The organism is Nocardioides sp. Z21_20 (assembly GCF_059766585.1).
Genome location: NZ_JCBAJX010000004.1, coordinates 1 through 54,716 on the forward strand (window position 1 = coordinate 1; position 54,716 = coordinate 54,716).

Below are 54,716 nucleotides of genomic sequence, written 5' to 3' on the forward strand. Positions count from 1 at the left end.
GGTCAACTGCGGCAGCCGGTGCCCGCTGCGCCTGGTCGTCGAGGACGGCCGGATCGTCCGGGTGCTGTCCGACGACACCGGCGACGACGAGATGGGCAGCCAGCAGATCCGGGCCTGCGTGCGCGGCCGCTCCATCCGGCACCGCATCTACAACCCCGACCGCCTCAAGTACCCGATGCGTCGAGTCGGGAAGCGCGGCGAGGGCAAGTTCGAGCGGATCTCCTGGGAGGAGGCCTTCGACGAGATCGCCTCGCGGCTCAAGGGCACCATCGACAAGCACGGCAACGAGTCGGTGTACATCAACTACGGCACCGGCACCCTCGGGGCGACCATCGCGAAGAGCTGGCCGCCCGGCAGCACCCCCATCGCGCGGCTGATGAACTGCCTGGGTGGCTACCTCAACCACTACGGCGACTACAGCACCGCGCAGATCTCGGCCGCCTACCCGTACTTCTACGGCGAGTGGACCGCCTCGAACAGCTTCGACGACGCGGTGAACTCCAAGCTCGTCGTGATGTGGGGCAACAACCCGCACGAGACCCGGATGAGCGGCGGCGGCGAGCTGTTCGTGACCCAGCGCGCCAAGCAGCTCAGCGGCGTGAAGGTCATCGTCATCGACCCGCGCTACACCGACACCGCCGTCACCATCGCCGACGAGTGGGTGCCGATGCGGCCCGGCACCGACCCGGCCCTGGTCGCCGGCATGGCGCACGTGATCCTCAGCGAGAACCTCCAGGACCAGAAGTTCATGGACACCTACTGCGTCGGGTTCGACGAGAAGACGCTGCCGAAGTCGGCCAAGCCGGGCAGCTCCTACCGCTCGTACGTGATGGGCCAGGGCCCCGACCAGATCGCGAAGACGCCCGAGTGGGCGGCGACGATCACCGGCGTCCCGGCCGACACCATCACCCGCCTGGCCCGCGAGATCGCGCTGGCGAAGCCGTGCAGCATCACCCAGGGCTGGGGCCCGCAGCGCCACGCCAACGGGGAGAACACCGCGCGGGCGATCTTCACCCTTGCCTGCCTCACCGGCAACATCGGCATCCCCGGCGGCGGCACCGGTGGCCGCGAGGGCGCCTACAAGCTCGCGATGTCGTCGTTCCCCACCCTGACCAACCCGGTGGAGACCGCGATCCCGTTCTACCTGTGGACCGACGCCATCACCCGCGGCACCGAGATGACCGCCCTGGCCGACGGCGTGACGGGCAAGGACAAGCTCGACGCGCCGATCAAGTTCATCTGGCAGTACGCCGGCAACGCGCTGGTCAACCAGCACGGTGACATCAACCGGACCGCGGAGATCCTGGCCGACGACTCCCAGTGCGAGACGATCGTGGTGATCGAGCACCAGATGACGGTCTCGGCCAGGTACGCCGACATCCTGCTGCCCGACACCTCCACCGCCGAGCAGGCCGACCTGGCCAGCCAGGGCAGCTCGGGCAACCTCGGCTACGCGATCTTCGCCGACCAGGCGATCGAGCCGATGTGGGAGTGCCGCCCGGTCTACGACATGTGCACCGAGCTGGCACGCCGCCTCGGCGTGGAGGAGCAGTTCACCGAGGGCAAGACCCAGGAGCAGTGGCTGCGCCAGATCGTCAAGGAGAGCCAGGCGACGGTCCCGGGGCTGCCCGGCTTCGACGAGCTGCGGGAGAAGGGCATCTGGAAGCAGGCCAGCCCGGACGGGGCGGTGATCCCGCTCGCGGAGTTCCGCGCGGACCCGAAGAAGAACCCGCTGCCGACCCCCTCGGGCCTCATCGAGGTGTACTCCGAGGGGCTCCAGGAGCTCTCCGAGACCTGGGAGCTGCGTGCGGGCGACCAGATCACCGCGATCCCGGCGTACGTCCCCACCTGGGAGGGCGCCGAGGCCGCGGCCGAGGACGCCAAGCACCCGCTGCAGCTGATCGGTCACCACTACAAGCAGCGCACCCACTCCACCTACGGCAACGTCGACTGGATGCAGGAGGCCCACCCGCAGATGGCGTGGATCAACACTCGCGACGCCCAGGAGCGTGGCATCGAGCAGAACGACAAGGTGCAGGTCTTCAACGAGCGCGGGCGCATCGAGATCGTCGCGCACGTGACCCCGCGGATCGCACCCGGCGTGGTCTCCGTCCCGCAGGGCGCGTGGTACGCGCCGCGCGCCGACGGCGTCGACGCCGGCGGGTGCACCAACACCCTGACCAGCCACCGTCCGTCCCCGCTCGCCAAGGGCAACGCCCAGCACACCACCCTGGTCCAGATCGAGAAGGCGTAATCATGACAAAGCAACTTGGGTTCTACGTCGACCAGCAGTACTGCACCGGGTGCAAGGCCTGCCAGGTCGCGTGCAAGGACAAGAACGACCTGCCGCTGGGCATCAGCTGGCGCCGGGTCGTGGAGTACACCGGCGGCTCCTGGAGCGGTGACGACCAGGCCCGGACGTTCGAGTCGAACGTCTTCACCTACTACACCTCGATCTCGTGCAACCACTGCGAGGACCCGATCTGCGTGAAGGTGTGCCCGACCACCGCCATGCACAAGGGCGACGACGGGCTGGTGACCGTGGACGCGGACAAGTGCGTGGGCTGCCGCTACTGCGAGTGGGCCTGCCCCTACTCGGCCCCCCAGTTCGACGCCGAGGCCGGGGTGATGACCAAGTGCGACTTCTGCGCCGACTACCTGGCCGAGGGCAAAGAGCCCGCCTGCGTGGCCTCCTGCCCCTCGCGGGTGCTGAAGTTCGGTGACATCGACGAGCTGCGCGCCGAGTACGGCGACGTGGCCGACGTCGAGCCGCTGCCGGACTCCGGCATCACCAAGCCCAACCTGGTCGTCCGCCCGCACCGCAACGCCCAGCGCACCGGCGAGGGCAACGGCGCGATCGCCAACCCCGAGGAGATCTGACATGCACACCGACGAGCTCCCGCTGGTCACCTTCACGATCCTGGCGCAGCTGGCCGTGGGCTCCTTCGTGATCCTCGGGGTGGTCCACCTGATCGCCCGCCTGCGCGGGGTCTCCGAGGAGCGGGTCGACAAGCTCTCCGATCCCGCGCTCTACGTCATCGGCCCGGTGATGGTGCTCGGGCTGGCGGCGAGCATGCTGCACCTGGGCAACCCGATGAACGCGCTCAACGCCGTGCGCCACGTCGACTCCAGCTGGCTGTCTCGCGAGATCCTGATGGGCTCGGCCTTCGCGGGGCTCGGCGCGACCTTCGCCGCCACCCAGTGGTTCCGGTGGCTGACCCCGCGGCTGCGCCAGCTGCTCGCCGCGCTCACCGCGCTGGTCGGGCTGGGGCTGGTGTACGCGATGTCGATGGTCTACATGCTGCCGACCGTGCCCGCGTGGGACAGCTGGACCACCCCGGTCTCGTTCTTCACCACCACCTTCCTGCTGGGCGCGCTCAACATCGGCGCCGCGTTCGTCGGCGTGCTCGCCTGGCACCACCGGCGCGGCACCGAGACGGACGCCGTCGAGGCCACGCTCGTGTCGGCGACCCTGCGCGGCGTCGCCGCTGCCGCCATCGTGCTGGTCGGCGTCGAGTTCGTGGTGCTGCCCCTGCACGCCATGGACCTGGCGACCGCGGGCGGGGCCTCGGCCACCTCCGCGGAGGCGATGATGGCCGGCGGCGGAGCGCCCTTCGCGCTCCGGTTGGCCCTGGTCTTCCTCGGCGCCGGCCTGCTCGGGCTGCTGCTGCAGAAGGCCGCGCAGGCCGGGCGGGAGCGGATGATGCTGTGGACCGCGACCACCGCGTTCGCGCTGGTGATCGCCTCGGAGACGATCGGCCGGGTGCTGTTCTACGACGGCATGGTCCGGATCGGGATGTGAGTCGACGATGACGAAAACCGCTGACGCGGCCCGGCTCGACGACCTCGCCGGTGCCTACACCTTCCTCGCCAGGCTGCTGCTCGAACCGCCCGACGCCGGGCTGCTGGACCGCGTGGGCGGCTCGACGCTGATGCAGGAGTGGCCGGTGCGCGACGACGCGTCGCTGGCCGGGGCGCAGCGGCTGCGCGCCGCCGCGGCGCAGGGGCTCGAGCCGCTCGTAGCGGACTTCCACCAGCTGTTCGTCGGGCCCGGCCCGCTGGCCGCGCCGCCGTACGAGTCGGCCTATCGCAGTCGCGACGGGCTGGTCTTCGACGAGGCGACGATGCAGGTACGCCGCGCCTACGAGGAGTCCGGTCTGGTCGCCCCCGCCCTGAACCGCGAGCCCGACGACCACGTGGGCCTGGAGCTGCAGCTGCTCGGGTTCCTGTGCCTGCAGGCGCTCGATGCGCTCGCCGACTCCGACGACGAGCTGCTCGCGGTGGCGCTGCGCAGGCACGACGAGTTCGTGCAGGCGCACCTGGCGGTGTGGGCCGACGAGCTCTTCGCCCGGGTCCGCGACGGAGCCCAGACCGCGTTCTACCGTGCGGTGGCCGAGCTCGGGTCGGGCCTGGTCGCCCAGGCCAGGCTTCCGCTGGCAGCGTGATCCGGTGACTGCGCAGGCTGCCTCGGACCTGCTGGCGCCGCTGCTGCGCTGGCTGTGGCTGCACCCCGACCCGGTCGACCTGCACCTGGTCTGCCCGGGTTGGGAGCGGCCGCTGCCGGTGCCGCGCCATGCGGTGGTGGTGCGCACCGAGACGTGCGCCGGGCGGCTCCCGCTGTCGGCGTACCTGGAGATCGTGCTGGCCGGCGCCGGGACGGTGACCCTCCACGGGGCCACCTGTGCCTGTGCCGACCCGGCCTCCGGAGGCTCGCAGCCGGCCTCGGCCTCGGCCTCTGCCTTGGCCGACGCCGCGCGTCTGCTGCGTGCCGCCCGCCGGCCGGAGACGCTCGTCGAGGACCGCGCCGCACCCGTCGAGCCGTCCGGACCGCGTCGGCTCCGTCGCGCCCTTGGGTCGCCGCCCCTGGGGGCGGCCGAGCTGCCGACCCCGCGACGGGCGCTGCTGACCACGGCCGGGGTCCGCAGCAAGGTCGCCGCGGCCGGGCGGCCCGCAGCGGAGCGGGACCGGCTCCGGGAGGCGCTCGCCGAGCTGGCCCTCCCCACCTGGGGGCTGGAGGCCGACTTCGTCTCCGAGCCGCCGGCCAGCGCGGTGCTCGACGTCGAGGGCTGCACCGCCTGCGGCGTCTGCGTGCGGGGTTGCCCGACCGGGGCGCTGACCCTGTCGCACCTGATCGGGGAGGGCGCCGCCTCCACCCGGGTGCTGCGCCAGGACGTCTTCGGCTGCGACGCCTGCGGACGCTGCGTCGAGCTGTGTCCCGCGAGCGCGATGACCGATGCCGGGCGCCACGGCTGGGACGCGCTGATGAACGGTGCCGCCCCCCAGCTGGCGCGCTGCACGACCACGCGCTGCCAGCGGTGCCGGGTGGCGTTCGTCCCCTCCGGCGGGGAGGGTCTGTGTCCGGTGTGCACCTACCGACGTGAGAGCCCCTTCGGGACCGTGAGCGCCCCCCAGCGGGCCGAAGCCACCAGGAGCCTGTGAGATGACCCTGCTAGCCGAGCCGCCGGCCCTCTTCGAGAGCCCGGGGACCACGGTGGGTGACGTGGTCGTCCACCGTCCCCAGACGTTGCCCGCGCACGTCCGGATGGGCGCCGTCCGGGCCGCGTTCGCCGACGACCACGTGCACATGCTGCTGCTCACCGAGCAGGACACCCTCGTGGGCACGCTGCTGCGCGAGGACTGCGACGCGTCGGTGAGCGACGAGACCCCGGCCCTGGCCCTGGCCACCCTCGTGGACCGGACCATCACGCCCGACGTGCCCGCCGAGTGGGCCCGTCAGTGGCTGGTGGCGCACGGGCGGCGCCGGCTCGCCGTCGTCGACGACGAGGGGACCCTCCTGGGGCTGCTGTGCCTCAAGCGCCGCCTCACCGGCTTCTGCTCCGACGCGAACGTCGCGGCCCGGGCCGCCGATCGCTAGGGGCGCTGCGGAGCGCTGCGGGGCGTCGTCCGCGGGGCTGCGTGCTAGGTTCCCGGCATGCAACCGTCCGATTCAGACCATTCGCTTCGGCCGGTCTCCTACGTCGTTCTCGGGCTGCTGGCGACCGCCGGGCCGCAGACCTCCTACGAGCTGGACCGCAACGTCGAGGCGTCGGTGTCGTTCTTCTGGCAGGTGCCCAGATCCCAGCTGTACGCCGAGCCGCAGCGACTGACCGACCTGGGCCTGGTCTCGGCCAGCCAGGAGGAGACCGGCCGCCGGCGCCGTACCTTCACCCTCACCGAGGGCGGCCGCGACGTGCTCCTCGCCTGGCTGGGGCAGATGCCGGAGCCCGCTCAGTACCGTGACCCCGCGATGCTGCGGCTGTTCTTCATGGACGCCGCCCCCGGGCTCGTCGAGCCCCTCGCGCGTCGGCGCGTGGACGAGCTGGCCGAGACGCTGCGGTTCCTCGAGCAACCGGGCCTGGGCGGCGACCAGCCGAGCCACCTGCGCGTCCTGTCCTGGGGGCGGATGACCGCGCGCGCCGACCTGGCCTTCTGGCAGTCGGTGCTCGAGGACGTGGAGGGCCGGTGACCGCGCTGATCCGACGTCACCCCCTGGCGGCGTTCGTCATCCTCGCCTACCTCGGGTCCTGGGTGGCGTGGAGTCCCTGGTGGCTCTCGCGCAGCGGGATCGGCCTGCTGCCGTTCGAGCCGCCGTTCTCGGCGATCGCCGGGATCAACCAGCTGGGCCTCTTCGCCGGCCCGTTCGCCGCCGCCCTGCTGGTCAGCCGCCTCAGCGAGGGCCCGGCGGGGCCCCGACGGCTCCTGGACCGGATGCTGCAGTGGCGGGCGCACCCGGTCTGGTACCTGCTCGCCCTCGTCGTCGTCCCGCTGGCCGCCGGCCTCGGCTACCTGCTGGTCCCGGGAGTCGCGCTGGCGCCGGAGGACGGCGTGGTCGTCACGCTGGCTCTGTTGACCACCACCTACCTGACCTACCTGCTCGGGGGGCCGCTCCAGGAGGAGCCGGGCTGGCGTGGCTTCGCGCTCCCTCGGCTGCAGCAGCGCCTGCACCCGATGACGGCCGCGCTGGTGCTCGGGGTGATCCACTGCTTCTGGCATGCGCCCCTGTTCCTCACCGAGGAGTGGGACACCGCCCGGCAGGACCCGAGCCAGCTCCTGGCCTACCTGGTCCTCGTGGTCGCCATGTCCTTCGTGATGTCCTGGCTGGCCAACGGCACGGGCGGCTCGCTGCTGTTCGTCGTCCTGGGGCACAACGCCATCAACTGGGCGCTGTTCGGCGCCGGCACCCTCACCGGCCGGCCCGTCGCGAGCAACTGGCCCGCAGCGCTGGGCGTCGCGCTGCTCGCCGTCGTCGTGGTGCTCGCGACCCGCGGACGACTCGGCCTCGAGCACCCCGCGCAGCCCGAGCACCCCGCGCAGCCCGGGGGATGGGGGAGACTGGCCGCTCGGACCTCGGAGGTGTCGTGACGGCGGATGCTGCGGTGGTGCTCGGCGAGGTACGCCGCCTGGTCGCGGCGTCCCCGCGCGCCGTACTGCTCGGGATCACCGGCCCGCCCGGGGTCGGCAAGACCTACGTCGCGGCACGCGTCCGCGCCTACCTGGAGGCGGCCGGGCTGCGCTGCGAGACGGTGGCGATGGACGGCTTCCACCTCTCGAACCTGCAGCTGGAGCAGCGCGGGCTGCGCCAGCGCAAGGGCGCGCCCGAGACCTTCGACGTACCCGGTCTCCTGGCGCTGCTGGCGCGGGTCCGCGCCGGGGGACCCGAGCCGGTCTTCGCCCCCGACTACGACCGCGGGCTGCACGAGCCGGTGGCGGCGCGGTGCTGCATCGAGCCCGGGACCCGGGTGGTGGTCCTCGAGGGCAGCTACCTGCTGCTCGACGTCCCGGGCTGGTCGTCGGTGCGCGGACTGCTCGACGTGGCGTGGTACCTCCAGGCGCCGGCGGCGCTGCGGGCCGAGCGGCTCGTCGAGCGTCACGTCGCCGGTGGCCGGACCCGGGAGCAGGCGCGGGCCTGGTTGGAGCAGGTCGACCACGCCAACGCCGCCCTGGTCGAGGCGTGCCGGGACCGCGCCGACTTCGTCAGCGACGCGGGCCTGGTCGGCTCAGAGCTCGCCCAGCCTGGCTAGCCAGGACCTGCTGCCGAAGGACTGCACCGACAGCGCCGCCACCTGCGCGGCTCGGCGCAGCGAGTCGGGGTACGTCGCGGGGTCGAGCCCGTCGCGCGCCACGAAGTAGGCCAGCGCCCCGTGGAAGAAGTCGCCGGCCCCGAGCGTGTCGACCGCGTCCACCGCCGGCACCGCGAGGGTCTCCGGGGCCGCGTCGCCGGTCCAGTGGGTGACGGCGCCGGCCCCGGCGGTGATCGCGCCGTAGGGCACGCCGTGCGCACGCAGGTCGCCCGCGATCGCCTCCGTCCCGCCGGGCAGGTAGCGCTCGGAGACCACCGCCGCCGTCACCTCGGCCAGCTGCCGGTCGGTGTAGGGCTTCTTGGCGCCGCAGTCGAGGATCACCGGCACCGAGAGCTCCCGGGCCTGCCGGGTCAGCGGGATCGAGAGATCCGCCTCGTAGGAGTCGACCAGCACCACGTCGGGCCGGACCCGCGCCAGCAGGTCGCCGTGCGCGCCCGCGCCGGCCTGTTCACGCGAGCGCCCGCGGTCGGTGGCCGAGACCACGGCGCGCTCCCCGGTGGCGCGCGTGACGAGGATGCTGGCGACCGTGGTGGCGGCGTCGGTGCCGGCCTCCGCGTCGACGACCTCCACCTGGTGCGCGGCGAGGTCGGCGAGGACCAGCGCGCTCGCCGGGTCGCGCCCGAGGCGGGTCAGCAGGGTGGCCCGGCCGCCGAGCGCCGCGAACGCCACCGCCGCGTTCGTGGCCGGGCCGCCCGCGGCCACGCCGACGTCCAGGGCGACGACCTTCTCGTCAGGGTCCGGCAGCCGCTCGACGAGCTGGATGACGTCGAGGACGCTGAGCCCGACGAAGAGGCCGGAGACCGGGTTCGCCTGGATGGGGGGCACGGGCGTCCTCTCGACGGTGGAGCGCGACGTTACCGGACCACTGCCGCGGAGCCCGGCGAGGTGGGAGGCTGGGGAGCACCCCGATCGTGCCCGGCCGACAGGAGGAGCCCCGTGAGTGGACCAGTGACCGAGGCCGACGCGCCCTCCCAGGTGGCCGAGGCGAGCCACCCCGAGCACGCCTGCATGGAGATCAGCGAGAGCCACGAGGCCCAGGTGGGCAAGACCCGGGTACGGCGAGCGCTGCCGCGCCGCGGGCGTCGTACGGTCGGGGCGTGGTGCTTCGCCGACCACATGGGGCCGGCCGACGTGACCGAGAACAGCGGGCTCGACGTCGGTCCCCATCCGCACATCGGGCTGCAGACCGTCACCTGGCTCACCGACGGCGAGGTCCTGCACAAGGACAGCCTCGGCTCCGAGCAGGTGATCCAGCCCGGTCAGCTCAACCTGATGACCGCCGGCGACGGCATCACGCACTCCGAGGAGGCGACCGGCCACTACCGGGGCACCCTGGAGGGCATCCAGCTGTGGGTGGCGCTGCCGGAGGGGACCCGGGCCGGTGGCGGCGGGTTCGAGCACCACACCGAGCTGCCGGTGGGCGAGGTCGACGGCGGCCTCGCCACGGTGCTGTTGGGCGACTTCGCCGGACTGCGCAGCCCGGCCCGACACGACACGCCGCTGCTCGGTGTCGACCTGAGCCTGCACGGCCCCACGACCCTGCCGCTGCGACCCGACTGGGAGCACGCCCTGGTGGTGCTGGACGGAGCGGTCGCGGTCAACGGTCAGCCGCTGGGCCCGGGCAAGTTGGGCTATCTGGGGGAGGACCGCGACGAGCTCCTCCTCGAGGTCCGCGAGCCGACCCGGGTGATGCTGCTGGGCGGCGAGCCGTTCCCCGACCCGATCCTGATGTGGTGGAACTTCGTGGCCCGCTCGCGCGACGAGATCGAGCGTGCCTACCGCTCCTGGGCCGAGCAGGACGACCGGTTCGGCCGGGTCTCGTCCGCCCTGCCCCGGATCCCCACCGCGCCACCGTGGTGGCTCAAGGACGCCTGAGCCCCTCAACGACGTAGGCCTCCGCCCGTCGCCGCCCGTCGCCGGTCCGTCCGCTGGCGGGTCGTGTGTCCGAGCGCGCGCTATGACGCGGCCTCAGGCACACAACCCGTACGAGCGGGGCGCGCCAGGGGGGGCGTCGTACGGCGGAGCCTGGCGAGGGAGTGGGTCGTGTGTCCGAGCACGCGCTATGACGCGGCCTCAGGCACACAACCCGGGCGGAGCGCCCGTACGGGGCGGGCGGGGGCGGGCGGAGCGGGGCGGTGCTGGGCGGAGCTGGGCGTCGTACGGCGTCGTGGGCGGGCCGGTCTGACTAGACCGCCGGGGGGTTCGGTCAGGCATTTCTCGGCTCTGGATGAGTGAGCGCTCACATCCGCCACGTGACGCGCGTGTGAGCCTCGAACTCGGGTCGCAAAGACCCTTGACGGACCCAATGTTAACGCTCACACTCGAAGCAGGGTGACATCGGTCACAACGGGTCTCGAGCCCGGGACACGAAGGAGACAGTGGTGAAGAAGACCTTGGTCGCGACCCTCGCGATCGCCATGGGCGCGCTCACTGCGTGCGGAGGCGACGACGACTCCGCAAGCGCTGGCGACGACGACAAGATCACGTTGGGCTTCGCACAGGTGGGCGCCGAGAGCGGCTGGCGCACCGCCAACACGAAGTCGATCCAGGAAGCGGCCAAGGCCGAGGGCATCGACCTGAAGTTCTCCGACGCCCAGCAGAAGCAGGAGAACCAGATCAAGGCGATCCGCTCCTACATCCAGCAGAAGGTCGACGTGATCGCCTTCAGCCCGGTCGTCGAGACCGGGTGGGACACGGTGCTCCTCGAGGCGAAGCGGGCCAAGATCCCGGTGATCCTCACCGACCGCGCCGTCGACTCCGACGACACCTCGCTCTACGAGACCTTCCTCGGCTCCGACTTCGTCGAGGAGGGGGAGAAGGCCGGGCAGTGGCTCGTCGACAACGTCGGCGACGCCGACGGGGACGGCGACGGCGACATCGACGTCGTCGAGCTGCAGGGCACCACCGGCGCGGCCCCGGCCATCGACCGCAAGGAGGGCTTCGAGGACACCATCGGCTCGGACGACTCGATCAGCATCGTGGCCTCCCAGACCGGCGACTTCACCCGGGACGGCGGCAAGAAGGTGATGGAGTCCTTCCTCCAGTCCGAGAAGGGCATCGACGTCGTCTACGCCCACAACGACGACATGGGCCTGGGCGCCATCGAGGCCATCGAGGCGGCCGGCATGGTGCCCGGCAAGGACATCAAGATCATCACCGTCGACGCGGTCAAGGACGGGATGACGGCGCTGTCCCAGGGCAAGATCAACTTCATCGTCGAGTGCAACCCGTTGCTCGGGCCGCAGCTGATGGAGCTGGCCAAGCAGGTCATCGACGGCGAGGACGTGCCCGAGCGCGTCGTCACCGAGGAGACCACCTTCACCCAGGAGCAGGCCACCGACGCCCTGCCGGAGCGCCAGTACTGAGCCGTGCCGCCGGTGATCCGGCGATGGCGGGGCCACTCCCGGCCCCGCCATCCCGGGCCGCCTCCTGACACCCGACGAGGAAGCAGATGACCGAGATGGCCACACAGCCGCGGGCGGTGACCGCGCAGCCAGCCCCGCCCGTCGGGGCCACCGGGAACCCCCTGATCGAGATGCAGGGCATCTCGGTCTCCTTCGCGGGCGTGCGCGCCCTCGACGACGTCAGCGTGCGGCTCCTCCCCGGCGAGGTGCACGCCTTCATGGGCGAGAACGGGGCCGGGAAGTCGACGCTGATCAAGGCTCTCACCGGGGTCTACGACATCGACGAGGGCACGGTGATCGTGAACGGCGCCCCGACCCGGTTCCGCAGCCCCGCAGAGGCGCAGGACGCGGGGATCAGCACGGTGTACCAGGAGGTCAACCTGTGCCCCAACCTCAGCGTCGCCGAGAACATGCTGCTCGGGCGCGAACCGCGGCGGCTCGGGGCGATCGACGGCCGGGCCATGAGCCGGCGAGCCCAGCAGACGCTGGACCGGCTGGGCCTGGACATCGATCCGCGCTCGCTGCTGGGCGACCACCCCATCGCGGTGCAGCAGCTGGTGGCGATCGCCCGCGCCGTGGACATCGACGCGCGGGTGCTGATCCTCGACGAGCCCACCTCCAGCCTCGACGCCGATGAGGTCGCCAAGCTGTTCGCGGTGATGCGCACGCTGCGTGAGCAGGGGGTGGCCATCGTCTTCGTCTCGCACTTCCTCGACCAGGTGTTCGAGATCAGCGACCGGATGACCGTCCTGCGCAACGGCCGGCTGGTGGGGGAGCGGCTCACCGCCGAGATCACCCACCTGGAGCTGGTGCAGCTGATGATCGGACGCGATCTGGAGGTCCTCGAGCAGCTGGACCGCGAGGCCGGCCGTGCCGAGGACGCGGAGGCCCGCACCCCGGTGCTGAAGGCGCTCGGCCTGAGCCGCAAGGGCTCGCTGCACACCATGGACCTCACCGTCTTCGAGGGCGAGGTGGTCGGTGTCGCCGGCCTGCTCGGCTCCGGGCGCACCGAGCTGGCCCGCCTGCTCTTCGGCGCGGACACCGCCGACACCGGGACGATCGAGATCCGCTCCACGCGCCGGCGGCTGCGCAGCCCCCGGCAGGCGATCGACCGCAAGGTGGCCTACTCCAGCGAGGACCGTGGAGCCGAGGGCGTGATCGCGGACCTCTCGGTCGCCGACAACATGATGCTCGCGCTGCAGGCCTCCCGCGGTTGGCTGCGGCCGGTGCCGCGCCGTACCCGGGACAAGCTGGTGCGCCAGTACATCGAGGCCCTCGACATCCGGCCCACCGACCCCGACGCGCGGATGGGCAACCTCAGCGGCGGCAACCAGCAGAAGGTGCTGCTGGCGCGCTGGCTGATCACCCAGCCCGACCTGCTGATCCTCGACGAGCCCACGCGCGGCATCGACATCGGCGCCAAGACCCAGATCCAGCAGCTCGTCGCCGAGCTCGCCGCCAAGGGCATGTCGGTGGTGTTCATCTCCGCCGAGCTCGAGGAGGTGCTCCGGCTCAGCGACCGGCTCGTGGTGATGCGCGAGCACCGCAAGATCGCGGACCAGCCGAACGACGGGACGACCGTCAGCGACCTCCTGGAGATCATCGCGGCGCAGGCCGTCGGGCCCGAGGAGGACGCCGGGGGCGCGCCCGCCGACTCGCCGGCCACCGAGGAGGCGTCACATGCCTAGGATCCTCGGCCACCGACTCTTCTGGCCGCTCTTCGCGCTGGCGCTGCTGGTGGCGGTCAACGTCGTGGCCACGCCGTCGTTCCTGGAGATCAGGCTGCAGGACGGGCACCTCTACGGCAGCGTGATCGACATCCTGCGCAACTCCGCCCCGGTCCTGCTGGTGGCGTTGGGGATGACCCTGGTCATCGCCACCCGCGGGATCGACCTCTCGGTGGGAGCCATCGCGGCCATCGCCGGCGCGGTCTCCTGCGTCTACATCGCCGGCTCACCCGAGCAGAGCGCCGCGGCCACCGCGCTCGTCGCGATCTCCATGGCCCTGGGGGTGGCGGTGCTGCTGGGACTGTGGAACGGCTTCCTGGTCAGCGTGCTCGGGATCCAGCCGATCATCGCGACGCTGGTGCTGATGACCGCGGGCCGCGGCCTGGCGATGCTGATCACCGACGGCCAGATCACCACGATCAACAACCCGACGTTCAAGAAGCTCGGCACCGGGTTCATCGCCACGCTGCCGGTCGCCATCCTGGTCGCGCTCGCCATCTTCGCGGTGGTCGCGGTACTGACCCGGTACACGGCGCTGGGGCTGCTGATCGAGGCGGTCGGGATCAACCCGGGCGCGAGCCGGCTCGCGGGGGTGCGCGCACGCACGATCATCTGGACCGTCTACGTGTTCGCCGGCTTCTGCGCCGGCCTGGCCGGGCTGATGATCGCGGCCAACACGAGCGCGGCGGACGCCAACAACGCCGGCCTGTGGATCGAGCTCGACGCGATCCTGGCCGTCGTCATCGGCGGCACCTCGCTGGCCGGCGGCCGGTTCTCGCTCGCCGGCACCCTGATCGGCGCGATGTTCATCCAGACCCTCGCCACCACGATCACCACGATCGGCATCCCGGTCGAGACCAACTACGTGTTCAAGGCGGTCGTCGTCATCGCGGTGTGCCTGCTGCAATCGCCCAAGGCACGCGCATCGCTGAGCCTCGGCCGACGCGGCGCCCCCGCTCTCGCAAAGGCAGGCCAGGCATGAGCACCACCACCGCCCCCGCCGGCACCACCCCCCGCCCGACCGGCCCGGGCACCGCGCCGAGCTCGGCGTGGAGCCGGGTACGCCGCTACAGCCCGCCCTCGCGCTACTACCCGGTGCTCGCCACCCTGGCCCTGCTCTTCGGGCTGTTCGGCAGCGGCGCGGCACGCTACGAGGGGTTCTCCTCCCCGCAGGTCGTGATCAACCTCTTCATCGACAACGCGTTCCTGATCGTCCTCGCCGTCGGGATGACCTTCGTGATCCTCACCGGGGGCATCGACCTCAGCGTCGGCTCGATGATGGCGCTGTCCACGATGATCGCGGCCTCGACGCTCGAGGCCGGCTGGCCGCCGCTGCTGGTGATCGCGGCGGTGCTGCTCAGCGGCACCGTGCTGGGCCTGCTGATGGGGCTGATCATCCACTTCTTCGACATCCAGCCGTTCATCGCGACCCTCGCCGGGATGTTCCTGGCCCGCGGCCTGTGCTACCTGATCAGCGTCGAGTCGATCGCGATCCGCGACGACACCTTCCGCGAGATCGCGACGTACTCGCTGGTGATCGGGGACTACTACATCACCGCGCCGGTGATCATCTCGCTGATCGTGCTCGCGGTGGGGCTCTGGGTCCTGCACCTGACCCGGTTCGGGCGCACCGTCTACGCGGTCGGCGGCAACGAGGGCTCGGCGATGCTGATGGGGCTCGGGGTCGGGCGGGTCAAGGTCGGGGTCTACGCGATCAGCGGCTTCTGCTCCGCACTCGCCGGACTGCTCTTCGCCCTCTACATGCTCTCCGGCTACAGCCTGCACGCGATGGGCATGGAGCTCGACGCGATCGCGGCGGTCGTGATCGGCGGGACCCTGCTCACCGGTGGCCGCGGCTTCCTGATCGGGTCGCTGCTGGGGGTCCTGGTGCTCGGCACCATCCAGACGTTCATCTCCTTCGACGGCACGCTGAGCTCGTGGTGGACCAAGATCACCATCGGCGCCCTGCTCCTGCTGTTCGTGATCCTGCAGCGGGTGCTCACCCGGCGGCAGCCGTGAGCACCGCGAGCCGGGGCCGAGCACGCGAGCCCGCCAAGGCCCCGGTGATGGCGGACGTCGCCCGACTGGCCGGGGTGTCACACCAGACGGTCTCCCGGGTGGTCAACGGCCGCAACAACCTGCGTCCCGCCACCCGCGAGCGGGTCGAGCAGGCGATCGACCAGCTCGGCTACCGCCCCAACACGCTGGCCCGGGCACTGGTCACCCGACGCTCGGGGACCATCGGGGTGATCGGCACCAAGAGCGGCTTCTGGGGCCCGGCCAGCGTGCACCGCTCGGTGCAGGCCGCGGCCCGGGAGGCGGGGTTCTTCGTCAGCTCGGTGAACCTGCCCAGCGTCAGCCGCGAGGACTTCGCCGGGGCGGTGGACCACCTGCGGGCCCAGCCCGTGGAGGGCATCATCCTGATCGCCGCCCAGGACGAGGCGCTGGAAGTGGCGCGGGCCCAGGAGATCGGTGACTTCCCGCTGGTGGTGGTCGAGGGTGACCTCGCCGAGGCCCGGCGCACCGTCGGGGTGGACCAGGTCAAGGGCGCCGAGCTCGCGGTCCGGCACCTGGTCGATCTCGGGCATCGCGAGATCGTGCACGTCGCCGGGCCCCAGGACTGGACCGAGGGCAAGGCGCGACTGCGCGGGTACCGCGAGGAGATGGCTCGCGCCGGACTGCGTGCCTCGCGGCCCTACACCGGCGACTGGTCCCCCGAGAGCGGCTACCGCGCCGGACTCCGGCTGGTCGAGCGCCCCGGCGTCACCGGGGTCTTCGTCGCCAACGACCACATGGCCATCGGGCTGCTGCGGGCGCTGCACGAGGCCGGGATCGCCGTCCCGGACGACGTCAGCGTGGTCGGCTTCGACGACCTCCCCGAGTCGGCCTACCTGATCCCGCCGCTGAGCACCGTCCGCCAGGACTTCACCGCCGTCGGGCGCCGCGCCATCGAGGTGCTCGGCTCCGCGATCAACGACGCCGTGACGGGTGCGGCGCCGGGCGCCGAGGGCCTGCACCAGCTGATCGACCCCGAGCTGGTGGTCCGCGCCAGCACCGCACCGGCACCGGCACCGGGAAGGAACCCATGATGGACCAGGCTCAGTACGTCGTCGGCGTCGACTTCGGCACGCTCTCGGGGCGGGCCCTGGTGGTCCGGGTCGGCGACGGCGCGGAGCTGGGCACCGCGACCCACGAGTACCGCCACGGCGTGCTCGAGGAGCGCCTGCCGGGCACGCAGCGGCGGCTGCCGCCGGACTGGGCGCTGCAGGTGCCCGACGACTACCGGGAGGTGCTGCGCACGGCGGTCCCCGAGGCGGTGGCCGCGGCCGGGATCGACCCGGGCGACGTGATCGGCATCGCCACCGACTTCACCGCCTGCACGATGGTGCCCGCGCTCGCCGACGGCACCCCGCTGTGCGAGCTCCCCGAGCTGGCGCAGCGCCCGCACGCCTACGTCAAGCTGTGGAAGCACCACGCCGCGCAACCCCAGGCCGACCGGATCAATCGGCTCGCCCGCGAGCGCGAGGAGGCCTGGCTGCCCCGCTACGGCGGACTGATCTCCTCGGAGTGGGAGTTCGCCAAGGCACTGGAGCTCTTCGAGGAGGACCGCGAGGTCTACGACCGCATGGAGCGCTGGGTGGAGGCGGCCGACTGGATCGTGTGGCAGCTGTGCGGGCGCTACCTGCGCAACGCCTGCACCGCCGGCTACAAGGGGATCCGCCAGGACGGCCGCTACCCGTCGCCGGACTACCTGGCGGCGCTGTCGCCGGGCTTCGAGACCTTCGTCGAGGACAAGCTCGACCAGGTCATCGGCCAGCTGGGGGAGCGCGCCGGCGGGCTGAGCGCGCAGGCGGCCGCCTGGACCGGGCTGCCCGAGGGCATCGCGGTGGCGGTCGGCAACGTGGACGCGCACGTGACCGCGCCGGCCGCCCAGGCGGTCGGGCCGGGGCAGATGGTCGCGATCATGGGCACCTCGACCTGTCACGTGATGAGCGCCGACGTGCTGCGCGAGGTGCCCGGCATGTGCGGGGTCGTGGACGGCGGCATCGTCGCCGGCAGCTGGGGCTACGAGGCCGGGCAGAGCGGCGTGGGAGACATCTTCGGCTGGTTCACCCGGACCTCGGTCCCCGCGCCGTACGCCGCCCGGGCCGAGGCCCGCGGGGAGTCGGTGCACGAGCTGCTGACCCGGCTCGCGGCCGAGCAGGAGGTGGGCGAGCACGGCCTGGTGGCCCTGGACTGGCACAGCGGGAACCGCTCGGTCCTCGTCGACCACGAGCTGTCCGGGCTGGTGGTGGGTCAGACCCTCGCGACCCGTCCCGAGGACGTCTACCGCGCCCTGCTCGAGGCGACCGCGTTCGGGACCCGCGTCATCGTGGAGACCTTCGGGCGGGCCGGGGTGCCGGTCGAGGAGTTCGTCGTGGCCGGGGGGCTGGCCAAGAACCGCCTGCTGATGCAGATCTACGCCGACGTCACCCGGCTGCCGCTGTCGGTGATCGGCTCGGCTCAGGGTCCCGCCCTGGGCTCGGCCATCCACGCGGCCGTCGCGGCCGGCGCCTACCCGGACGTCGCGCTGGCCGCGAAGAGCATGGGCAAGGTGCAGCGCGCGGCGTTCGTGCCCGACGAGGCCCGGGCCGCGGCGTACGACGCGATGTTCGAGGAGTACCTCGCGCTGCACGACCACTTCGGCCGCGGCGGCGACACCGTGATGCGGCGGCTGCGGGCCATCCGGCGCGCGGCCGCCGACCGCAGGCTCACCCGCGAGCAGGAGGCCCAGGCATGAGCGTCGTCACCGAGGTCCGCGACACCATCACCGCACTGCGCCGCGAGGTCTGCGCGCTGCACGCCCAGCTCACCCGCTACCAGCTGGTGGTCTGGACGGCCGGCAACGTCTCGGCCCGGGTGCGCGGCGCCGACCTGATGGTGATCAAGCCCAGCGGCGTGGCCTACGACGAGCTGACCCCGGAGAACATGGTCGTCTGCGACCTGCACGGGCGCGTGGTGGAGGGCGAGCTCGCGCCGTCCTCGGACACCGACGCGCAGGCCTACGTCTATCGGCACCTGCCCGGAGTGGGCGGCGTCGTGCACACCCACTCCACCTACGCCACCGCCTGGGCGGCGCGGGCCGAGCCGATCCCGTGCGTGCTGACCATGGTCGCCGACGAGTTCGGCGGGGAGATCCCGGTCGGGCCGTTCGCGATCATCGGCGACGACTCGATCGGGCGCGGCATCGTCGAGACGCTCAGCGCCAGCCGCTCGCCCGCGGTGCTGATGCGCAACCACGGCGTCTTCACCGTCGGCCCGGACGCCCGGGCGGCCGTCAAGGCGGCCGTGATGTGCGAGGACGTCGCCCGCACGGTCCACGTCGCGCGCCAGCTCGGCGAGCCGGTGCCGATCGAGCAGTCGTGCGTGGACAGCCTCTTCGAGCGCTACCAGAACGTCTACGGCCAGCACTGACCCACCGCCCGCACCCGCACCCACCGTCGGCCCGCGCCGGCCTGCATCTGGAGGACCACCATGACCACCGCCGAGACGTCGCTGCCCGAGATCTGGTTCCTCACCGGAAGCCAGGGCCTCTACGGACCCGAGACGCTCGAGCAGGTCGCCCGGCAGTCCCGGGAGATCACCGAGCGCCTGCACGCGGCGCTGGACCTGGCCTGTGAGGTGGTGTGGCAGCCGGTGCTGTTGGACGCGTCCGCGATCCACCGCCAGATGCTGGAGGCCAACGCGGCTCCGGCGTGCGTCGGCGTGATCGCCTGGATGCACACCTTCTCGCCGGCCAAGATGTGGATCTCCGGTCTCGACGCGCTGACCAAGCCGCTGCTGCACCTGCACACCCAGGCCGGCATGGAGCTGCCGTGGTCGAGCATCGACATGGACTTCATGAACCTCAACCAGGCCGCGCACGGCGACCGGGAGTTCGGGTTCATCCAGAGCCGGCTCGGGGTCGCCCGCAAGACCGTGGCCGGGCACGTCGCCTCGCCCGAGGTGGGGCGCCGGGTCTCGCAGTGGGCCCGGGCCGCGGTGGGGCGCGACGAGCTGCGCCACCTGCGCCTGGCCCGCTTCGGCGACAACATGCGCGAGGTCGCGGTCACCGAGGGCGACAAGGTCGAGGCGCAGCTGCGCTACGGCGTGTCGGTCAACACCTACGGCGTCAACGACCTGGTCGCGGTCGTCGACGACGTCGCCGACGCGGACATCGACAAGCTCGTCGACGAGTACGCCGACAGCTACCGGGTGGCCCCCGAGCTGCTGCCCCAGGGGGAGCGGCACGACTCGCTGCGCGACGGGGCCCGCATCGAGCTCGGCCTGCGGGCCTTCCTGGAGGCCGGCGGGTTCGGCGCGTTCACCACGAACTTCGAGGACCTGGGCGGGCTGCGCCAGCTGCCCGGCCTCGCCGTGCAGCGGCTGATGGCCGACGGGTACGGCTTCGGTGGCGAGGGCGACTGGAAGACCTCGGTGCTGCTGCGCGCGACCAAGGCGATGGCCGCGGGCCTGCCCGGCGGCACGTCGTTCATGGAGGACTACACCTACCACCTGGTCCCGGGCGAGGAGAAGATCCTCGGCGCGCACATGCTCGAGGTCTGCCCCTCGATCACCGCCCAGACCCCGTCGCTGGAGATCCACCCGCTCTCGATCGGCGCCCGCGAGGACCCGGTGCGGCTGCGGTTCACCGCGGCCCCCGGCCCCGGCGTGGTCGCCGGGCTCTGCGACCTGGGCGACCGGTTCCGGCTCACGGTCAACGAGATCGACGTCGTCGAGCCCGACGCGGAGCTGCCGAGGTTGCCGGTGGCCTGCGCCGTGTGGCGCCCGCGGCCCTCGCTGGCCGTCTCGGCCGAGTCGTGGCTGATGGCGGGCGCGCCGCATCACACGGTGCTGTCGAAGGCGATCGGTGTGGAGGTGCTGGAAGACTTCGCGGAGATGACGGGTACCGAGCTGGTCGTCATCGACCGCGACACCACCACCCGCGCCTTCGGGCGCGAGCTGCGCTGGAACGCGGCGTACCACCGGCTCGCGCAGCGGCTGTAGCGGGCATCGGACAACGAGGAGGACGGCATGGAGCAGCGGCGTCTGGGACGCACCGGTCGAGAGGTGTCGGTCGTCGGGCTGGGCACCTGGCAGCTGGGCGCCGACTGGGGCGAGGTCTCGACGACGGCCGCCCGCGAGGTGCTCGAGGGGTCCCTGGAGGCCGGGGTCACCTTCTACGACACCGCCGACGTGTACGGCGACGGGCGCAGCGAGCAGATCATCGGGGGCTTCCTCGCCGCGCACCCCGACGCCGACCTCACGGTCGCCACGAAGATGGGACGCCGCGCCGAGCAGGTGCCGCAGAACTACGTGCTGGAGCACTTCCGGGCCTGGACCGACCGCTCGCGCACGAACCTCGGCGTGGACCGGCTCCAGCTGGTGCAGCTGCACTGCCCGCCCTCGGAGGTGATCGACGCGGACGCGACCTACGACGCGCTGGACACCCTCGTCGAGGAGGGCCGGATCGCCGCCTACGGGGTCAGCGTGGAGACGGCCGCCCAGGCGCTGAGCGCCCTCGCGCGCCCGCACGTGGCCTCGGTGCAGATCATCCTCAACGCGTTCCGGCTCAAGCCGCTCGACGAGGTGCTGCCCGCCGCCGAGGCGGCGGGCGTCGGGATCATCGCCCGGGTCCCGCTGGCCTCGGGGCTGCTGTCGGGCCGCTACCGCCGCGACACCACCTTCGCCCCCGACGACCACCGCTCCTTCAACCGCGACGGCAGCGCCTTCGACGTGGGGGAGACCTTCTCCGGGGTGCCGTTCGAGACCGGCGTGCTGGCCGCGCAGGAGTTCGCCGACCTGGTGGCGCGGGTGGCGCCGCCGGGCGTCACACCCGCCCAGGCGGCGCTGGCCTGGGTGTGGCAGCAGCCCGGGGTGACCACGGTGATCCCCGGTGCCCGCAGCCTCGAGCAGGCGCGCGCCAACGCCGCCGCGGGCGCCGTCGCGCCGCTGGGGGAGGAGTTCGTCCAGGGCGTGCGCCGCATCTACGACGAGCACCTGCGGGCCGGCGTGCACCCGCGATGGTGAGCGCCGACACCGTCCGGCCGCGACGACCGCCGAGCATGGCCGACGTCGCCCGCATGGTGGGCGTCTCCCACCAGACCGTCTCCCGGGTCCTCAACGACTCGCCGCTGGTGCGCCCCGAGACGCGCAGCAGGGTGCTGGCGGCCATCGACCAGCTGGGCTACCGCCGCAACGGGGCCGCCCGGGCGCTGGCGACCAACAGGTCCGGGCGGATCGGGGTGGTCGGCGCCGACCTCATCGAGCGGGGCCCGGCGATGGTGGCCACCGCCCTGCAGGAGGCGGCCCTCGCGGCCGGCTACGAGGTCGCCCTGGTCGGCCTCGGGGAGGTCACCGCCGCCACCCTGCGCGGCGCCGTGGACCGCCTCCTCGAGCAGTCCGTGGAGGGGCTGGTGGTCGCGGTCACCCATCGCGAGGCGCTCGCCCTGAGCCAGCAGCTCGACACCGGGGTGCCGGTGGTGCTCGTCGAGGGCGTCACCGGGGGACAGCCGCTGACCGCGGGCGTCGCCCAGCGTGAGGGCGGGCTGCTGGCCACCGCGCACCTGCTCGAGCTGGGACACCGCAGCGTGGCGCACCTGGCGGGTCCTACGGCGTGGATCGAGGCGAGCGAGCGCCGCGAGGGCTGGCTCGCCGCGCACGCCCGCGCCGGGGTCGAGCCGGGACCCGAGTGGGCCGGCGACTGGACCGCCGCCAGCGGGTACGCCGCGGGGCTGGGCATCGCCGCGGATCGTGACGTGAGCGCGGTCTTCGTCGCCAACGACCAGATGGCCCTGGGGGTGCTGCGCGCGCTGGGCGAGGCGGGCCGCGAGGTCGGACGCGACGTCAGCGTCGTGGGCTTCGACGACCTGCCCGAGGCGGAGTACTTCAGCCCACCGCTGACCACCGTGCGCCAGGACTTCCCCGAGCTGGCCGCGCGAGCGATGGACCTGCTGGTGCGCGTCCTGGCCGGCGAGGTGGACCCGGTGGTGCCGCTGGTGCCCGCCCAACTGGTGGCCCGGGCCTCGAGCGGGCCACCGCAGCCAGGAGAGCGACGATGACCGAAGCCGGCGGTGCCGCGCTCGCCACGATGCCGGACACGATGCCCGACGGGCGCCCGGTCCACCGGGTGCGGCTGGGCCGGGCGCCCGGCCTGGTCGCCGAGCTGCTCACGCTGGGCGCCACCCTGCACCGCCTGGAGGTCGCCATCGCCTCGGGCGCGCGGCGCAACGTCGTGCTGGGCCACCCCACGGTCGCCGAGCACCTGGCCAGCACCGACTACGTCGGCGCGGTGGTCGGCCGCTACGCCAACCGGATCGCCGGCGCCCGGTTCGTCCTCGACGGCGTGGAGCACACGCTCGGCGCCAACGACCGCGGCCACAGCCTGCACGGCGGCCCCGACGGCTTCGACCGCCGGCTCTGGTCGGTGCTCGAGGCCGGCCCCGAGCACGCGGTGCTCGCCCTGGACAGCCCCGACGGGGACCAGGGCTTCCCCGGCGCCCTCGCCGTCCGGCTCACGGTACGTGTGGAGGACGACACGTTGCGCAGCGAGTACGTCGCGACGACCGACGCTGCCACCGTGGTGAACCTCAGCAGCCACGCCTACTTCAACCTCGACGGCGAGGGGGCGCCGAGCATCGACGCTCACCTGCTGCAGGTGCACGCCGAGCACTACACGCCCACCGACGCCTCCTCCATCCCATCCGGCGGGCACGAGCCGGTGCTCGGGACGCCGTTCGACTTCCGCGAGCCGGCCCGGATCGGCGAGCGGGTGCGCCGCCCCCACCCGCAGGTGCTGGCGGCGAAGGGCATCGACCACAACCTGGTGCTGCGCGGCAGCGGCCTGCGCGAGGTCGCGGTGCTCGAGTCCGGTGCCGGCGACCTGCGCCTGGCCCTGCACACCGACCAGCCGGGTCTGCAGGTCTACACCGGCAACTTCCTCGACGGCACCACGGTAGGGACGAGCGGGCGCCTGTACCGCCAGGGCGCCGGCATCGCCCTCGAGCCCCAGCTCTTCCCGGACTCCCCGCACCGGCCGCAGTGGCCCAGCGCGGTGCTGCGCCCGGGAGAGACCTACCGTGCGGTCACCGAGCTGCGGCTCAGCCGCCCGGGCGCGGGCTGAGCGCCGCGGCGACGACCGCGCCGGTCGACCGCTGGGCGCATGCGCCATGCTTGAGCGTGGTCAGTGCTCCAGGCTCCGACCTCTCGTCGTGCGTGCCCTCGGTCGGCGCCGGGCCCGCCCGGTCCGGTTGATCCGGCGGCGCGTGGTGGACCACTGCCACGTCTCCTCGGCGAGGTGTCGGAGGTCCTGGACGTCCTGACCGCGGCCCGCCCGCCGGCGGCGCCGACGACACACGCATCAAGGAGCACACATGCACATCCATGACGACGTCACCCAGCTCGTGGGCAACACCCCCCTGGTCCGCCTGAACCGCGTGGTGGGAGACGCCGGCGCCACCGTCGTGGCCAAGCTCGAGTACTTCAACCCCGCGCACAGCGTGAAGGACCGCATCGGCGTCGCGATGGTGGAGGCCGCCGAGGAGGCGGGCGCCCTCGAGCCGGGCGGCACGATCGTCGAGGCGACGTCGGGCAACACCGGCATCGCGCTGGCCATGGTGGGCGCCGCCCGCGGCTACAAGGTCGTGCTGACCATGCCCGACACGATGTCGCGCGAGCGCCGGGCGCTGCTGCGCGCCTTCGGGGCCGAGCTGGTGCTCACCCCGGGCAGCGACGGGATGAGCGGCGCGGTCGCCAAGGCCGAGGAGATCGGCAGCCAGTCCGGCGCGGTCCTGGTCCGTCAGTTCGACAACCCGGCGAACCCGGCCGTGCACCGCCGCACCACCGCCGAGGAGATCTGGCGCGACACCGACGGCACCGTCGACATCGTGGTGGCCGGCGTCGGCACCGGCGGCACCATCACCGGGGTCGGCCAGGTGCTCAAGGAGCGCAAGCCCGGCCTGCAGGTGATCGCGGTCGAGCCGGCCGAGTCGGCGATCCTCAACGGCGCCGAGCCGGGCCCGCACAAGATCCAGGGCATCGGCGCCAACTTCGTCCCCACGAACCTCGACACCGAGGTGTACGACGAGGTCGTCGACATCGACTCCGAGACCGCCGTGGCCTGGGCGCGGCGTACCGCCGTCGAGGAGGGCCTGCTCGTGGGCATCTCGTCGGGGGCCGCCATCGCCGCCGCGGTGCAGGTGGCCGCGCGCCCGGAGAACGCCGGCAAGACGATCGTCGTGATCGTCCCCTCCTTCGGCGAGCGGTACCTGTCCACGGTGCTCTTCAGCGACCTGATGGACTGAGATGACGACGACGCAGATGCCCTCCCGGGCCCAGCCGGGTGCGCTGGTGCGCCTGCGCGAGGACGTGTCCGCCGCCCTCACCCGCGACCCGGCGGCCCGCTCCCGCCTCGAGGTGGTGCTGACCTCCCCGGGCCTGCACGCGGTGTGGGCGCACCGGGTGGCGCACCGGCTGTGGGCGCGCCCCGGCCTGCGCCTCGCGGCCCGGCTGGTCGCCTACGTCTCCCGCTCGGTCACCGGGATCGAGATCCACCCGGCTGCCGTGATCGGGCGGCGGTTCTTCATCGACCACGGGATGGGCGTGGTGATCGGCGAGACCACCCGGGTCGGGGACGACGTGATGATCTACCACGGCGTGACGCTCGGGGGGCGCTCGACCGCCAAGGGACGGCGCCACCCGGTGGTCGGCGACCGGGTGGTGATCGGCGCCGGAGCCCGGGTCCTGGGGCCGGTCACCATCGGCGACGACGCCCGGGTGGGGGCCAACGCGGTGGTCGTCCACGACGTCGAGCCGCACACCACGGTGGTCGGCATCCCCGCCTCCACCCGGGTCGCCCGAGGAGGCGACAGCCGCGGCGAGATGGTGGACCCGGCCCTGTTCATCTGATCCTCCGACACCACCGCAGGCGCACGAGATGCGTCAGCCAGACAATTGCTCGCGGGGGCTGCAAGTCCCGGCGAGATGGTGCAGGGTGGGGGGCATGACGGAGAACCCCACTCCCCGCGAGATCGGTGTCACCGAGCTGGTCCTGCGCGATGCGCACCAGAGTCTGATGGCCACCCGGCTGGCGATGGAGGACATGGTCGACGCGTGCGCCGACATCGACGCGGCGGGCTACTGGTCCGTGGAGTGCTGGGGCGGCGCGACGTTCGACGCGTGCATCCGCTTCCTCAACGAGGACCCGTGGGAGCGGCTGCGCACGTTCCGCGAGCTGATGCCGAACAGCCGGCTGCAGATGCTGCTGCGCGGGCAGAACCTGCTCGGCTACCGCCACTACGAGGACGACGTCGTGAACCGCTTCGTGGAGCGGTCGGCCGAGAACGGCATGGACGTCTACCGCGTCTTCGACGCCCTCAACGACGTCCGCAACGTCAAGCAGGCGATCGCCGCGGTCCGCCGCGTCGACAAGCACGCGCAGGGCACGATCTGCTACACCGAGTCGCCGCTGCACACCGTCGAGGGCTACGTGCAGATGGCGCGCGACCTGATGGAGCTGGGCTGTGACTCGCTGTGCATCAAGGACATGGCGGCCCTGCTCAAGCCGCAGCCGGCCTACGACATCGTCAAGGCGATCAAGGACGACCTCGGTCCCGAGACCCGCATCCACGTGCACTGCCACTCCACGACCGGGGTGACGCTGGTCAGCCTGATGAAGGCGATCGAGGCCGGCGCGGACGTCGTCGACACCGCCATCTCCTCGCTCTCCCTGGGCCCGGGGCACAACCCCACCGAGTCGCTGGTGGAGATGCTGCGCGGCACGCCATACACCACCAACCTCGACGACGACCGGCTGCTGAGCATCAAGGACCACTTCGCGAAGGTGCGTCCGAAGTACAGCCAGTTCATGTCCGCGATCACCGGCGTGGAGACCGAGATCTTCAAGAGCCAGATCCCGGGCGGGATGATCTCGAACATGGAGAGCCAGCTGCGCCAGCAGGGGGCCGGCGACCGGCTGCGCGAGGTGCTCCTCGAGGTGCCCCGGGTCCGCGCGGTGGCGGGCTACCCGCCGCTGGTGACGCCGTCGAGCCAGATCGTCGGGACCCAGGCGGTGTTCAACGTGCTGATGGGCCCCTACAAGGTGCTCACCGCCGAGTTCGCGGACCTGATGCTGGGCTACTACGGCGAGACGCTCGGCGGGCGCGACCCCGAGATCGTCGAGGCGGCCCGGGTGCAGACCGGGAAGGAGGCCATCGAGGTCCGGCCCGCCGACCTGATCGCGCCCGAGTGGGGCCGGCTGTCCAGTGAGGCCGGTGCGCTCGAGGGATCCAACGGCAGCGACGAGGACGTGCTCACCTACGCGATGTTCCCCGGCGTCGCTCCCGGGTTCTTCCGCGATCGCCCCGAGGGGCCCAAGAACGTCGGGCGAGACCCCGCCGAGGTGGCCGCCGACGAGCTGTCGAAGTCCAGTGGCAGCGGACCCGTCAAGGGGCCGATCCGCTACGACGTGCGGCTGGACGGCAAGTCCCACCACGTCACCGTCGAGAGGGCGTGAGGCCACCGTGACCAAGAAGCCGCACCACCAGGCATCCATGGCAGAGCGGACCGAGGAGCTCCTCGAGCGCCGCGCCCGGATCGAGCAGGGCGGCGGTGAGAAGCGACTGGCCAGGCAGCACGAGCAGGGCAAGCTGACCGCCCGCGAGCGGATCAGCGCGCTGCTCGACCCCGGCACCTTCGAGGAGTCCGGGATGTTCGCCCGGCACCAGTCGACGTACTTCGGGCTCGACCAGGCCGAGCTGCCGGCCGACGGCGTGGTCACCGGTGAGGGGGCCGTGCTCGGCCGACCGGTCCACGTCGCCAGCCAGGACTTCACCGTGGCCGGTGGCAGCGCCGGGGAGATGCACTCCAACAAGGTCGCCGCGACGATGCGCGCCAGCCTCGCCACCGGCTCGCCGTTCGTGTTCATCAACGACTCCGGCGGCGCCCGCGTCCAGGAGGGGATCGGCTCGCTGGCCGGCTACGGCCGGGTCTTCTACAACAACGTCCTGCTCTCCGGGGTGGTGCCGCAGATCTCGATCATCGCCGGTCCGTGTGCCGGGGGAGCCGCGTACTCCCCGGCGCTGACCGACTTCGTGATCCAGACCCGCAAGGCCCACATGTTCATCACCGGGCCGAACGTGATCGCCAAGGTGACCGGCGAGCAGGTGACCTCCGACGCGCTCGGTGGCGCCGACGCGCACATGGTGCTCTCCGGGGTCAACCACTTCGTCGCCGACGACGACGAGCAGGCCATCCTGATCGCGCAGAAGCTGCTCAGCTTCCTGCCGCAGAACAACTCCGAGGACCCGCCGATCGTCGACCCCGACTTCGTCGTGGAGCCGGACCCCTCGCTCGGCGACATCGTCCCGGTCTCGGACAAGAAGGGCTACGACGTCCGCGAGATCATCGTCCGGATCGTCGACCGCGGGGACTTCCTCGAGGTGCAGGCCGGCTACGCGGCCAACATCGTGATCGGCTTCGCCAGGATCGCCGGACGCACCGTGGGCGTGGTCGCCAACCAGCCGCTGGTCCTCTCCGGGGTGCTCGACATCAACGCCTCCGACAAGGCCTCGGCGTTCGTGCGGTTCTGCAACGCCTTCAACATCCCGCTGGTGACGCTGGTGGACGTGCCCGGGTTCCTGCCCGGGGTGGGCCAGGAGCACGGCGGGATCATCCGGCACGGCGCCAAGCTGCTCTACGCCTACTCCGCCGCCACGGTCCCGAAGATCACGGTGGTCCTGCGCAAGGCGTACGGCGGGGCCTACGTCGCGATGTGCTCCAAGGACCTCGGCGCCGACAAGGTGCTCGCCTGGCCCACCGCCGAGATCGCGGTGATGGGCGCCGAGGGCGCCGCCGAGATCGTCTTCCGCCGCGAGATCGACGGCGCCGACGACCCGGACACCCGCCGCGCGGAGCTGGTGGAGGAGTACCGCTCCACGTTCGCGACGCCGTACGTGGCCGCCTCGCGTGGCCTCGTCGACGACATCATCGAGCCGGCGCGGACCCGCGAGCACGTGTCGCGCGCCCTGGCCATCCTGGTCAACAAGCGCACCATCCGGCCCGCCAAGAAGCACGGGCTGGGGCCGACGTGAGCACGACGGACCCGACGGCCGGCGAGCTGCTCGCCGCCGTCCGCTCGCTCACCGAGCGGGTCAGCCAGCTGGAGTCGGAGCTGGCCGAGCTGCGCGCCGTCGTCCCCGTCGACGAGGTCCCCGAGGACGTCGTGGTCGCGATCTCCGCGGCCGTGGCCGCGTTCCTGGGCCACCGGGCGAAGGTCAAGCAGGTGCACTACCGGACCGGGCAGGCCTACGCCCAGCAGGGCCGGGCAGTGGTCCAGGGCCGTCACAACATCCCACGGGCGAGGTAGGTAACCATGCTGCTCAAAGTGACCGTCAACGGTGTCGAGTACGGCGTCGAGGTGGAGGTGGAGGAGGAGCCGAGGCCCTCCCTCGGCGCGATCTTCATGACCGGTGGCGGATTCGCGCCGCCCGCGGCGGCGGCGGCACCCAGCTCCACCGGCGGCGGGGGAGACGGGGTCCGCGCGCCCTTGGCCGGCACCGTCGCCCGGGTCCTGGTCGAGGAGGGCCAGGAGATCGAGGCGGGAGCCGTCGTCGTGGTCCTCGAGGCGATGAAGATGGAGACCGAGATCACCGCGCCCACCGCCGGGAAGGTGTCTGCGGTGCTGGTCGCCCCCGGCACGGCGGTGAGCGGAGGACAGGTTCTCGTCGAGCTCGCCTGAGTGCGACGCAAGACCGGGGCCACGGACCAGGGCGATGATCGTCGTGGAGGGGCCGGTCAACTTCCGGCGCGCGGTGGTCTTCGTCCTGCTCGCGGTCGCGGCCTACCACGCGGCCGTCTGGCTGTTCCTGGGCCTGCGCGACTTCCTGGGGCTGGTCTTCCTGTCCTGGATGCTGAGCATCAGCATGGAGCCGATCGTCTCGCGCCTGGAGCGCCGGGGCTGGCGCCGCGGCCTGGCCACCGGGGCGGTGATGCTGGCGCTGGCGGTCTTCGCGATCGCCTTCGTCGGTGTCTTCGGGGCGCTGCTGGTCGATCAGCTGGCCGAGCTGGTCACGAGCCTGCCCTCGGTGGTCGGCGACGTCGTCACCTGGGTCAACCGCACGTTCGGGACCAGCCTGCGCTCGCGCGACGTCGTCGACGCCCTGCAGCTGACGCCGGACCACACCGGTGAGCTGGCCCGGGACCTGGCGCCGGGCTTCTTCGGCATCCTCGCCTCGCTGCTCGGGTTCCTCTTCCACGCGCTGACCCTGACGCTGTTCACGTTCTACATGTCCGCGCAGGCCCCCCACCTGCGGCGCACCCTGTCGAGCTGGCTGCCGCCGGCACGCCAGCTGATCGTGATGACGGTGTGGGAGATCGCGGCTGAGAAGACCGGCGGCTACGTCACCTCGAAGGTGATCCTGGCCGTGCTGAGCTCGGCCTTCTCGGGGGTGCTGATGTGGGGGCTGGGGGTGCCCTACTGGCTGCCGCTGGCGATCTGGACCGGTTTCGTCTCGCAGTTCATCCCGACCGTGGGGACCTACATCGCCATCGCCGTGCCGGCGCTGATCGCGCTGGCGCACGACCCTCTGGACGCGCTCTGGATCGTCCTGTTCGGGATCGCGTACCAACAGGTGGAGAACTACATCTTCTCCCCGCGGATCACCTCGCGGACGATGGCGATCCATCCTGCGGTGGGCTTCGGCGCCGCGATCGTCGGCGCGACGCTGTTCGGCGCACTGGGCGCGCTGGTCTCCGTCCCTGTGGTCGCCGCCATCCAGGCGCTGGTGCAGACCTACGGTCACCGCTACGAGCTCGTCGCCGAGGTCGAGGAGGCGACCGCTGCGGCCAACGCGACCGCTGCGGCCAACGCGGCCCCTCCGGTGGAGGAGGAGCCACCCCCGCCGGGACCCCCCGGCCCGGTCTAGGGCCGGCTAGTGCCGAGCGTCCGGTGCCGCGCCCTGATGGGTGGGCACGAGCGCCAGCGGGCACCGGGCCTCGCGCAGCACGGCCCGGGCGATCGAGCCGAGGTGCGGGATGTGGTGCGGTCCGCGGTGGCCCAGGAGCAGCACGTCGGAGTCGACCGAGGCCTCGGCCAGCGCGTCCGCGGGGCGCATGTGGACGACGGCGACCCGCACCGCCACGTCCGAGAAGCGCTCGCTCCAGGGAGCCAGCCGCTCGGTGATGCCGAGCTCGGCGCGCGCGGTCCAGTCGTTGGTCTCCGTGCGGTCGACGAGCATGTCGTCGTACATCGACGGCACGTACCAGGCGTGCAGCACGGTGAGCGTGGCTCCGAGCCGGGCGGCGGTGGTGAAGGCCTCCTCGAGCAGGTGCTCGTCGCTGTCGGCCTCGTCGATCCCGACCGTCACGCGCGGCTCGCCGTCGCGCGGCGCCCAGTCCTCCGGCACCGAGACCACGGTGACCGCGGCGCGCGACGCCACGCCCGAGGTGATCGAGCCGGTGAGGATCCGGCGCGCCCGGCTCTGGCGGCGGTGCTGGAGCACGACGCAGTCGCTGGACTCGGAGAGGCCGACAAGCATGTCGACGGTGCTGCCGTGCCGGATGAGGGTCTCCACCTTCACCGTGTCGCCGCTCAGCTGGCGGACCCGCTCGGCGGCGGAGGCGATGGCCTCACGGCCGATCTGGTCGGCCGCCTCGAGGTCCAGGGCGTACGCCTCGGGCACCACGAAGCCGCTCGTCGGATGCACGACGTGCACCAGGCGCAACACCCGGTCCTCCTGTTGCGCGCGGGTGACGCACCAGCGCAGCAGCGCGTCGTGGCCGGCGTCGCTCCCGGGGGCCCCGACTGCGACGAGCAGCGGGAGGTTGGCGTGCTGGGTCATGATCATCCCTTCGATGGTCCTGACCCCACCCTCTCCTCGCGGCGAGAGGGCCGTTAGGGCCCTACGTCCCGCCGCCGGTGAGCAGAAGGGCGTGCGGCCGCCTCAGCGCACGGCACGAGCCGAGACCGTGAAGATCTGGCCGTTGTCACGCGGGGTGCCGGAGCAGGCGAAGGGCGTGCCGCTCCAGCAGCTCGCGTAGCGCGAGGACCCGTTGGCCACGGTGACGGTGACGCGGCGGACCTGGCTGGGGGTGAACCGGACCCGGATCCCGCCCCGGCCCTTGGCGTCGAGGTTGATCGGCTTGCGCACCACCTTCCCGCTGCGCAGGAAGACCAGCGCGTGCGCCCCGGGACCGGCTGCGCGCGCCGGACCGTCGACGTCGATGCGCAGCCCCCACCTGCCCTTCAGCGCGGCGGCGGGGCGCAGCTGCAGGCTCTTGGTGGTCAGGTGCGAGAGTCGCGCGCTCCATTCGCGCAGCTGGCGCCGCGCCGGGCGCAGCGTCACCTTCTTGGCGAGCGGGGCCGCGCGGTAGGCCGAACCCTCGGCGTACGTCACCGAGGGCGCGAGGTTGCCGGCGCCGAAGGCGGCGTAGAAGGCCGGCAGGGTGGTGCCGCGGTTGCGAAGCACCCGGGCGATGGCCTGCACGGAGAACTCGTCACGCGCGCCCGGCGCGGAGTCGAGCCGCTCCCAGATCTTGCGCACGATGTCGACGCCGTAGGTCCGGCTGAGCTTCTCGATGAAGATCCACTGGCCGTAGTGCGCCAGCCCGCCGAACTTGTCGAGGGGGATGCCCGGGCGGCCCAGCTGGCCGTGGCGCAGGTACTGCCGGTTGTCGTTGACGCCGGTGGCGTAGCGCTCCTCCATCCAGGTCGCGGTGGCCTCCTTGAACCAGGAGTCCTCGCTCGCGTCGTAGCCGAACTGGATGGCGTGGAAGAACTCGTGGGCGGCGGTCACGGCGAGGCTCTGCGCGGCGCTGCCGCGGAACTCGCTGAAGTCGTTGTCGAGCACGCAGTAGCCCGAGCGGCGGAAGTCGTCGGTGCGGTCGCTCAGGCGGCCCTCGGGCACGCAGTAGCCGTAGATGCCCTCGGTGCCGACGTCGGCGAGGTAGACGTCGAACTCGGCGGTGCCGCCGCGTCCGCCGTCGGCGGGGGGCTGGCGGTAGCCCATCGCGGTCTGCTGGCGCCACACCGCGATCACCTCGGCGAGGGAGCGCTCGACCCAGGCGTCCATCTGGGCGGCACTCGAGCCCGCACCGGCCGGGCGGTGCCGGCCGCTGGTGAGGTGCTGGACGCAGACGTTGCTCCGGCACTTCTTGGCCGGGGTCGCGCCCGTGGGGTACTTCGCCGTGCCGGGGTCGATCGAGCTGTCGTCATTGGGGCGCGCGAGCAGCGCGTCGGCGCGACGCTGCTGCGCGGGGGTGAGGGCGTCGTAGGAGGCGCTGAGCTCGCTGAGCGCGATGGAGGGGCTGACCGCGCTCTCTCCGGCCAGCGAGCGGGCCGCGACGGTGAGCGCGGTGCGCGCCGCCTCCCGCGCCTGGGGGGTGGTCTCCGACGCGACGTCGGGCTTGATCACCCCGGCGTGCTCGGGAGCCGACGGCTGCTCCTCGGCGGCCAGCGTGGGCGACAGCGTCGTCATCGCGATGGCCAGGGCCAGGATGCTTGCGGCCAGGGATCGGCGCATGGAGGAGCCCCCTCGGGAACAGTTCGGGTCTGGACATCGAGGACGTCGCCCCGCGCCCGGCGACCAATGTAGCCGCAGAGCGTGAGGTGTCGAGAACCGAGCATGCGGCCGAGCGGCCACCGGCCTCAGGGAATGGCGGCGATCTTCTCGATCAGCGCGGTGGTGGAGATCGCCGGCGTGCGCGGCAGGTACACGACCTCGCAGATGTCCTTGAACTCGTCGAAGCGCCCGGCCCAGTCGTCGCCCATCACCAGCACGTCCGCGCCGTACTTGACGATGTAGTCGCGCTTGAGCTCCAGGCTCTCCTCCACGAAGACCTCGTCGACGGCCTTGAGCGCCGCGACGATGGCGAGGCGCTCGTCTTCGCCGAAGACCGGCTCGCGGCCCTTCTTGCGAACGTTGAGCGCGTCGGCCGACACGCCCACGACGAGACGGTCGCCGAGCTCGGCGGCGCGCTGGATCACCCGGAGGTGACCGACGTGGAACACGTCGAACGTGCCGAACGTCATGACGGTGCGTGACATGTCCGGAATTATGGCATCGGGGCGGTCGTCTTGACCGACGTGGGCAAGAATCGACGGTGATGACTACCTTCTCGCTGGTCGCCGACCCCTCTGCCGACGCGGAACGCCGCACCGCCCTGCGCCGGATGCGGATGGTGGCGCTCGCCCTGCTCCTCTTCGCCGCGGTCGTGTACGTCGCGACGCTGGACCGCGACGGATGGCTCGGGTTCGTCAACGCCGGGGCGGAGGCCTCGATGGTGGGCGCCATCGCCGACTGGTTCGCGGTCACCGCGCTCTTCCGGCACCCGCTGGGGCTGCCGATCCCGCACACCGCGCTCATCCCGAAGCGCAAGGACGAACTGGGCCGGGGTCTGCAGGAGTTCGTCGGGGAGAACTTCCTGCACGAGGAGATCATCCGTGAGCGGGTCGGCGCCGCCACCATCTCGCTGCGCGCCGCGCGCTGGGTGGGGGAGGAGGCCAACGCCCGCCGGGTGGTGGACGAGGTCTCCGAGCTCGCCGCCCTCGGGCTGGCGCGGGTGCGTGACGAGCACGTGATCTCCCTGGTGGAGGAGGCGGTCGTGCCCCGCTTCCGTACCGAGCCGATCGCGCCGCTGCTGGGCGGCCTGCTCGGCGAGGTGGTCCGCGACGACCTGCACCACGGGTTGGTCGACCTGGCCCTGGAGGAGCTGCACCGCTGGCTGGTGAGCAACGAGGAGACCTTCTCGCAGGTGCTCGGTGAGCGGGCGCCGTGGTGGTCCCCGCCGCGGCTCAACGAGGCGGTCACCGGCCGGGTGCACCTCGAGGTGATCCGCTGGGTCGCCGACATCCGCGAGGACCCGCACCACCACGCCCGTCAGGCGCTCGACTCGATGCTGGTGCAGCTGGCCAGCGACCTGCTCGAGGACCCGGACACCCAGGCGCGCGCCGAGCGGCTCAAGGAGCGGGTCCTGGACCACCCGCAGGTGATGGCGACCGTCGTCTCGGTGTGGCAGAGCTTCCGCACCGCGCTGCTGGAGGCCCTGCACGACCCGGAGGGGGCGGTGCGCGCGCGGATGCTGAGCGAGCTCACCGCGTTCGCCGCGCGGCTGAGCGAGGACGAGCGTCTGCGCCGACGCCTGGACGGGTTCGCGGCCGACGCGGCCGTCTTCGCGGTCTCGCGCTACGGCGCGGAGCTGACCACGGTGATCACCCACACCATCGAGCGGTGGGACGGCAAGGAGGCGGCCGAGCGGATCGAGCTGCACGTCGGTCGGGACCTGCAGTTCATCCGGATCAACGGCACCATCGTCGGCGGCCTGGTCGGTGTGCTGATCCACACGGTCGCGGTGCTGGCGGGCTGAGGCTTGGTGGGGCTGAGCCTGGCGGGCTGAGGCTGGTGGACTGAGCACCTGCCCGGGGGCGCACAATGGCCCCATGAGCGCACCGGTCGACGTACCCATCCGAGACGAGTCGATCCGGCTCGGGCAGTTCCTCAAGCTCGCGAACCTGATCGAGAACGGCGCCGACGCGAAGCCGCTGATGGCCGACGGGGCGGTCCAGGTCAACGGCGAGGTGGAGACCCGCCGCGGGCGTCAGCTCGTCCGCGGCGACGTGGTCACGCTGGGTGGGATGTCGGCGCGCGTCTCCGACGACGCCGCCCCCGACAACCTCCCCTGGTAGCGACCCGTCACTGCCTCGACCAGACACGCCGTGCCCGGCCGAGTCAGTGACGGGTCGACGGGTCAGGAGACGTCGAGCAGGTCGACGACGAAGATCAGCGTCTCGCCCGGCTTGATGATGCCGCCGGCGCCGCGCTCGCCGTACCCGAGGTGCGAGGGGATCACCAGCTGGCGACGGCCGCCGACCTTCATCCCCTCGACGCCCTGGTCCCAGCCGGAGATGACCTGGCCGGTACCGAGGCGGAACCGCAGCGGGGTGCCGCGGTTGTAGGAGGCGTCGAACTCCTCGCCGGTCGAGTGCGCGACCCCGACGTAGTGCACGGACACGGTCGACCCCGAGGTGGCGACCTCTCCGTCACCCTCGACGAGGTCGGTGATGACCAGGTCGGCGGGCGGCTCGAAGTCGGGGAACTCGATCTCAGGCTTGTCCATCGTCTCGCTTTCGTCTGGAGTGGGTCGTTGACCACCGTAGCGGGAGGCGCGCAGAGGGCAGCGGGGGCGTGTCCGCCGGTCCCGGCTCAGCTGCGGTGGACGTACTTGTCGAGCTGGTCGCGCTCGAACTCCAGCTCGCCGATGCGGCTCTTGACGATGTCGCCGATGCTGATGATCCCGGCGAGCGCGCCGCCCTGGATCACGGGCAGGTGGCGTACGCGGAGCTGGGTCATCGCCTGCATCAGCTCCGGCACCGAGTCCTCGGGGGAGCAGGTGCGCACCTCGGCGGTCATGATCGAGGAGACCGCCGCGTCCAGGACCCGCTCGTCGCGGCCCAGCTGCCGTACGACGTCGCGCTCGCTGACGATGCCCTCCACGTGCGAGCCGTCGCTGCTCACCACCAGGGCCCCCACGTTGTGCTCGGTCAGGAGGGCCACCAGCTCGCGCACTCGGGCGGTCGGGGCGATCGTGACGACCTCGGCGCTGCCCTTGCCCTGCAGCACGTCGTTAATGCGCATCCGCTACCTCGTGTCCTGTGCGTCGTGTGGCCGTGAGCCACCACGCTAGTGCTACCGTGCGCCGCTGACCAGGGTCCTGAGGGCGCCGGGGGATCAGGGCGCGGCCGGTCCGTTGACGTCGGTGCGCCGGGCGCGCTGGGCGCTCAGGTCGTGGACCGAGCCGACCCCGTGCGGGACCGAGTCCGGGTCGTCGGCGTCGTGGGGCAGGGAGCCCAGGAACGCCAGCGCCGCCTCGTGCAGGTGGCCGTTGGTGGCCAGCGCGTTGCCGCCCCAGGGGCCGTCGTTCCCGTCCAGCCCGGTGAACCGCCCGCCGGCCTCGCGCACGATCACGTCGAGGGCGGCCATGTCGTAGAGCTCGAGCTCGGGCTCGGCGGCGATGTCGACGGCTCCCTCGGCGAGCAGCATGTAGGACCAGAAGTCGCCGTAGGCCCGGGTCCGCCAGCAGCGCCGCGACAGCGAGAGGAAGTCGTCGAGCCGGCCGCGCTGGTCCCAGCCGGACAGGGAGCTGTAGGAGAACGAGGCGTCCTCGAGGCGCCGTACGTCCGAGACCTGGCACGCGGTCGCCTTGAGCAGCGAGCGTCCGGTCCAGGCGCCGCCGCCCTTGGCCGCCCACCAGCGGCGCTGCAGCTGGGGGGCCGACACCACGCCGGCGACCACCTCGCCCTCGACCTCGAGGGCGATCAGCGTGGCCCAGACCGGCACGCCGCGCACGAAGTTCTTGGTGCCGTCGATGGGGTCGATGATCCAGCGCCGCTGGCTGTGCCCGGTCTCGCCGGTCTCCTCCCCGAGCACCGCGTCGCGCGAGCGGGCCCGGGACAGGGTGCGCCGGATGCCCTCCTCGACGGCCTGGTCGGCGTCGGTCACCGGGCTGAGGTCCGGCTTGCTCATCACGTGCAGGTCCAGGGCGCGGAACCGGTTCACGGTGAGCGAGTCGGCGTCGTCGGCGAGGACGTGCGCGAGCCGCAGGTCGTCGGTGTAATCGGGTGCCCCGGTGTTGGCCATGGGCACAGGCTATTCCCAGGTACCTGGTTTAACGTTCACCCATGGAGTTCGACGGCCTTCCGGTTCATGTCCTCGCCGTGCACGGTGCGGTGGTGCTGGCGCCGCTGACCGCGCTGGTGGCGCTCGCGTACGCCGTGCTGCCGCGGTGGCGGTGGGCGCTGCGCTGGCCGATGCTGGCGGGCGCGGTGGTGGCCGCCGGCGCGACCGGGCTGTCCTACCTGAGCGGGGAGGATCTGTTGGAGCAGCGGCCGAACCTGCTCGAGGTCCCCGCGCTGGCCGAGGCCATCCGCCTGCACCAGGACCGCGCCGAGGTGCTGCTGTGGGTCGCGCTGGCCTTCGTCGTCATCGCGGCCTTCGCGGCCTGGGCGCTGGGCGGGCCCAGCGCGCTGGTCTCCGACGGCGGGGCCCGGGAGACGCGTGCGGGCTGGGGCGTGCTCGCGCTGATCGCACTGGTCGCCGGTGCGCTCGCGCTGATGGTGCTGACCTACCTGACCGGCGAGGCGGGCGCCCGGGCCGTCTGGGGCTGAGCCCCGTCTGCGACTGAGCGGGGCGCTCAGTCGCTGCCGGCGTCGGACACCGAGCCGTCGCGCGCGGCGAGCAGCCGACGGAACGAGCTGACCCGGTCGGGGTCGGCCTGGCCGGCGGCGAGTGCCTCGTCGAGGCCGCACTCGGGCTCCCCGAAGCCGTGGGTGCATCCGCGCGGGCACTCCTCGGTCATCTCGTCGAGATCGGGGAACGCCTCGATGAGCCGCTCGGGCTGCACGTGGGCCAGCCCGAAGGAGCGGATCCCGGGGGTGTCCACGATCCAGCCCTCGCCGCCGGGCAGCGCCAGCATGATCGCCGAGGTCGAGGTGTGCCGCCCGCGCCCGGTCACGGCGTTCACGTGCCCGACCTCCCGCCTGGCCTCGGGCACCAGCGCGTTGACCAGCGTGGACTTGCCGACGCCACTGTGACCGATCAGCACGCTGGTGCGCCCGCGCAGCTGCTCGCGGACCTCCTCGAGGTCGCCGCCGCGCTGGGTGACGACCCAGGGCACCCCCAGCGAGCGGTACGTCGCCAGCAGGGTCTCGGGGTCGGCCAGGTCGGACTTGGTCATGCACAGCAGCGGCTGCATGCCCGAGTCGTACGCCGCGACCAGGGCGCGGTCGATCAGCCGGGGGCGAGGCTCGGGGTCGGCCAGCGCCGCGACGATCACCAGCTGCGAGGCGTTGGAGACGATCACCCGCTCGACGGGGTCGTCGTCGTCGGCGGTACGGCGCAGGGTGGTGGTCCGCGGGTGCACCTCGACGATGCGGGCCAGCGACCCCTCCTCGCCGGAGGTGTCGCCGACCACCCGGACCCGGTCGCCCACCACGACCGCCTTGCGGCCCAGCTGGCGGGCGGTCATGCAGACGATGGGCGGGTCCTGCGGCGACGCCTCGAGGATGACGGCGTACCGGCCGCGGTCCACCCGGGTCACCAGCCCGTCCACGGCGTCGTCGTGGCTGGGCCGCTCCTTGGTCCGGGGGCGGGTGCGTCGCCGCGGCCGCTCGTAGTGCTCGTGGTCGTGCTCGGTGTAGCGGCTCCTCACGACTGGCTCACAGCAGGCCGGCCCAGAACCGGGCGAAGTCCGGGAAGGTCTTGGCGGTGGTGGCGACGTTCTCGACCAGGACGCCGTCGACGCCCGCGCCCACGATCACGCCCGCGTGCGCCATCCGGTGGTCGGCGTAGGTGTGGAAGACGCCGCCGTGCAGCGGCGCGGGGCGGATGCTCAGGCCGTCGGGATGCTCGGTGACGTCCGCGCCGAGCGCGCTGAGCTCGGTGGCCAGGGCGCTCAGCCGGTCGGTCTCGTGGGCCCGGATGTGGGCGATGCCGCGTAGCTGCGAGGGCGAGTCGGCCAGCGCGCAGAGCGCCGCGACGGCCGGGGTCAGCTCGCCGACGTCGTGCAGGTCGAGGTCGACGCCCTGCAGGCGGTCGGGGCCCTGGACCCGCAGGCCTTCCTCGACGTACGTCACGGTGCAGCCCATCGCGGTGAGGATGCCGCGCAGGGCGTCGCCGGCCTGGGTGGTGTGACGCGGCCAGTCGCGCACCACGACGCTGCCCCCGGAGACGGCAGCCAGCGCCAGGAAGGGCGCGGCGTTGGACAGGTCGGGCTCGATCAGGTGGTCGACCGCGCGGATCGGGCCGGGCGCCACCGTCCACCGGTCCGCGGTGGAGTCGTCGACCGCGACGCCGTGCTCGCGCAGCATCGCGACGGTCATCTCGATGTGCGGCAGCGAGGGGACCGGCTCGCCCTCGTGACGCACGTCCACGCCGTGCTCGTAGCGGGCGCCGGCCAGCAGCAGCGCGGAGATGAACTGCGACGACGCCGAGGCGTCGACGACCACGGTGCCGCCGGGGACGGCGCCGCGGCCCCGGACGGCGAACGGCAGCGCACCGCGCCCGGCGTCGTCGACGTCGATGCCGAGGCCGCGCAGGGCGCTGAGGACCTCGCCGACCGGGCGGTTGCGCATGTGCGGGTCGCCGTCGAAGGAGATGGTGCCCGACGAGAGCGCAGCGACCGGCGGCACGAAGCGCATCACGGTGCCGGCCAGCCCGCAGTCGATGGCCGCGTCGGTCGTGAACGGGCCGGGGGTCACGGTCCAGTCGTCGCCGCTGGTGTCCACCGGCGAGCCGAGAGCGGTCAGCGCCGCCGCCATCAGCGACGTGTCACGCGAGCGCAGGGCGCGGCGTACGACGCTGGGGCGGTCGGCGAGGGAGGCGAGCAGCAGCGCCCGGTTGGTCAGCGACTTGCTGCCGGGCAGCGTGAGCGTGACCTCCACCGGCTCCCGCACTCGTGGCGCTGGCCAGGGGTCGGCGGGGGCAGTGCCAGGCTCGATGGGCGCTCTCGTCACGCCGGAAGACTACCGAGCCCGCTCAGCCGACCTTGGCGGCGGCGAGCCGGGCCTCGCGGCGGGCGGCCCGACCCAGGTGCGTGGCCTCGCGCCGTACGTCGTGCGCGGCGTGCTGGGCACGCCAGGCGACCCCCGGCTTGCCGGCGGTGTCGGCGCTGGCCAGGAGCAGACCGCCGAGCGTGGAGAGGTTGGCCAGGAAGGCGTTGCGCTGGGTGCGGCGGGCCTGCGGGTCGGACTCCTCCCAGAAGGGGTGTCCGGCGACGGTGGTCGGGATGAGCGACGCGGCGAGCACCGCGGAGCTGAGCCGGGGGGCGCGGCCGGTGGCCAGGGTGAGGCCGGCGGCGAGCTGGACGCCGGCGTTGATCCGGACCAGCGTGGTGGGGTCCTCGGGGATCGGGACCTGGGGGACCAGCCGCTTGACCTTGGGCACCAAGCGGTCGGTGATCGGCTTGGCGGTGGCGGCCAGGGCGTCGGCGTTCTTGAGGGCCTGTGCGCCCCCGACGACGAACATGGACGCGAGCATCGGGCGGGCGAGCAGTCTGATGGCGGTCATGGGTGGCTCCATACCCGATCCCGGCGGTTCTAGTCCCTCCGCTCCTCCTGGACGCCGCCCGAGATGTCCGGCTCGGCGGCGGGCGGCGCCTCGGGGGGCGCCTCGGGAGGCACGGGGGCCTCAGTGGCGGCCGGCGAGGGCCCGGGGTCCGCCGGCGGGGCCGGGGCGTCGGTCGGTGCGGGTGGCTGGTCCGCGGTGCCCGGGGGAGAGCCGGGCTCCACCGGGGGCGACGGCGCGGGATCTGCGGCGGGTGTCTCGGTGGCAGAGGGCCCGGCCGGGTCCGGCGCCGCCGGGGTGCCGGCCGGGTCCCCGGGTGCGGTGGGGGAGGCGGGCGCAGAGGCGGAGGGGCCGGGCGAGGCCGGGTCGCGGGCGGAACCCTGGCGTCGAGGGTGTCGCCCGTCGTCGGCCAGGGGAGCGCGGTACGGAGCCGGGTCGGCCCACAGGTCGCTGCCGGCGGCCTGGGGTGCGGTGGGCCGGTGGGTCAGGACGACGGCGGGCGGGCGCCCGTTGCGCTCGGCGGTGCCGGGGTCGGGCAGCGTCACCACGGTGCCGCCGGTGACCACGGTGGTGGCGGCCACCCCCGCCACGGCGCTCGCCTGGGCATGGGTGAGCACGAAGTCCCTGGCCCGGTCCAGGAGCATCAGCAGCGTGCCGGGGAGCGCCACCGCCCCGGTGGGGGCGCCGAGGTAGCCGGCGGCGACGCCGCCGAGGACGACGGGCCCGAGCAGGGCCGCCAGACCGGAGTTGACCTCGGCGAGCTCCAGGTGCGCGCCCAGGCAGCGCGGACAGCCGCGCAGGTGCTCGGCGACACGCCTGGCGTCGCGGCGGGCGAGGCCCTGGCGGACGTAGCTGCCGAGGTGCGCCCGCGTCCACCGGCAGGTGTCCGCGTCGAGGCCGCTCGCGTGCATCGTCAGGTAGGCCTGGCGCAGCCCCTCGCGGGCTCGGTAGGCCAGCGCCGAGACCGAGTTCGGGCTCATCCCGAGCACGGTGGCCACCTCGGCCGGCTTCTGGCCCTCGACCTCGGTGTGCCACAGCACCACCTGCCAGCGCTCGGGCAGGGAGGCGAAGGCCCGTGCCGTCGCGCTGCTCTCGAACCCCTCGACGGCGGTGTCGCGGAACGGGACGCCGGGAGCGAGCGGCTCGAGGTCGTCGGTGGTCTGCAGCCGGGAGACCGCACGGGCCCGGTCGACGTGCAGGTGGCGCAGCGTGGTCAGCAAGTAGGCGCGGAAGGCCAGGTCGGGGCCACCGCCACGCTGCAGGACTCCGAGCACCCGGGCGAACGCGTCGGAGACCAGGTCGTCGACATCGCCCGGGCGGGCCAGCTGACGCGCCAGGCGCCGGGCGGCGTCGACGTGGCGCGCGAAGAGCGCGCCGTAGGCCTCGACGTCGCCGGTTCGGACCGCCGAGATCAGCTCTCCGTCGGAGGGGGCCTCCGGCTGGGCGAGGGTCTCGCTCACGTAGGGAACAACGAGCCGGTGGGCCCGAGGCGACGCCCGTGGGTAAAAAAAGTTGCCGGTCTCGCGTCATAGCGCGCCCGGCCCTGCGTCTCACTGAGGAAGGGCCGGCCGAGAGGCCGTCTCGAGGCCGGGGCCGGGGGAGCTGCCGGACCGGGTGCGCAGGGGGATGTCGCACCGGTCCGGGCAGCGGGGGGAGGCCCTTGGCCGCGGGATCCGAGGCGGTGGAGGCGGGGCGGCCCGCGGGCTAGCCTGAGCGCATGTGTGGTCGCTACGCCTCCAGTCGCCGGCCCGAGGATCTCGTCGAGGAGTTCGAGATCGAGCAGCCGGCCATCGCCGCGCCGCTGCCGGCCGACTACAACGTCGCCCCCACCAAGGAGGTGTACGCCGTGCTCGAGCGCCCGCCGCGCAGCGAGGAGCGTGAGCGCGCCGAACCCGAGCGCCAGCTGCGGGTGCTGCGATGGGGCCTGGTGCCCTCGTGGGCCAAGGACCCCGGCATCGGCAACAAGATGATCAACGCCCGGATGGAGACCGTGGCCGAGAAGCCGGCGTACCGCAAGGCGTTCGCGGCGCGGCGCTGCCTGCTCCCGGCAGACGGTTACTTCGAGTGGTACCCGACCTCGGCGCTGACGAAGGCGGGCAAGCCCCGCAAGCAGCCCTTCTTCATCCGCCCCCGCGACCACGGGGTGCTGGCGATGGCCGGGCTGTACGAGATCTGGCGCGACCCGACCCGTGCCGACGACGACCCCGAGCGCTTCCGCTGGACCTGCACGGTGATCACCACGCAGGCCGAGGACACGCTGGGCCACATCCACGACCGGATGCCGATGATGGTCGAGCGGGAGCGCTGGGGTGCCTGGCTGGACCCGCGGACCGCGGGACGCGACGACCTCCTCGCCCTGCTCGCGCCGGCCGCGCCGGGCAGCCTGGAGGCGTACCCGGTCTCGACGCTGGTCAGCAACGTGCGCAACAACGGCCCCGAGCTCCTCGAGCCGCTGCCGCTGGAGGAGGTGCCCGAGGAGGTCCGCGGCGACGTCCATCTCGGCGCGGCCGCCGGCCCGGACCTGCGATGATGCCCCCGTGCCCAGCGAGCTGACCGTCCGCACCCCGCACGGGGACGCGCGCCTGGAGACCCACCGGTCGCGTCACCCGGTGGCCACGCTGCTGCTCAGCCACGGAGCCGGCAACGGCATCGAGACCCCCGACCTGCAGTGCCTGGCTCGCCACCTGCCGGGGCAGGGCATCTCGGTGGTCCTGCTGGAACAGCCGTGGAAGGTGGCCGGGCGCAAGATCGCGACCGCGCCGCGCACCCTCGACGACGCGCTGCGTGCGGCCGCCGACCGGATCCGTCCCCGCACGCCGCTGGTCGTGGGCGGCCGCTCGGCAGGCGCCCGATCGGCGGCGCGCAGCGCCCGCGAGCTGGGCGCGTCGGGATGCCTGGCGCTGGCCTTCCCGCTGCATCCACCCGGCAGGCCGGAGAAGAGCCGGGTCGAGGAGCTCACCGGGGCCCGGGTGCCGGTGTTGGTGATCCAGGGCGAGCGGGACCCGATGGGTCGGCCCGAGGAGTTCCCCGAGGGCGTCGACCTCGCGGTCGTCCCCTCGGCCGATCACGGCTTCAAGGTCCCCAAGCGGGGGCCGCTCACCGAGCAGGACGTGCTCGCGATCATCGTGGAGGCCACCTTGGAATGGATCATCCGGGACGTGGTCGGGAATCCCTCGGCGCGCTGAGCTGTTCACCCCCCGTGACCTGCCTGCTCTCCGAACCCGAGGTGAACCCGTCCGCCCCGGCCGATCCCGCGCCCACGCGGCCGGCCGCGCAGCGGACTCCGGACGACGCCGGGCTACTCTGGAAGGCGATGACCGAATCCCTGAGTGGCACCGTCCCCGAGACCGCGCCTGAGACCGAGGAAGAGCGCTCACTTCGTTTCGAACGTGACGCGCTCCAGTACCTGGACCAGCTGTACTCCGCGGCCATGCGCATGACGCGCAACCCGCAGGACGCCGAGGACCTGGTGCAGGAGACGTTCGCGAAGGCGTACTCCTCGTTCCACCAGTTCCGCGAGGGCACGAACCTCAAGGCCTGGCTCTACCGGATCCTGACCAACACCTTCATCAACACCTACCGCAAGAAGCAGCGCCAGCCGCAGCAGTCGATGTCCGAGGACGTCGAGGACTGGCAGCTGGCTCGCGCGGAGTCGCACACCTCCGCGGGGCTGAAGTCCGCGGAGACCGAGGCGCTCGAGCGGCTGCCCGACAGCGAGGTGAAGGAGGCGCTGCAGCGGCTCCCGGAGGAGTTCCGGCTCGCGGTCTACCTGGCAGACGTAGAGGGCTTCCCCTACAAGGAGATCGCCGAGATCATGGACACGCCCATCGGGACGGTGATGTCGCGTCTGCACCGCGGACGTCGCCAGCTGCGCGACATGCTGTCGGACTACGTGCGCCGCAACGACCTGCTCCCCGCGGGCACCGTGGAGGCGAAGTCATGAGCGACAAGACCGATGAGGGTTGCGCCGAGTACCTCGAGCAGATCATCTACCTGATCGACAACGAGCTCGACGAGGCCGACTGCTCCGTCGTACGCCGCCACCTCGACGAGTGTGGTCCGTGCCTGGAGAAGTACGACCTCGAGCGCACGGTGAAGTCGGTGGTGGCGCGGTCGTGCTCGGAGGCTGCTCCGGCATCGCTGCGTGAGCGGGTGATGGTCCAGATCCGCGAGGTCCACGTCCGCATCAGCGAGCCGTGAACGGCGCGCAGATGAGACCGATTAGCCCGTAGCGCTGTCGTTTGACAAGATATCCCTCGGCCTCACGGCCGACGACCCCGATCCAGGAGGACACCATGGGCAAGACCGGCCGCAAGCGCCGCGCTCGTAAGAAGAAGGGCGCGAACCACGGCAAGCGCCCCAACGCCTGAGCGCAATCAGCATCGCGAGCCCCCAGCCTCTCGGCCGGGGGCTCGAGTGCATTTCGGGGCGGCTAGGAGCCGGCTGCCGGTGAGGTGATCCTCCGGCGGCCCAGGGAGGTCTGGAACCGGACGAGGTACCCGTCGGGGTCTTCGACGAGGAACTGCTCGACGCCCGCCTCCTGATCGCCTACGCGGTACCACTTCGTCTCCGGCGCCATGAAGAGCGGGTAGCCCGCCTCGTGCAACGAGGAGAGCACCGATGCCAGGTCGGTCAGGGTGACCTGGAAGTTGACCCCGCGTCCGAAGGGCCGCTCCAGCGGCCCGGTGATCCAGTCCCGGCCGAGTCCGCGCTGCTCGAGCATGAGGTGCGCGGACCCACGCGAGATGTAGGCGAACCCCTCGTCTGCGCGCTGGTAGTCGATCTCGAAGCCGCAGAGACCGCACCAGAACGCGATGCTGCTCGAGGTGTCCGTGACGAGGAGCTCGGGGACGAGGGCAGGCTCAGCCGGTGGCCCGGGTGTGGGGGCGGCTGCACGTGCGGTGGGAGGGTCGGTAGCGGGAGTCACGCTGCCATGTTGACAGTCCCCCTGGGGTGCGCAGCCGGTGCGTCAGCCGCTGCCTGGACGCTGGGGCCGGCATGCGGGAGAGCGCGCGTACTTCGACATCTGGCAGGCGCCGTCCACCAGCTCCCTGCCCGCGAGCGGCGCCGCCAGCTCGACCCGGATGGCGTGGGAGACGGCCACGTCGCTGCACGACATCGCACGGCCCGTCTCTCGGACCGTGATGGTGACTCGCTCCGGGTCCTCGTCCACGTCCACGTACGCACCGGCCCTGCACTCGCTGCCGGTGTAGGTCAGCTGCACGATCGCCCCGTCCACCCGCGCGGGCTTGTGCCAAGGCGTCGGCTCGGATGGGCCGAAGAAGTACCACGCAGCGACGCCGACCACCGCGATCACCGAGGCAGTCGCGAGGACGAGCCGCACTGTCACGGCTCCACGCTGCGTCGGCGTCGACATCGAACCTCCTCCGACCGGGGTCCTCACTATGACGCGTCGGAGTCATCAGCGGTTTCGGCGCGGGTAGCGACCGGCGTTCCCACCCCGCTCACACGGCTCGCTGCTCCCACACTCGGGTCCAGACCACGCTAGGGGTCGGGCGCCGCGCGCGTGGGGGACGACGAGAGGCCTGCGGGTCGTGGGCGGCGTCGGTCGTGGGAGACGTCGAGGGTGCCGGTGTGGTCGCGGAGGTACTGGTAGCCCTGGGGGCTGGTCCAGAGGTAGCTGCCCGTGTCGAGGGCGGTGTAGCTCCAGGGGCTGTGGGTCTTGTGGCGGTGATGTCGTCGGCAGAGCGGGGCGAGGTTGCATGAGCAGGTGGTGCCGCCGGTGGCGTGGTCTTGGATGTGGTCGCAGTCGGCGCGATGGCCGTCGGGGGTGAGTCTTCGGGCGGGGCGGGTGCACCAGGGGAAGACGCAGGTGTGCTCGATGAGTGCGAGGCGTTCGACGAGGCGGTCGGGGGTCTCGTAGGCGTTGACGTGGACGTGGTCCTCCAGGTCGATGACCGGCTTCACGATCACCTGGGCATCGGGGGTGGAACACCAGTCGCGGACCTGGTCGAGCGAGACGAAGGAGGCGGTGTTCTCCACGCGCGCCAGGTGTACGGCGCTGGGGGCGTCGGTGTCGGTGCTGCAGTCGGGGTGGGCGCCAGCGTCGTCGAGGCCCCGGGCGCGTAGCGCGTCGTGGGAGAGGTGGACGTAGAGCACGACCTGACGTGGTCGTCGGGCCTTGGCGGTGTCGCCCTGCGCGGCAGTGTGCGGTTGATCGGGAGCACTTGATGCGTTGGATCCACCGCACTGACCTGCGGCTGCCTCGCCGGCGTCCAGGTCGAGGGCGAGCTGGCGTCGGGCGAGGTCTCCGGCGGCCTTCGCGCGCCGCACGTCCAGCGGGTCCACCGATCCGAGCGCTTGCTGCTGCGCCGCCCCAGCGGCGACCGCAGCGTCGAGGTCGAGGGCGTCGGCGAGGTCGAGCTCGCCGCGCACGGTCATGGTGCCGTCGTAGGAGACCTGGTCGGTGTCGATGTCGAAGCACCGCCCGTCCGCCGCGGCCCGGCGCCGAGCCTCAGCCTCCTCTGGCTGGAACCGGACCCGCGCCTCCTCGACCAACCGGTCCAAGGCCGCGAGGCCGATTTTGTGCGCGACCGCGGCGACGTGGGTGTCCACGAACCCCGCACCCGCCGGCACCAGGCTCATCGTCGCCTCCGCGATCCGCCGGGCCTTCCACGACACCAGATCCCCAGCCAGCACCCGCTTCCAGACCTTCGGCAACCGGTGGCGCAGTTCGAGTGCCTGGCCGACGTACCGGCGTCCGGCGTCGGTGGACATTCCGATCGCGAGGGCGAACTCGGTGACCGCGAACTCCGCGACCAGCGGCGCTCCTGGCCCGGCGACGGGGATGCCGTGGTCGCCGTACGGCCCGTGGATGACCGCGGCCGCCTCCAGGGACTCCACCGAGTGCATCGCCGCCCAGTCCACCGCCAGCTGCAGCTGCTCGGCCTCCGCGCGGTCCGCGGTCGTGCGTCGTACGCGCGCGGCGTCCAGCACCGCACGAGCGGTGTCAGGAGCTGCGGTCCGGGTCATGGATCCACTCAAGCAGGCGCCACCGACAGTCCTGCCCCCAGAGACCGCCACGACACGCGGACTGTGGAGAACTCGCTATGGGTCGTCGCTCCGTAGCCGAAAGCCCAGTTCCGAGCTCGATGCCCGAGGGCGGCCGAGCGACGCAAGACGAGAGGCGCAGGCGTCACAGCCACACGAGGATCACCACGAGCGCCCACGCGATGGAGAGGGCGAGCTCGACCGGCACGGCCACGGCTGCCGCGACGAGAAGTCCATTGCCCGCCCGTGGCGCGGCCAGCCGCAGAACCACACCCAGGGCGGCGCTCACGACCGCGAACACGCCCCCGGCGCCCAGCACCAGTGGACTGAACAGGTACGAGTCGAGCAGCACCATGACCGCGACGGTTGCCAGGGTGTTGGCGAGCAGGCAGACGATGAGTGCCCGGACGGAGAGCCATCCACGTGGCCGCGCCGGCGCACCGTCGCTGGCGTCAAGAAGGGGGGAGCTGGCCATGTGTCTCCTTCGCCAAACGTGGTCATGCGGGCCGGGTGCATGCGGAGTCAGGACCCCCACTCGCGAAGTCACGCCGACTCGGCACCCTCAGCGCGCGAACTCACGCCGACTCGGCACGCTCAGCGCGCGAACTCAAGCCGACTCGGCACCCTCAGCGCGCGAAGTTACGCCGACTCGGCGGGGGGTGGGGTTTGGCGGGTGAGGAAGCGGTCGGCGTCTACTACTACGCGGGTGATCTCGCCGGTGGCTACCAGCTTGCCGTCGCTGTGACGGGCGGAGACGGTGAAGCGCATCAGGCGGCCGTCTGCGTAGGAGCGGGAGGCGCTCACCTCGACGGTGCGCCCGACCAGGCTGGCGCCGCGGTGCTCGAGCTCGACGCGGGTGCCGACGCTGGTCTGGCCGGCCTCCAGGCGGGGGTCGATCGCCGCGCAGGTGGCGGCCTCGCACCAGGCCAGCAGCCGCGGGGTGGCCAGCACCGGCAGGCTGCCCGAGCCGAGGGCGGCGGCGGTGTCGTCGTCGCCGACCGTGAAGGTCAGCACGGCGCTCACGTCGTCGGTGTCCATGGTTCCTCCTCGGGTCGTAGGGCGAGCTTGAAGCCGAGCAGGGCGAGCCCCTCCTCGGGGTACCAATCGCGCTCGGGGTCCCGGACGAAGCCCATCCGCTCATAGAGCCGGTGGGCCGTCGTCTGTCCGGGCAGGCTGCACAGCACGACCGCGCCGTTGCCGGCGCCGCGGGCCTCCTCGATGCAGTGCTCGACCAGCGCGGAGCCGACTCCCCGGCCGCGAGCCGCGGCAGCCACGGCCAGCATCCGGAACTCGCCCTCCCCGTCCCGCGAGACCTCGCGCCACGGCGAGCCCTCGGGGCAGATCGTCACGGTGCCGAGCAGCTGGTCGTCGGGGCCGTCCACGGCCACCCAGACCTCCGCCTGGGCGGCCCGGCCGGCGGTGTCACGCAGCCGCTCGACGTAGCCGTGGTCGTGGTCGACGTGCCCGTCCCCGACGTAGGCGTCCACCACGAGCTCCCCGATCGCGTCGTACTCGGCGACGCTCGCGAGCCTGACCCGCATCAGATGCCGAAGGTGCTGCGGGGGTAGGCCGCGTCCACGTCGGTGACGATGTTGACCAGGTAGGGGACCCCGGAGGCGAAGGCCCGGTCCAGCGCCGGACCGATCTGGCGCGGGTCGGTGACCTTCTCGCCGCCGCCGCCGAGCGCCTTGACCACCCCGTCGTACGACGTCGCCGGCGAGAGGTCGGCGACGACGTCGTAGCCGTAGAGCATCTGCATCGGGCCCTTCTCCAGGCCCCACGCGGAGTTGTTGCCCATCACCATCACCACCGGCAGGTTGTGGCGCACCAGCGTGTCCACGTCCATCAGCGAGAAGCCCGCGGCGCCGTCGCCCAGCAGCAGCACGACCTGTGCCGAGGGCCGGGCCAGCCGGGCCGCGATGGCGGCGCCGAGGCCGGCCCCGAGGCATCCGTACGGGCCCGGGTCGAGCCAGCCGCCGGGGCGCTTCGGCTCGACGTACTTGCCGGCGAAGCTGACGAAGTCGCCACCGTCGCCGATCACCACCGCGTCGTCGGCGAGCCGGGGGACCAGCTCGCCGTAGATCCGGGCCGGGTGGATCGGGTCGGCCTCGGCGGACAGCAGCGCGCGGTCCCGCTCCGCGGCTGCCGCGACGGTGTCCTGGAGCCGGCTGACCCACGGTCCCCACGCGGGGCGGCTGGGCAGGCGCTCCACGGCCGCGTGCAGGCCGTCGAGGACGAGCGTGAGGTCGCCGGCCACGGAGCCGGCGAGCTCGGCGTGCCCGGAGAGCTGGGCGGGGGAGTCGGCGACGTGGACGACCCTGGCCGGCGGCGCGTCCTCCTTGCCGCCGAAGGCGCCGTAGGAGAGCCGGAAGTCCAGCGGCGTCCCGACGACGACCACCAGGTCGCTGGTGCCGAGCGCCTGGCTGCGCGCCTTGGTCACCAGCAGCGGGTGCCCGCCGGGGACGATGCCGCGGCCCATGCCGTTGGTGATGACCGGGACGCCCAGGCCCTCCACCAGGCGCAGCGCTGCCTCCTCGGCACCGTCGGCCCAGACGTCGGTGCCGAGCACGAGGACGGGACGCGAGGCCGCGCCGAGCAGGCCGGCGATCGCGGTGAGGGCGTCCGGGTCCGGCTCGAGGCGCTCGACGCGCCGACCGGTCGGCGCGGCGCCCGAGGCGGAGTTGAAGAACTCGTCCATCGGCACGTCGACGAAGACCGGCCCGCGGTGCGACGACCCGGCGGCGGTGAACGCCTCGTCCATCCCGCCGAGGATGTCGTCCGCGGTGTGCAGGGTGCGGGCCAGCTTGGAGACCGACGCCACGATCGGGGGCTGGTCGAGCTCCTGCAGGCTGCCGGTGCCCCACCGGTTCGCCGGCGCCCGGCCGCCGACGACGACCATCGGGGACCCGGCGAACTGGGCCTGGGCGATGGCGCTGACCCCGTTGGTCACGCCGGGGCCGGCGGTGAGGACCGCCAGGCCGGGGACCCGGGTGAGCTTGCCGGTCGCCTCGGCGGCGAACGCGGCCGTCTGCTCGTGGCGGACGTCGAGCAGCCGCATCGGCGGGTCGGCCTTCACCGCCCCGTCGTACATCGGGAACACGTGGGCCCCCGAGAGCGTGAACATGGTCTCGACCCCGTGGGCCCGGGCCACCGCGACGGCCAGCTCGCCGGAGTGACCGGACAGGGAGCCGTCCTTCGGGGCGTCGGAGGCGGTGGGCGCTGCGTCGTCAGTAGCCGTCATGGCTGCAGGTTACTCACGAGAAGCGGGTGCGCGGGGCCTCCAGATGATGTGCGTTGCTGATTCGCAGCGCATCGACCAGCACCAGGAGCAGGTCCGAGCGCACGGCGGGCGGGCGGGGCGCCAGCGCCAGCTGCAGGTGCAGGGCGCGCAGGAAGGCCTCGGCGTTCCCGGTGGACAGGTACGGGTCTCGGTCCTCGTGCGGCGGGTTGCTCGCCGTCGCCGCGATCCGGGCCACCCAGGGCTCGAGGATCCGCAGCGGGACCACGTCGCGGCGCAGCAGCCGCAGCGTGGCGCGGGCCATCCGGTCCGGCTCGCCGGCCTGCAGCAGCCTCGGGGTGGGCTGGACCACCCGGTCGGCGAGGACGTCGAGCACCACGGTGAGCTCGGGCACTCCCAGGTGCGGGGACGCCGCCAGGCTGCCCAGCGCGTCGGCGCCGTGCGCCAGCGCGCGCGCCCAGCCGTGACCGGGCACGTAGCCGCGGGTGTCGCGCTCGCGCAGGAACCAGGTGGCGATCCGGTCGCCCCACTCGAGCACCTTGCCGCCCGGCACCAGCGCCAGCGCGGTGTCGCGCTCGATGCAGTCGGCCAGCACCAGCGCGGAGTAGCTGCGCCGGAACACGGTGTCGCTCTCGCGCTCGCCGACGCCCACGCCGAGCCCCGCGGCCATGCCGTCGCCCAGCCCGGTGAGGAGGTCGTCGTAGACCCCGCGCTCGAGCCACGTCGACAAGGTGGGGTACGCGGTCCCGTCCCGCTCCGCGGCGTCGGCGGAGCCGAGCATCGTGGTCAGCTCGGCGGTGAGCTCGGCGAGGGGGCGATCGGACGGGACGGCCAGCCCCCGGGAGAGGACCTGCTTCCAGTACGACGCGGACATGGCACCTATCCTGCCAGCCGGTGCCGGCGCGCGCCGAACCGGTCACTAGGCTGACGGCCGTGCCGTCGATGACCGAGCTCGTGCGGGCCCACACCGACCTCGCCGAGGACGACGTGGCCTGGCTGCAGCTGCTCATGGCCGACTGGCAGATCGTCGCCGACCTGTCTTTCGCCGACCTCGTGCTGTGGCTGCCCGACCGCGCCGGCGGCGGATTCTGGGCGGCCGGTCACATGCGGCCCACGACGGGCCCCACGGCGTACGTCGACGACGTCGTCGGCACCTTCGTGCCCGTCGGGCGCCGCCCGCTGCTCGACGAGGCGTGGATCACCGGCCGCCTGGTCCGCGAGGGCGACCCCGAGTGGCGCGACGACGTGCCGGTGCGGGTCGAGTCGATCCCGGTGCGGCGCGAGGGCCGGGTGATCGCCCTGGTGGCCCGCAACACGAACCTGCTCGGGGTGCGCACCCCCAGCCGCCTGGAGCTGTCCTACCTGCAGACCGCCGCCGACCTCACCCAGATGATCGCGCGCGGCCTCTTCCCGGCCCCCGGGCAGCGCAGCGACCACGCCGACAGCCCCCGGGTCGGCGACGGCTTCCTGCGCGTCGACGCCGCCGGCCGGGTCGTCTACGCCAGCCCCAACGCGCTCTCGGTCTACCGCCGCCTCGGCCTGTCGGGCGACCTCGCCGGGTTGGTCCTGGCCGACCTCACCCGCGAGCTGGTGGCGCCGCGTCACCGTCCCGACGAGGAGACGCTCAGCGCGGTGCTGGGCGGGCGGACCCATCGCGACACCGAGCTCGGCTCGGCCACCCCCGGCGCGCCCGGCTCGGGGGAGGTCTCGCTGATCGTCCGCTCGATCCCACTGCGCCCCGAGGGCGAGCACATCGGCGCGCTCATCCTGGTGCGCGACGTCACCGACCTGCGCCGACGCGACCGGGAGCTGATCACCAAGGACGCGACCATCCGCGAGATTCACCACCGGGTGAAGAACAACCTGCAGACCGTCGCGGCGCTGCTGCGGCTGCAGGCCCGCCGGATCGAGGCCCCGGAGGCGAAGTCCGCTCTGGAGGAGGCCGTGCGGCGGGTGGGCTCGATCGCGATCGTGCACGAGACGCTCAGCCAGGCGGCCGCGGAGGAGGTCGACTTCGACGACATCGCCGACCGGCTGGGACGGATGGTCACCGAGGTCAGCGCCGCGGGCGACCAGGTGCGGGTGCGTCGTGAGGGGACGTTCGCGTCACTGCCCTCGGAGCAGGCCACCGCACTGGCGATGGTGTTGACGGAGGTGCTGCAGAACGCCGTCGAGCACGGCTACCGGGCCGCCGACGACGAGGCCGCGAGCGGGGAGATCCTGCTCGCCACGCGCCGGACGGCGGGCCGGCTGCACGTCACGGTGGACGACGACGGGGCCGGTCTGCCCGAGGGCTTCGACCTCGACGGGTCGACCAACCTCGGACTGTCGATCGTGCGGACCCTCGTGGAGTCGGAGCTCGGGGGACGGCTCCGGATCGGTCCCCACGACAGCGCCGAGGGCGCTGCCGGGGGACGGCGGGGGACCAGGGTCGCGATCGATCTCCCGCTCGGATGAGCGACGACGGCTCGTGGGCCTCGGGCCCGGATCAGGCGGTGCGGACCCGAGCGCGGGCGTTGCGGCGCTTGAGAGCCCGCCGCTCGTCTTCGCTGAGACCACCCCAGACGCCGTGGTCCTGACCAGCCTCGAGCGCCCAGGCGAGGCACTGCTCGCGCACCTCGCAACGTCGGCACACCTGCTTGGCCTCCTCGATCTGGAGAATGGCCGGACCGGTGTTGCCGATCGGGAAGAACAGCTCCGGGTCCTCGTCGAGGCAGGCAGAGCGATGGCGCCAATCCATGGCTGGGGGTTCCTTCTTTCTTTCAGCGTCTGCGGCAGGGGACTGCGGGGCCCTGCGTGAAGGGCACGGCAAGACGGGCTCAGTTGTGGTGAGCGCGATGCCCAGCGTTGCAAGAACTCGGGACCGGCACAACCCCTGGTGCTGGTCACCTTTGTCACAGGCGCTTCTGCGGACAGCCACCCGGCCGGGGTGCGCACCGCCCGGCCGAGGGTCGAGAGGCGCCGGGCTAGGCTCTCAGGTCGTGACCACCTCGACCCGTTCCCCCCAGCCAGCACCCCTCGTGGTCGCCGTCTCGCTCGTCGCCGTCGAGGGCGTCGTCTTCGTGCTCCTGGCGCTGATGGAGCTGGCGAGCCTCTCCTCGGGCCGGATGACGATGGCCCTGACCACGGCCGTCTTCTTCGCCGGGTACGGCGCCGGGCTGGTCCTCTGCGCCTGGGTGGTACGGCGTGGACAGTCCTGGGCGCGCAGCCCCATCGTGCTCGCGCAGCTGATCCACCTGCTGCTCGCCTGGTCGTTCCGGGGTGGGGAGACCACGACGTACTCGATCGTGCTGGCGGTGGTGGCCGTCATCGTGCTTGCCGGTCTCTTCCATCCCGCCAGCATCGACGCCCTCTCCGACGAGTCCTAGGACTGCTCCTCGAGGGAGACGCGCAGCTGCTCCAGGGTGCGGTTGAGGAGCCGGGAGACGTGCATCTGCGAGACGCCGATCTCGGCGGCGATCTGGGACTGCGTCATGTTCTTGAAGAAGCGCAGCAGCAGGATCTTCTTCTCGCGCGGCTCGAGACGGTCCAGCAGCGGCTTGATCGACTCGCGGATCTCCACGTGCTCCAGGCCGGCGTCGTCCACCCCGATCGCGTCGAGCATCGTCGCGGCGCCGTCGTCGGAGCCGTCGGTGGCGTCGAGGGAGAGGGTCGAGTAGGCGTTGCTCGACTCCAGGCCCTCGACGATCTCCTCCACCGTGCAGCCGACGCGCTCGGCCAGCTCGGTGGGCGTCGGGGAGCGGCCCAGGCTCTGGGTCAGCTCCGCCGTGGCCGTGCTGATCTGCATGCGCAGCTCCTGCAGGCGCCGGGGGACGCGGATCGCCCAGCCCTTGTCGCGGAAGTAGCGCTTGATCTCGCCGATGATCGTGGGGGTGGCGTAGGTGGAGAACTCGACGCCGCGGTCGGAGTCGAACCGGTCGATCGACTTGAGCAGGCCGATGGTGCCGACCTGGACCAGGTCCTCGAACGGCTCGCCACGGTTGCGGAAGCGACGGGCGCAGTGCTCCACCAGAGGCAGGTGGAGGTGGACCAGATCGTCGCGGGCGGCGCTGCGGGCCGCCGAGCCCGGCTCGGCCGCGCGCATCTGCACGAAGTAGTCCGCGCTGCGGCGTCGGGTCAGGTCGATGCCGGTCAGCTCGTCGAGGTCCAACTCGTGGACGGGCTCGAGCACCGGCTGCTCGCCT

At 72.6% G+C, this 54,716-nt stretch carries 59 protein-coding genes (1 of these 59 running past the window's edge); 38 read left to right on the forward strand and 21 right to left on the reverse strand.

Going from position 1 to position 54,716, the window contains the following annotated elements; translation table 11 throughout:
• From AC6EH9_RS08670 to AC6EH9_RS08710, 9 genes are all read left to right on the forward strand, one after another.
• The coding region (locus AC6EH9_RS08670) for a DMSO/selenate family reductase complex A subunit (RefSeq protein ID WP_498422285.1) at positions 1 to 2,254 on the forward strand (2,254 nt) is incomplete at its 5' end.
• 2 nt (positions 2,255 to 2,256) lie between these two features.
• Entirely contained in the window at positions 2,257 to 2,880 is a 624-nt protein-coding gene (locus AC6EH9_RS08675; protein WP_498422287.1) for a DMSO/selenate family reductase complex B subunit, read from the forward strand.
• Position 2,881: 1 nt separating this feature from the next.
• Entirely contained in the window at positions 2,882 to 3,802 is a 921-nt protein-coding gene (locus tag AC6EH9_RS08680) for a dimethyl sulfoxide reductase anchor subunit family protein (RefSeq protein WP_498422289.1), read from the forward strand.
• Positions 3,803 to 3,809: 7 nt separating this feature from the next.
• Entirely contained in the window at positions 3,810 to 4,445 is a 636-nt protein-coding gene (locus AC6EH9_RS08685; protein WP_498422291.1) for a TorD/DmsD family molecular chaperone, read from the forward strand.
• A gap of 4 nt (positions 4,446 to 4,449) precedes the next feature.
• Positions 4,450 to 5,439, forward strand: a complete 990-nt coding sequence (locus AC6EH9_RS08690) for an ATP-binding protein (RefSeq protein ID WP_498422292.1) — start codon at positions 4,450 to 4,452, stop codon at positions 5,437 to 5,439.
• 1 nt (position 5,440) lies between these two features.
• A complete protein-coding gene (locus tag AC6EH9_RS08695) occupies positions 5,441 to 5,875 on the forward strand; it encodes a CBS domain-containing protein (protein WP_498422294.1) in 435 nt (144 codons plus the stop codon).
• Between the two features lie 57 nt (positions 5,876 to 5,932).
• Positions 5,933 to 6,466: a PadR family transcriptional regulator gene (locus AC6EH9_RS08700; protein ID WP_498422295.1), complete on the forward strand. Its 534-nt coding sequence runs from the start codon at positions 5,933 to 5,935 to the stop codon at positions 6,464 to 6,466.
• Positions 6,463 to 7,362: a CPBP family intramembrane glutamic endopeptidase gene (locus AC6EH9_RS08705; RefSeq protein WP_498422296.1), complete on the forward strand. Its 900-nt coding sequence runs from the start codon at positions 6,463 to 6,465 to the stop codon at positions 7,360 to 7,362. Before AC6EH9_RS08700 ends, AC6EH9_RS08705 begins: the two co-directional genes overlap by 4 nt.
• On the forward strand, positions 7,359 to 8,021 hold the full coding sequence (locus tag AC6EH9_RS08710) for a nucleoside/nucleotide kinase family protein (RefSeq protein WP_498422298.1): 663 nt from the start codon (positions 7,359 to 7,361) through the stop codon (positions 8,019 to 8,021). The genes AC6EH9_RS08705 and AC6EH9_RS08710 overlap by 4 nt, the downstream gene beginning before the upstream one ends.
• On the opposite strand, the gene AC6EH9_RS08715 is transcribed toward AC6EH9_RS08710, so the two are convergent.
• The gene (locus AC6EH9_RS08715; RefSeq protein WP_498422299.1) at positions 7,998 to 8,906 is read right to left on the reverse strand and encodes a PfkB family carbohydrate kinase; all 909 of its coding nucleotides are present in this window, start codon (positions 8,904 to 8,906) and stop codon (positions 7,998 to 8,000) included. The genes AC6EH9_RS08710 and AC6EH9_RS08715 overlap by 24 nt on opposite strands.
• Before the next feature lie 111 nt (positions 8,907 to 9,017).
• Between AC6EH9_RS08715 and AC6EH9_RS08720 the strand changes: the two genes are divergently transcribed.
• From AC6EH9_RS08720 to AC6EH9_RS08810, 19 genes are all read left to right on the forward strand, one after another.
• Positions 9,018 to 9,956: a pirin family protein gene (locus tag AC6EH9_RS08720; protein ID WP_498422301.1), complete on the forward strand. Its 939-nt coding sequence runs from the start codon at positions 9,018 to 9,020 to the stop codon at positions 9,954 to 9,956.
• Positions 9,957 to 10,462: 506 nt separating this feature from the next.
• On the forward strand, positions 10,463 to 11,446 hold the full coding sequence (locus tag AC6EH9_RS08725; protein ID WP_498422303.1) for an ABC transporter substrate-binding protein: 984 nt from the start codon (positions 10,463 to 10,465) through the stop codon (positions 11,444 to 11,446).
• Positions 11,447 to 11,532: 86 nt separating this feature from the next.
• Positions 11,533 to 13,173 carry a sugar ABC transporter ATP-binding protein gene (locus AC6EH9_RS08730; RefSeq protein ID WP_498422304.1) on the forward strand — a complete coding sequence of 547 codons (1,641 nt, stop codon included), beginning with the start codon at positions 11,533 to 11,535 and terminating at the stop codon, positions 13,171 to 13,173.
• Positions 13,166 to 14,194 carry an ABC transporter permease gene (locus tag AC6EH9_RS08735; protein WP_498422305.1) on the forward strand — a complete coding sequence of 343 codons (1,029 nt, stop codon included), beginning with the start codon at positions 13,166 to 13,168 and terminating at the stop codon, positions 14,192 to 14,194. Before AC6EH9_RS08730 ends, AC6EH9_RS08735 begins: the two co-directional genes overlap by 8 nt.
• Positions 14,191 to 15,231 (forward strand): galactofuranose ABC transporter, permease protein YjfF, encoded by a 1,041-nt coding sequence (yjfF, locus tag AC6EH9_RS08740; RefSeq protein WP_498422307.1) that lies wholly within the window; start codon positions 14,191 to 14,193, stop codon positions 15,229 to 15,231. Before AC6EH9_RS08735 ends, yjfF begins: the two co-directional genes overlap by 4 nt.
• Complete coding sequence (locus AC6EH9_RS08745) at positions 15,228 to 16,301, forward strand: LacI family DNA-binding transcriptional regulator (protein WP_498422308.1); 1,074 nt, start codon at positions 15,228 to 15,230, stop codon at positions 16,299 to 16,301. The genes yjfF and AC6EH9_RS08745 overlap by 4 nt, the downstream gene beginning before the upstream one ends.
• Positions 16,301 to 17,992, forward strand: a complete 1,692-nt coding sequence (araB, locus tag AC6EH9_RS08750; protein ID WP_498422309.1) for a ribulokinase — start codon at positions 16,301 to 16,303, stop codon at positions 17,990 to 17,992. Before AC6EH9_RS08745 ends, araB begins: the two co-directional genes overlap by 1 nt.
• On the forward strand, positions 17,989 to 18,666 hold the full coding sequence (locus tag AC6EH9_RS08755; RefSeq protein WP_498422311.1) for an L-ribulose-5-phosphate 4-epimerase: 678 nt from the start codon (positions 17,989 to 17,991) through the stop codon (positions 18,664 to 18,666). The genes araB and AC6EH9_RS08755 overlap by 4 nt, the downstream gene beginning before the upstream one ends.
• A gap of 60 nt (positions 18,667 to 18,726) precedes the next feature.
• Positions 18,727 to 20,238, forward strand: coding sequence for an L-arabinose isomerase (araA, locus tag AC6EH9_RS08760; RefSeq protein WP_498422313.1), 1,512 nt, complete (start codon positions 18,727 to 18,729; stop codon positions 20,236 to 20,238).
• Between the two features lie 27 nt (positions 20,239 to 20,265).
• The gene (locus AC6EH9_RS08765) at positions 20,266 to 21,261 is read left to right on the forward strand and encodes an aldo/keto reductase (protein ID WP_498422314.1); all 996 of its coding nucleotides are present in this window, start codon (positions 20,266 to 20,268) and stop codon (positions 21,259 to 21,261) included.
• Positions 21,262 to 21,296: 35 nt separating this feature from the next.
• Positions 21,297 to 22,292 carry a LacI family DNA-binding transcriptional regulator gene (locus tag AC6EH9_RS08770; protein WP_498422316.1) on the forward strand — a complete coding sequence of 332 codons (996 nt, stop codon included), beginning with the start codon at positions 21,297 to 21,299 and terminating at the stop codon, positions 22,290 to 22,292.
• A complete protein-coding gene (locus AC6EH9_RS08775; protein ID WP_498422317.1) occupies positions 22,289 to 23,353 on the forward strand; it encodes an aldose epimerase family protein in 1,065 nt (354 codons plus the stop codon). Before AC6EH9_RS08770 ends, AC6EH9_RS08775 begins: the two co-directional genes overlap by 4 nt.
• 250 nt (positions 23,354 to 23,603) lie before the next feature.
• On the forward strand, positions 23,604 to 24,533 hold the full coding sequence (gene cysK, locus AC6EH9_RS08780; protein ID WP_498422318.1) for a cysteine synthase A: 930 nt from the start codon (positions 23,604 to 23,606) through the stop codon (positions 24,531 to 24,533).
• A gap of 1 nt (position 24,534) precedes the next feature.
• Complete coding sequence (cysE, locus tag AC6EH9_RS08785; protein ID WP_498422319.1) at positions 24,535 to 25,137, forward strand: serine O-acetyltransferase; 603 nt, start codon at positions 24,535 to 24,537, stop codon at positions 25,135 to 25,137.
• Between the two features lie 94 nt (positions 25,138 to 25,231).
• Entirely contained in the window at positions 25,232 to 26,743 is a 1,512-nt protein-coding gene (locus tag AC6EH9_RS08790) for a methylmalonyl-CoA carboxytransferase subunit 5S (protein WP_498422320.1), read from the forward strand.
• A 37-nt stretch (positions 26,744 to 26,780) separates the two neighbouring features.
• Positions 26,781 to 28,319 (forward strand): acyl-CoA carboxylase subunit beta, encoded by a 1,539-nt coding sequence (locus tag AC6EH9_RS08795; protein ID WP_498422322.1) that lies wholly within the window; start codon positions 26,781 to 26,783, stop codon positions 28,317 to 28,319.
• Positions 28,316 to 28,594: a hypothetical protein gene (locus AC6EH9_RS08800; RefSeq protein WP_498422323.1), complete on the forward strand. Its 279-nt coding sequence runs from the start codon at positions 28,316 to 28,318 to the stop codon at positions 28,592 to 28,594. The genes AC6EH9_RS08795 and AC6EH9_RS08800 overlap by 4 nt, the downstream gene beginning before the upstream one ends.
• A gap of 6 nt (positions 28,595 to 28,600) precedes the next feature.
• Positions 28,601 to 28,966, forward strand: coding sequence for a biotin/lipoyl-containing protein (locus AC6EH9_RS08805; protein ID WP_498422325.1), 366 nt, complete (start codon positions 28,601 to 28,603; stop codon positions 28,964 to 28,966).
• 34 nt (positions 28,967 to 29,000) lie between these two features.
• Positions 29,001 to 30,152: an AI-2E family transporter gene (locus tag AC6EH9_RS08810; RefSeq protein ID WP_498422327.1), complete on the forward strand. Its 1,152-nt coding sequence runs from the start codon at positions 29,001 to 29,003 to the stop codon at positions 30,150 to 30,152.
• Between the two features lie 6 nt (positions 30,153 to 30,158).
• Here the strand turns inward: AC6EH9_RS08810 and AC6EH9_RS08815 are convergent, their stop codons facing one another.
• The 3 genes from AC6EH9_RS08815 to AC6EH9_RS08825 form a co-directional block, all read right to left on the reverse strand.
• On the reverse strand, positions 30,159 to 31,067 hold the full coding sequence (locus tag AC6EH9_RS08815; RefSeq protein WP_498422330.1) for a universal stress protein: 909 nt from the start codon (positions 31,065 to 31,067) through the stop codon (positions 30,159 to 30,161).
• Between the two features lie 102 nt (positions 31,068 to 31,169).
• Positions 31,170 to 32,747: an MXAN_6640 family putative metalloprotease gene (locus AC6EH9_RS08820; protein WP_498422332.1), complete on the reverse strand. Its 1,578-nt coding sequence runs from the start codon at positions 32,745 to 32,747 to the stop codon at positions 31,170 to 31,172.
• Positions 32,748 to 32,872: 125 nt separating this feature from the next.
• Positions 32,873 to 33,271, reverse strand: coding sequence for an FAD synthase family protein (locus AC6EH9_RS08825; RefSeq protein WP_498422334.1), 399 nt, complete (start codon positions 33,269 to 33,271; stop codon positions 32,873 to 32,875).
• Between the two features lie 59 nt (positions 33,272 to 33,330).
• Between AC6EH9_RS08825 and AC6EH9_RS08830 the strand changes: the two genes are divergently transcribed.
• Entirely contained in the window at positions 33,331 to 34,590 is a 1,260-nt protein-coding gene (locus AC6EH9_RS08830) for a DUF445 domain-containing protein (RefSeq protein ID WP_498422336.1), read from the forward strand.
• A gap of 73 nt (positions 34,591 to 34,663) precedes the next feature.
• Positions 34,664 to 34,909, forward strand: a complete 246-nt coding sequence (locus AC6EH9_RS08835; protein ID WP_498422338.1) for an RNA-binding S4 domain-containing protein — start codon at positions 34,664 to 34,666, stop codon at positions 34,907 to 34,909.
• Positions 34,910 to 34,971: 62 nt separating this feature from the next.
• Here AC6EH9_RS08835 and AC6EH9_RS08840 read toward each other — a convergent pair whose 3' ends face one another.
• The 3 genes from AC6EH9_RS08840 to hisN all read right to left on the reverse strand — a co-directional run bounded on the left by AC6EH9_RS08840 (position 34,972) and on the right by hisN (position 36,860).
• The gene (locus AC6EH9_RS08840; RefSeq protein WP_498422340.1) at positions 34,972 to 35,340 is read right to left on the reverse strand and encodes an FKBP-type peptidyl-prolyl cis-trans isomerase; all 369 of its coding nucleotides are present in this window, start codon (positions 35,338 to 35,340) and stop codon (positions 34,972 to 34,974) included.
• An 86-nt stretch (positions 35,341 to 35,426) separates the two neighbouring features.
• Complete coding sequence (locus AC6EH9_RS08845; protein WP_498422341.1) at positions 35,427 to 35,858, reverse strand: CBS domain-containing protein; 432 nt, start codon at positions 35,856 to 35,858, stop codon at positions 35,427 to 35,429.
• Positions 35,859 to 35,951: 93 nt separating this feature from the next.
• Positions 35,952 to 36,860, reverse strand: a complete 909-nt coding sequence (hisN, locus tag AC6EH9_RS08850; RefSeq protein ID WP_498422343.1) for a histidinol-phosphatase — start codon at positions 36,858 to 36,860, stop codon at positions 35,952 to 35,954.
• Between the two features lie 41 nt (positions 36,861 to 36,901).
• Here hisN and AC6EH9_RS08855 point away from each other — a divergent pair, with 41 nt between their 5' ends.
• Positions 36,902 to 37,387 (forward strand): DUF2231 domain-containing protein, encoded by a 486-nt coding sequence (locus tag AC6EH9_RS08855; protein WP_498422345.1) that lies wholly within the window; start codon positions 36,902 to 36,904, stop codon positions 37,385 to 37,387.
• Positions 37,388 to 37,413: 26 nt separating this feature from the next.
• Here the strand turns inward: AC6EH9_RS08855 and rsgA are convergent, their stop codons facing one another.
• The 4 genes from rsgA to AC6EH9_RS08875 all read right to left on the reverse strand — a co-directional run bounded on the left by rsgA (position 37,414) and on the right by AC6EH9_RS08875 (position 41,743).
• The gene (gene rsgA / locus AC6EH9_RS08860; RefSeq protein ID WP_498422346.1) at positions 37,414 to 38,430 is read right to left on the reverse strand and encodes a ribosome small subunit-dependent GTPase A; all 1,017 of its coding nucleotides are present in this window, start codon (positions 38,428 to 38,430) and stop codon (positions 37,414 to 37,416) included.
• 7 nt (positions 38,431 to 38,437) lie between these two features.
• Positions 38,438 to 39,661 (reverse strand): 3-phosphoshikimate 1-carboxyvinyltransferase, encoded by a 1,224-nt coding sequence (gene aroA, locus AC6EH9_RS08865; protein WP_498422347.1) that lies wholly within the window; start codon positions 39,659 to 39,661, stop codon positions 38,438 to 38,440.
• A 94-nt stretch (positions 39,662 to 39,755) separates the two neighbouring features.
• Positions 39,756 to 40,286 (reverse strand): DoxX family protein, encoded by a 531-nt coding sequence (locus AC6EH9_RS08870; RefSeq protein WP_498422348.1) that lies wholly within the window; start codon positions 40,284 to 40,286, stop codon positions 39,756 to 39,758.
• Positions 40,287 to 40,315: 29 nt separating this feature from the next.
• On the reverse strand, positions 40,316 to 41,743 hold the full coding sequence (locus tag AC6EH9_RS08875; protein WP_498422349.1) for a sigma-70 family RNA polymerase sigma factor: 1,428 nt from the start codon (positions 41,741 to 41,743) through the stop codon (positions 40,316 to 40,318).
• 257 nt (positions 41,744 to 42,000) lie between these two features.
• On the opposite strand from AC6EH9_RS08875, the gene AC6EH9_RS08880 reads away from it, so the two are divergent.
• The 5 genes from AC6EH9_RS08880 to AC6EH9_RS08900 all read left to right on the forward strand — a co-directional run bounded on the left by AC6EH9_RS08880 (position 42,001) and on the right by AC6EH9_RS08900 (position 44,653).
• Positions 42,001 to 42,813, forward strand: a complete 813-nt coding sequence (locus AC6EH9_RS08880) for an SOS response-associated peptidase (protein ID WP_498422350.1) — start codon at positions 42,001 to 42,003, stop codon at positions 42,811 to 42,813.
• A gap of 7 nt (positions 42,814 to 42,820) precedes the next feature.
• Positions 42,821 to 43,468, forward strand: coding sequence for an alpha/beta hydrolase family protein (locus AC6EH9_RS08885; protein ID WP_498422351.1), 648 nt, complete (start codon positions 42,821 to 42,823; stop codon positions 43,466 to 43,468).
• Positions 43,469 to 43,596: 128 nt separating this feature from the next.
• Positions 43,597 to 44,226 carry a sigma-70 family RNA polymerase sigma factor gene (locus AC6EH9_RS08890; RefSeq protein WP_498422352.1) on the forward strand — a complete coding sequence of 210 codons (630 nt, stop codon included), beginning with the start codon at positions 43,597 to 43,599 and terminating at the stop codon, positions 44,224 to 44,226.
• A complete protein-coding gene (rsrA, locus tag AC6EH9_RS08895) occupies positions 44,223 to 44,483 on the forward strand; it encodes a mycothiol system anti-sigma-R factor (RefSeq protein WP_498422354.1) in 261 nt (86 codons plus the stop codon). The genes AC6EH9_RS08890 and rsrA overlap by 4 nt, the downstream gene beginning before the upstream one ends.
• A gap of 95 nt (positions 44,484 to 44,578) precedes the next feature.
• Positions 44,579 to 44,653, forward strand: coding sequence for a 50S ribosomal protein bL37 (locus AC6EH9_RS08900; RefSeq protein WP_369759046.1), 75 nt, complete (start codon positions 44,579 to 44,581; stop codon positions 44,651 to 44,653).
• Positions 44,654 to 44,715: 62 nt separating this feature from the next.
• On the opposite strand, the gene AC6EH9_RS08905 is transcribed toward AC6EH9_RS08900, so the two are convergent.
• The 8 genes from AC6EH9_RS08905 to AC6EH9_RS08940 form a co-directional block, all read right to left on the reverse strand.
• Positions 44,716 to 45,210 carry a bleomycin resistance protein gene (locus AC6EH9_RS08905; protein WP_498422356.1) on the reverse strand — a complete coding sequence of 165 codons (495 nt, stop codon included), beginning with the start codon at positions 45,208 to 45,210 and terminating at the stop codon, positions 44,716 to 44,718.
• A gap of 42 nt (positions 45,211 to 45,252) precedes the next feature.
• Positions 45,253 to 45,633: a hypothetical protein gene (locus AC6EH9_RS08910; RefSeq protein ID WP_498422358.1), complete on the reverse strand. Its 381-nt coding sequence runs from the start codon at positions 45,631 to 45,633 to the stop codon at positions 45,253 to 45,255.
• Between the two features lie 155 nt (positions 45,634 to 45,788).
• Positions 45,789 to 47,276 (reverse strand): HNH endonuclease, encoded by a 1,488-nt coding sequence (locus AC6EH9_RS08915; RefSeq protein WP_498422359.1) that lies wholly within the window; start codon positions 47,274 to 47,276, stop codon positions 45,789 to 45,791.
• A gap of 163 nt (positions 47,277 to 47,439) precedes the next feature.
• On the reverse strand, positions 47,440 to 47,769 hold the full coding sequence (locus AC6EH9_RS08920) for a hypothetical protein (protein WP_498422360.1): 330 nt from the start codon (positions 47,767 to 47,769) through the stop codon (positions 47,440 to 47,442).
• Positions 47,770 to 47,933: 164 nt separating this feature from the next.
• Positions 47,934 to 48,332 carry a thioesterase family protein gene (locus tag AC6EH9_RS08925; protein WP_498422361.1) on the reverse strand — a complete coding sequence of 133 codons (399 nt, stop codon included), beginning with the start codon at positions 48,330 to 48,332 and terminating at the stop codon, positions 47,934 to 47,936.
• Complete coding sequence (locus AC6EH9_RS08930; RefSeq protein ID WP_498422363.1) at positions 48,314 to 48,835, reverse strand: GNAT family N-acetyltransferase; 522 nt, start codon at positions 48,833 to 48,835, stop codon at positions 48,314 to 48,316. Before AC6EH9_RS08930 ends, AC6EH9_RS08925 begins: the two co-directional genes overlap by 19 nt.
• Positions 48,835 to 50,535 carry an acetolactate synthase gene (locus AC6EH9_RS08935; protein ID WP_498422365.1) on the reverse strand — a complete coding sequence of 567 codons (1,701 nt, stop codon included), beginning with the start codon at positions 50,533 to 50,535 and terminating at the stop codon, positions 48,835 to 48,837. The genes AC6EH9_RS08930 and AC6EH9_RS08935 overlap by 1 nt, the downstream gene beginning before the upstream one ends.
• A 13-nt stretch (positions 50,536 to 50,548) precedes the next feature.
• Positions 50,549 to 51,406 (reverse strand): DUF2785 domain-containing protein, encoded by an 858-nt coding sequence (locus tag AC6EH9_RS08940; RefSeq protein ID WP_498422366.1) that lies wholly within the window; start codon positions 51,404 to 51,406, stop codon positions 50,549 to 50,551.
• Between the two features lie 68 nt (positions 51,407 to 51,474).
• Between AC6EH9_RS08940 and AC6EH9_RS08945 the strand changes: the two genes are divergently transcribed.
• Complete coding sequence (locus tag AC6EH9_RS08945; RefSeq protein ID WP_498422702.1) at positions 51,475 to 52,989, forward strand: histidine kinase N-terminal domain-containing protein; 1,515 nt, start codon at positions 51,475 to 51,477, stop codon at positions 52,987 to 52,989.
• Between the two features lie 31 nt (positions 52,990 to 53,020).
• On the opposite strand, the gene AC6EH9_RS08950 is transcribed toward AC6EH9_RS08945, so the two are convergent.
• Positions 53,021 to 53,272 carry a WhiB family transcriptional regulator gene (locus tag AC6EH9_RS08950; protein ID WP_011755173.1) on the reverse strand — a complete coding sequence of 84 codons (252 nt, stop codon included), beginning with the start codon at positions 53,270 to 53,272 and terminating at the stop codon, positions 53,021 to 53,023.
• 241 nt (positions 53,273 to 53,513) lie between these two features.
• Between AC6EH9_RS08950 and AC6EH9_RS08955 the strand changes: the two genes are divergently transcribed.
• Positions 53,514 to 53,900: a hypothetical protein gene (locus tag AC6EH9_RS08955; RefSeq protein WP_498422368.1), complete on the forward strand. Its 387-nt coding sequence runs from the start codon at positions 53,514 to 53,516 to the stop codon at positions 53,898 to 53,900.
• Here AC6EH9_RS08955 and AC6EH9_RS08960 read toward each other — a convergent pair.
• A protein-coding gene (locus AC6EH9_RS08960; RefSeq protein WP_498422370.1) for an RNA polymerase sigma factor SigF crosses the window boundary here: on the reverse strand, positions 53,897 to 54,716 show its 3' portion. Its footprint extends 41 nt past the window's final position; only the last 820 of its 861 coding nucleotides appear in the window; the start codon falls outside the window, past its right edge; its stop codon occupies positions 53,897 to 53,899. The two genes, AC6EH9_RS08955 and AC6EH9_RS08960, sit on opposite strands and share 4 nt — an antisense overlap.

Coding starts and splice junctions, on each gene's coding strand:
- AC6EH9_RS08675 (WP_498422287.1), top strand. CDS start 2,257: ATGACAAAGCAACTTGGGTTCTACGTCGACCAGCAGTACTGCACCGGG.
- AC6EH9_RS08680 (WP_498422289.1), top strand. CDS start 2,882: ATGCACACCGACGAGCTCCCGCTGGTCACCTTCACGATCCTGGCGCAG.
- AC6EH9_RS08685 (WP_498422291.1), top strand. CDS start 3,810: ATGACGAAAACCGCTGACGCGGCCCGGCTCGACGACCTCGCCGGTGCC.
- AC6EH9_RS08695 (WP_498422294.1), top strand. CDS start 5,441: ATGACCCTGCTAGCCGAGCCGCCGGCCCTCTTCGAGAGCCCGGGGACC.
- AC6EH9_RS08700 (WP_498422295.1), top strand. CDS start 5,933: ATGCAACCGTCCGATTCAGACCATTCGCTTCGGCCGGTCTCCTACGTC.
- AC6EH9_RS08730 (WP_498422304.1), top strand. CDS start 11,533: ATGACCGAGATGGCCACACAGCCGCGGGCGGTGACCGCGCAGCCAGCC.
- AC6EH9_RS08735 (WP_498422305.1), top strand. CDS start 13,166: ATGCCTAGGATCCTCGGCCACCGACTCTTCTGGCCGCTCTTCGCGCTG.
- yjfF (WP_498422307.1), top strand. CDS start 14,191: ATGAGCACCACCACCGCCCCCGCCGGCACCACCCCCCGCCCGACCGGC.
- araB (WP_498422309.1), top strand. CDS start 16,301: ATGGACCAGGCTCAGTACGTCGTCGGCGTCGACTTCGGCACGCTCTCG.
- AC6EH9_RS08755 (WP_498422311.1), top strand. CDS start 17,989: ATGAGCGTCGTCACCGAGGTCCGCGACACCATCACCGCACTGCGCCGC.
- araA (WP_498422313.1), top strand. CDS start 18,727: ATGACCACCGCCGAGACGTCGCTGCCCGAGATCTGGTTCCTCACCGGA.
- AC6EH9_RS08765 (WP_498422314.1), top strand. CDS start 20,266: ATGGAGCAGCGGCGTCTGGGACGCACCGGTCGAGAGGTGTCGGTCGTC.
- AC6EH9_RS08770 (WP_498422316.1), top strand. CDS start 21,297: ATGGCCGACGTCGCCCGCATGGTGGGCGTCTCCCACCAGACCGTCTCC.
- AC6EH9_RS08775 (WP_498422317.1), top strand. CDS start 22,289: ATGACCGAAGCCGGCGGTGCCGCGCTCGCCACGATGCCGGACACGATG.
- cysK (WP_498422318.1), top strand. CDS start 23,604: ATGCACATCCATGACGACGTCACCCAGCTCGTGGGCAACACCCCCCTG.
- cysE (WP_498422319.1), top strand. CDS start 24,535: ATGACGACGACGCAGATGCCCTCCCGGGCCCAGCCGGGTGCGCTGGTG.
- AC6EH9_RS08790 (WP_498422320.1), top strand. CDS start 25,232: ATGACGGAGAACCCCACTCCCCGCGAGATCGGTGTCACCGAGCTGGTC.
- AC6EH9_RS08795 (WP_498422322.1), top strand. CDS start 26,781: ATGGCAGAGCGGACCGAGGAGCTCCTCGAGCGCCGCGCCCGGATCGAG.
- AC6EH9_RS08805 (WP_498422325.1), top strand. CDS start 28,601: ATGCTGCTCAAAGTGACCGTCAACGGTGTCGAGTACGGCGTCGAGGTG.
- AC6EH9_RS08810 (WP_498422327.1), top strand. CDS start 29,001: ATGATCGTCGTGGAGGGGCCGGTCAACTTCCGGCGCGCGGTGGTCTTC.
- AC6EH9_RS08815 (WP_498422330.1), bottom strand. CDS start 31,067: ATGACCCAGCACGCCAACCTCCCGCTGCTCGTCGCAGTCGGGGCCCCC.
- AC6EH9_RS08820 (WP_498422332.1), bottom strand. CDS start 32,747: ATGCGCCGATCCCTGGCCGCAAGCATCCTGGCCCTGGCCATCGCGATG.
- AC6EH9_RS08825 (WP_498422334.1), bottom strand. CDS start 33,271: ATGTCACGCACCGTCATGACGTTCGGCACGTTCGACGTGTTCCACGTC.
- AC6EH9_RS08830 (WP_498422336.1), top strand. CDS start 33,331: ATGACTACCTTCTCGCTGGTCGCCGACCCCTCTGCCGACGCGGAACGC.
- AC6EH9_RS08835 (WP_498422338.1), top strand. CDS start 34,664: ATGAGCGCACCGGTCGACGTACCCATCCGAGACGAGTCGATCCGGCTC.
- AC6EH9_RS08840 (WP_498422340.1), bottom strand. CDS start 35,340: ATGGACAAGCCTGAGATCGAGTTCCCCGACTTCGAGCCGCCCGCCGAC.
- AC6EH9_RS08845 (WP_498422341.1), bottom strand. CDS start 35,858: ATGCGCATTAACGACGTGCTGCAGGGCAAGGGCAGCGCCGAGGTCGTC.
- hisN (WP_498422343.1), bottom strand. CDS start 36,860: ATGGCCAACACCGGGGCACCCGATTACACCGACGACCTGCGGCTCGCG.
- AC6EH9_RS08855 (WP_498422345.1), top strand. CDS start 36,902: ATGGAGTTCGACGGCCTTCCGGTTCATGTCCTCGCCGTGCACGGTGCG.
- AC6EH9_RS08870 (WP_498422348.1), bottom strand. CDS start 40,286: ATGACCGCCATCAGACTGCTCGCCCGCCCGATGCTCGCGTCCATGTTC.
- AC6EH9_RS08880 (WP_498422350.1), top strand. CDS start 42,001: ATGTGTGGTCGCTACGCCTCCAGTCGCCGGCCCGAGGATCTCGTCGAG.
- AC6EH9_RS08890 (WP_498422352.1), top strand. CDS start 43,597: ATGACCGAATCCCTGAGTGGCACCGTCCCCGAGACCGCGCCTGAGACC.
- rsrA (WP_498422354.1), top strand. CDS start 44,223: ATGAGCGACAAGACCGATGAGGGTTGCGCCGAGTACCTCGAGCAGATC.
- AC6EH9_RS08915 (WP_498422359.1), bottom strand. CDS start 47,276: ATGACCCGGACCGCAGCTCCTGACACCGCTCGTGCGGTGCTGGACGCC.
- AC6EH9_RS08920 (WP_498422360.1), bottom strand. CDS start 47,769: ATGGCCAGCTCCCCCCTTCTTGACGCCAGCGACGGTGCGCCGGCGCGG.
- AC6EH9_RS08925 (WP_498422361.1), bottom strand. CDS start 48,332: ATGGACACCGACGACGTGAGCGCCGTGCTGACCTTCACGGTCGGCGAC.
- AC6EH9_RS08930 (WP_498422363.1), bottom strand. CDS start 48,835: ATGCGGGTCAGGCTCGCGAGCGTCGCCGAGTACGACGCGATCGGGGAG.
- AC6EH9_RS08935 (WP_498422365.1), bottom strand. CDS start 50,535: ATGACGGCTACTGACGACGCAGCGCCCACCGCCTCCGACGCCCCGAAG.
- AC6EH9_RS08940 (WP_498422366.1), bottom strand. CDS start 51,406: ATGTCCGCGTCGTACTGGAAGCAGGTCCTCTCCCGGGGGCTGGCCGTC.
- AC6EH9_RS08945 (WP_498422702.1), top strand. CDS start 51,475: ATGACCGAGCTCGTGCGGGCCCACACCGACCTCGCCGAGGACGACGTG.
- AC6EH9_RS08950 (WP_011755173.1), bottom strand. CDS start 53,272: ATGGATTGGCGCCATCGCTCTGCCTGCCTCGACGAGGACCCGGAGCTG.